The following is a 43233-nucleotide window of genomic DNA, read 5'->3' as shown; positions in this document are numbered from 1 at the left end:
GCGACCTCCTACAACAACGAGCACGCCAAGTTCCTCACCTCGGACGGGCTGATGCTCTCCGACCACGACCCGATCACCGTCGGCTTCACCTGGTCGCAGAACGCGGACTTCCAGCTCAGCGACCAGTTCGGCGGCCCGCACGGCGACTACTACCAGGACATCGACAGCGTCCCGGCCGCCGCCAGCGCCACCAAGATCTCACTGCGCTCCGGCTCCCGCGTCGACCAGGTCGGCATCACCCTCGCCAACGGCACCACACTCACCCACGGCGGGACCGGCGGCACCGCGTCCTCCCTGACACTGGGCAGCGGCGAGTACGTGACGTCGGCGTACCTGTGCGAGAGCAAGTACAACGACACCACCCGGATCTTCTACGCCAAGTTCACCACCAACCTGGGCAACACCCTGGCCGGTGGCACCACCACCTCGGACTGCGTGACCCGCACCGCCCCGTCCGGCTGGCAGATCGCCGGCTTCCACGGACGCTCCGGCGACGAGCTGGACAAGGTCGGCTTCATCTACACGAAGCGCTGACGGATCCGCGTAAAGGCACCGCATGACCTACGGCCGGATCACATGCCTCGCATGTGATCCGGCTCGGTGCGTCCGGCCGCCCTACGCGAACGCCGGGGGCACCAGTCGCCCGCGCGAGATGAGCGAGGTGGCCTGCTTCAGGGTGTGGACGCGGATGCTCACGCCGTAGCCGTCGATGCCCGGGACGGTGGCGACCTTCGTGGTCAGGTAGCGGTACAGGTCCTCGGTGTCGCGGCAGACGGCGACGACCATGATGTTGGAGTCGCCGCTGATGGCGGCGGCGAAGGCGACCTCGTCGTGGCCCGCGAGTTCCTCGCCGGCGCGCTCGGCCCGGCCGTCCTTGGTGCCCTGCTCACCACCAAGGCGCTCGACACCCTGCCCGGCCACCTGGCCGACGCCGGGGTGACGGGTGCGGCGCAGCGCGGCACCGTGGAAACTGCCGACGCCGGTGGTCTCGGCGCCGTCGCCCATATGAACCTCGGCGTGAACACCGGGCAGGCCCTGGGCGCGCTGGGCGAGTCGTTCCTGGACGGCATGCGGCTGTGCCTGGTGGTGGCCGGGGCCCTGACGCTCCTCGCGGCGCTGGTCTGCGCACTGCTGCTGCGCCCGCGGCGGGCGGCTGCTTCCACGGCGGCTCCGATCGCCGGCACGAACACCACTGGTGCCGCAACGGCGGTTGACGCAGCGGCAGTTGAGCCGGCACCGAACCGCTGAGCCGCCGAACCGCCCACGGGCGGGGCTCCCATCGCGTCCCCGCCGATGGGAGCCCCGCCCGCTGTCGCGTCAGATCGACACGGCGACGGCGGTGAACGTCGTGTCGGGCGTCTGCGGGCTGGTGAAGCGGGCGTTGACCAGATAGAGCCGGTTGCCGAAGCGGGCGGCGGTCGTGGGGACGTCGAAGCGCGGGTCGGTGATCGTACTGCGCAGGGTCGCGGTGGTGACCCCGGCATCGAGGTCGAACACGCTGATCCGGTTCAGGCGGTTCTGGACGACGTACAGCGTCCGGCCGATCCGGAACAGACCGTCGCCGTTGGCCACGTCGGACGCCCCGCTCAGGACGAGCTCGGCGGCGGCGCCGGTCCTGAGGGACACCCGGTAGAGCTTGCCGGGGGTGCTGCTGACGACGATGAGCCCGTGGCCGTCCGGGGTGCCGACGATGCCGTTGGCGTTGTTCACCCCGGGCGTCTGCACCCAGTCGCCGGTGAGCGGCAGGGCGGTGACCTCGCCCGTACGGCCGCGGGGGACGCCGTAGAGCACGGCGTCGAGGGAGTCCGTGAACCAGGCGCGGTCGCCGAGCAGGGTGATGTCGTTGATGAAGTGGCCGATGGTAGAAGTGAGTTGATAGGTCGTCAGTATCTCGCCGGTGCGGGAGTCGACGACGCGTGCGGCTCCGGTGCTGCCGGCGACGTACAACAGGCCGTCGTGGTCGAGCTTCAGCCCGACGGAGACCAGGCCGGTGACGCCCCCGGAGAGGACCTTGCCCTCGCCGGTGCGAAGGTCGGTGCGGTAGATCGCGCCGTTGGCCCGGGAGCCCATGTAGGCGTACGGCCTGCTGCCGATGGCAATGCCCTCGGGGAGCCAGCCGTTGGGCAGTGGGAACTCCGTCGGCCAACTGGCCGCCGCGGTGGACGAGTTGGCGCGGGCCGTGCCGGTGCCGGCCGTGACGGCGAGGGCGGTCAGGGCGGCGCCGCCGAGTAAGGCGCGGCGGGACGGCTGGAGTTGGGGGTGGGGGTGGGGGTGTATCCGGGTCATCGTGCATGCCTCCGGGACGAGGGGGGTGAGCGGGGACGGCGGTGCGGTCGGGTGAACTCGGTGACTCGGTCGCTCAGTGACTCGGCAGGCCCGGGCCCGGGTGAAATCTTCTCCGACTCCGCCCCAAGGCTCTGTCTTCGCGCAACGGCCCGTCGCTTCCCGGAGTTCCCATCCGCCCCACCCGTGTCCGACGCGGCCCGAAGCCCCCGGCCGCCGCGGTCCCGTCCCTGGCCGCGCGGGTCAGTTCGCGCAGGACAGCGGGTGCATACGTTTCCTCCACCACCCGTGAAACGGGACGACCGAGGAGGCAGGCTCGTGACGGAAAGCCAGTTGGACACGTGTGTGATCGGGGCGGGGCCGGCCGGGCTGGCGGTCGCCAGGGCGCTGACCGAGCGGAAGCTGCCGTACACGCATCTGGAGCGGCACACCGGGCTCGGCGGGATCTGGGACATCGAGAATCCGGGCGGACCGATGTACGAGTCGGCGCACTTCATCTCCAGCCGGACCCTGTCGGGCTTCAGCGGCTTCCCCATGCCCGATCACTTCGCGGACTACCCGCCGCACCGGCAGGTCCTGTCGTATCTGCGGTCCTTCGCCAACGCCTACGGGCTGACGGACCGGGTCGAGTTCGGTGTCGGGGTCGAGGCCGTCGAGAAGAACGCGGACGGCACCTGGACGGTCGTCCGGGCCGACGGGCGGGAGAGCCTGCACGGGCAGGTCGTGGTGTGCACGGGCTCCCAGTGGCACCCCAACACCCCTGACATCCCTGGGGAGTTCAGCAGCGAGGTCCGGCACACGGTCGGCTACCGCAGCGCGGAGGAGCTGCGGGGCAGGCGGGTGCTGGTCGTGGGCGCGGGAAACTCGGGCTGCGACATCGCGTGCGACGCGGCCCGGGCGGCCGACCGTGCGGTGATCAGCATGCGGCGCGGCTACTGGTTCATCCCCAGGCATCTGTTCGGGCGGCCGGTGGACACCATCGCCAACAGCGGTCCGCATCTGCCGATGTGACTGGCGCAGCGGCTCTTCGGCGGTCTGCTGCGGATCATCAACGGCGATCCGACGCGGCTGGGGCTGCAGAAGCCCGACCACAAGCTGTTCGAGACGCACCCGGCCATCAACTCGATGCTGATCCACCACCTCCAGCACGGCGACATCACCGCCCGGCCCGGCATCGCCCGCGCCGAGGGCAGCACAGTGCACTTCACGGACGGCACGAGCGACGACTTCGACCTGATCCTGTTGGCCACGGGATACATCCACAAAGTCCCGGTCGCACAGCGGTACTTCAGCGACGAACAGCATCCCGACCTGTATCTGTCGTCGTTCTCACGCGAGCACCGGGGCCTGTTCGGCATCGGGTTCGTCGAGACGAACGCCGGGGCGTACCGACTCTTCGACATGCAGGCACAGTTGATCGCCGGATATGTGCACGACGCGCGTCACGGTCTGTCCAGTGCGGAGCGGTTCACCCAGATGATCCGCGCCGACCGGCCGGATCTGTCCGGCGGGCTGAAGTTCGTGGCCCCGCCCCGGCACACCGGCTACGTCGACAGCGGGGCGTTCGTGAAGCACCTGGGCAGGGTGGCCCGGCAGATGGGCTGGCGCACCGAGGGCCAGGCGCCGCCGGTGCGGTCCCCGCGAAGGGTGGGGACGGCGGTATGAGGCGGTTCGACTTCACCGACAAGGTCGTGCTGGTGACCGGTGGCGCGGGCGGTATCGGCAGTGCGCTGTGCCACCGCTTCGCGGCGGGCGGCGCGCGCTGTGTCGTCGTCGACATCGACGGGGTCCGCGCCGAGCGGGTGGCCGCCGCACTGCCCGGTGCCGGGCATTCGGGCATCGGCTGCGATCTGACCCGCCGTGCCCAGCTGGAGGGGCTGTTCGAGCGGGTCGCCGAGGTCCACGGCCGGCTCGACGTGCTGGTGAACAACGTGGGCATGACCAGCTCGGAGCGTTTCGACGCGCGCAGCGTCGAGAGCATCGAGCAGGAGATCACCCTCAATCTGACCTCCCCGCTGGTCGCCACCCGGGTCGCGATCCCCCTGCTGAAGGCCTCGCGGGACGCCCGGGTGGTCACCACGGTCTCCCTGGGCGGGATCTTCCCGCTGGGCGAGACCCCGATCTACACGGCGTCCAAGTTCGGGCTGCGCGGCGCGATGCTCGCCATCGGCCTGGATCTGCGCGGCAGGGGCATCCTGGCGGGGTCGGTGCTGCCCTCGGCGACGGACACCCGGATGCTGCGCCAGGAGGCCGTGGACGGCGGCAACTCGATGCAGTTCCAGGACCGGCCGCAGCAGCCGGCGAACGCCGTCGCGGCCGTGGTGAGCCTGCTGGACAGGCCACGCCTTGAGGCCTACCCCCGGTCCGGAGAGTCAGGTTCTGGTCCGGTGCGCGATGCTCGTACCGAACCTGCTGCCCAGGCTCTTCCCCCTGTTCCGCAGGCGCGGCGACCGCGGCATGGCCCGCTATCTGGAGGAACTTCGCCGTCGTGGACTGGCCCGACAGACCGACGGGCGCTGGGAGTTGGTCGATGGCGGGGTCGGGAAGGTCGGCGCGCAGAACGAAGGCTTCGTCCTCCGCCACGCCGGTCGACCACACGGTCATGGCGCCGGAGAGGTTCTGGTACCGCACACCGGTCTCGATGGCGTGCCGCAGGGTGTCGGCGGCCATCAGCGCGAAGCCGGGCAGCCCCCACGCGGTCAGATGCTGTGCCGCGCGGACCTTCAGGCCCAGTCGCTCGTCCCCGGTGAGCTCCAGCGCGCGCCGGATCACCGCGCTCCCCTGGCGGTACGACACCCGCAGCGCGGCCGAGCGCATCACCGTCTCGTCCAGGCCGACCCGGCTCAGCAGGGGCGGCCGTAGGTCGATACCGCGTTCGTCGGCCACGACGACGAGATAGCGCAGGATGTTCGGCTGGATCGTCGCCGATGTGCTGCGGCTGGTCCCGTGCGGGTGCGCCGGGGCGGGGTCGGGGAACATCGCATTCACCTCCTCGTGGGCGACCACCGTAAACACCCCGGGCCTCACCGGTCGTCGGCGTGGCCGCCGAAGTCCCCTCAACGGCCTCCGGCGTCCTGCGCCCGGGGCACAGGAGACAAGCCAGGCGATGGGCGGGACAAGGCCAGTTCATGGGCAGGCGGCAATCGGTCGTTCAACCGGCGCTGCCAGCGTCGCGCCCATGAACACTCCTCGCATGGGCCTCCCCGACCGGCTCGCCGACACCCTGAGCATGCCCGAGCAACACGAGTACCTCCGCCGCGCCTTCTCCCGCCGCGGACTGCTGCGCGGTGGCGCGGTCGCCGCCACCGGTGTCGCCCTGGCGGGCGGCGGGGGTGTCGCAGCTGCGGCGACGCCCACGCTGCTGCCCGCGTCGGCCACGTCCGTCGTGCACGGTTCGCTGGTCGCGCCGTTCGGCCGGCACCTGGCCTACGGTGCCGATCCCCGGACCCAGATGCGTGTCTCGTGGCAGGTACCGCTGCCGGTGCGCAAGCCGTTCCTGCGGATCGGCAGAAGTCCCCTCGACCTTAGCCACCGCATACCGGCGGAGGTGCGCGACCTGTTCACACCGGCCGGGATCGGCAAGAGCGCCGACATCGACCAGTACTACGTGCACGCGGCGCTGGACAACCTGAGCCCCGACACGACGTACTACTACGGCGTCGGCCACGACGGCTTCGACCCCGCCGACCCGGGCGCCGCGCACACCGTCTACTCCTTCACCACCGCGCCCCGCACGCACAGCACCCGGCCGTTCACGTTCACCGCCTTCGGTGACCAGAACCCGAGTTACACCTCGATCGGCCTCAACTCCCTTGTGCAGGCACAGAGTCCGGCGTTCCATCTGCACGCGGGCGACATCTGCTACGCGGAGGAGACCGGCCACGGGCTGCCCGGGGACGCGGGCAACTACGACGCCCGCCAGTGGGATTCGTTCCTGGCACAGATCGAGCCGCTGTCGAGTCGCGTGCCGTGGATGGTGGCGTTCGGCAACCACGACATGGAGTCCTGGTACTCCCCCAACGGCTACGGCGGCAACGAGGCCCGATTCACCCTGCCCGGCAACGGTTTTGACGCCATGTCGGCTCCCGGCGTGTACTCCTTCGTCCACGGCAACGTGGGCGTGGTCTCGGTCGACGCGAACGACGTGTCGTACGAGATCCCCGCCAACATCGGCTACACCGGCGGCAGGCAGACCGCCTGGCTGGACAAGCGCCTCGGTGAACTGCGGGCCCGTACGGACGTCGACTTCGTCGTCGTCTTCCACCACCACTGCGCGTTCTCGACGACCAGCTCGCACGCCTCCGAGGGCGGGGTGCGCGAGCAGTGGGTACCGCTCTACGAGAAGCACCAGGTGGACCTGGTGGTCAACGGCCACAACCACGTCTACGAGCGCACCGACCCGGTCGTCCGGGACAAGGCCGTACGGACCCTGCCGATCGGCGGCACCCACGAGCCGGACCGTGGCGGTGTGGTCTACGTGACGGCGGGCGCGGGCGGCGAGAGCGTGTACAGCTTCCCGGTCGCCGACAGCTACGAGGGGCACGGGGACGAGATCGACTCGGTGCCGACGTACTGGACGGGCAAGGACGGCAAGGTCACCGAGAACGTCGACTGGTCCCGGGTCCGCTACACCGGCTACTCGTTCATCCGCGTCGACGTCGTCCCCGCCGCCCCGGGCCGTACGACGACCCTCACGGTCCGGGCGCTCGCCGCGACCGGCGCCGAGGTGGACCGCTTCACGGTCTCCCGCAAGGTGAGGAAGTCCGGGCACGGTTACTAGAACGACAACACGGAGCGGCGGCCACCGGTGTGGTGCCGGTGCCCGCCGTCCGCGGGGGCGAGCACCCAGAACAGGGGGGCGCCGTGGAGGAAGAGCGCGGCGGAGGATCGGAGAACCCGGCTCTTTCACCGCTCACAGACCCGTATGCCCTGATTTCATCACCCCATTGACAGGTGCTCCACGGGAGAGGCTCCGCTCCGGACTCCCTCAGCCCCGGAGAGTCACGAAAACACGAGCGCGACGGCCTCTCTTTCGGTCCCTGGGCCACGAATCTGCGGACACATCCGATATCGGCATCGAGGATGCCGCGAATCCCTTGCACGGAACGTGCGGAGATGTGCGCTCGGGATATGCCGAACCCCTGAGCTGCGATATATTCACGCCTCAACTGCCGTTGTTCGTAGGCGTTTTACCCTGCCCCCCGCTCTCCGCGAATTCCTTTCGCCGTGGACGGGGGCCACCCGTTTCCGCTCCGTGACACGCCTCACCGAAAGCCCTCCGCTCCGTGGCCATGACCCTGCACGAGGACCGGCCCCCCGCCGGTCGCCATGCAGCCGTTCCGTCCGGCAGTCTTTTCCGACGGATCTACGCACCTCGCACCAGTGACGCCCTGGCGTTCTCGATGTCGACGTACGCCATGCCGCTCCTCGTCCTGACGATCACCCGGTCCCCGTCGCTGACGGGCCTGGCGTTCGCGCTGGAGTGGACGCCCCGGATCGCCGCGTTCGTACTGGCCGGCAATGTGGTGGACCGGCGCGGCGCGGCGATCGTGTGCTTCCTGGCCTCGCTGCTGCGGGCCCTGGTGCTGGCCGGGGCGGCGGTCACGCTGGCCGTGCTGCCGCGCGGCACCGCGGAGACGGTGACCGTGCTGGTGCTGGCCGCGGTGACCGGCACGCTCACCCAGTTCAGCTTCGTCGCCAACGAGGCGGTGGGCGCGATCGTGACCCGGCGGGCCCAACACCGGCCGCACGGAGTGCAGTCGGTCCTCATCGGCATCGACCAGACAGCCATGCTCGTCGGCCCCCTGCTCGCGGGCTTCCTGCTGCTGGTGGGGCCGGGCTGGATGCTCGGATGTCTGACCGCGCTGTCCCTGCTGGCCGCCGTGCTCGGTCTGCAGACCCCGCCCACCCCGCTGCGCTCCGCGCGTCCCGACGGCGAACGGACACCCGGCGGGCTGCGGACCGGGCTGCGCATGCTGCGCAGACTGCCCGCACTGCGCTGGCTGGTGGCGGGTCTGGCCTGCTCCAATCTCGCGCTCGGTCTGCTCCAGTCGGCGAGCCCCGTGATCGTGGTGGAGAACTTCGGCCGCTCCTCCGCCGATGTCGGCACCCTGTGGTCCGCCGCCGCGGCGGCGACCCTGCTGGCGGTCACCTGCTGCCGGCTCGCGCTGAGCCGACTCGACCTGTGGGGCGTGGGGGTCGTGTGCGCGACGTTCGCCTCGGCGGCCTGCCTCGCTCTCCCGCAGGCCCCGTCCTACGCCGCCTACACGGTCCTCGTCGCGCTGTTCATGGCGGGCGACGGCGGCCTCACCGTCGTACTGCGCACCCTGCGCTCGCTGGTCATCCCGGCCACGGCCTTCGGCACCACGCTCTCCCTGACCATGCTGCTCCTGCTGCTGCCGTTCCCGGTGGCCGGCATCCTCGTCGCCCTCACCCCGCCGGCCCACCTCGGCACGGCCGTCCTGTGCTGCGCCGCCGTCCAGGCGGTCGCCCTGGCCATCACCTTCGTACGGCTGCGCAACGAACCCACGCTGCGCGCGACCGTCGAGCGGCCGCCGAGGGCCGCCCTCCCCAACGAGCCCTCGGCGAATCAGCGTTGACGGGCAGCGCCCGGCGACAATTCGGTTGAACGCGCGCCGGGCTGGTGCGCAGACTTGCACGGTGCCGACCGATCTGAACCCCAGGACCCTGAACTGGGACGAGGTGGATCCTGCGCGTCATCCCTTCGACAGCGAGTCCGCCGCCCAGGTGGTCCGCTCACTCGGACCGGCCCTCCGGGTACCGGTCCGGCCGAACCTCTCCTACGGCGATCCCGGTCGGCACGACTGGAACTGGAACGTGGCCAGACCCTGGGCCGACGCCATGTCGCACGCCCTCGCCGAGCGCTACGGCGGCTGGGCCGTGGGCTGGCGGTGGGCGCACGACGAGGGGGACTTCGACGGCGGGCCGGTCGGGAGCTGGTGCTGTCCGTCGCACTCGGTGGACACCCCGGAGGCGACCCTGGACCGGGTGGTCGCCGGGCTGTGCGAGTGGCGGAACTGGCTGGAGCAGCTGGCTGGTTGGTTCGAGGCGTATCCGCTGGACCTGTCTGCCCTGGCGGACCAGCGGATCCTGTGGGAGTCCACCGCCCGCAACCTCATCCTGCACGTCACCGACCGTACGGGCGCCGGCAGCGGCTGGTACGGGCACTGCGCTCAGGTCCTCACCTGGTTCCTCGCCCACCGGCACGTCGACCCCGCGGTGGCGCAGCGGCTGGTCGCGGAGGCCGTCGGCGGGCGGTTCCAGAGCTGGACCGGACCCGACCGGGTACTGCTCGACGACGTGGCGGAACGGATCGCGGAATCCCTGCGGCCCGAGGACGCCGTAGGGCCGCCCGGCCGCGGGCCCCTGCCCGACCATCTGCGGAGCTGGCTAGCGGTGCGTGCGGCCACCGCGTGGGGGGAAGTGCCGGACGGTGGTGGGGACGAGCCGGTGGTCCCGTCGCGGGACGGCGCCGCGGAGAGCATACGTACCTTCGACAGCGCCGTGGACACCGCGCGCGGGGAGGGTCTGCTCGCCGCTCTGGAACTGGTGCGGGCCGACGCGGCGCGCGGCGCCGCGCTCGACTTCGAGCTGCTGCGCGGCTGGCAGCGGCACGTCCTCGGCACACCGCGACCACCGTCGTTCCGCACCCTGCCCGCCTTCGCCAAGGGCGGCAGGGAGCGCTACGGCATCGGCCCCGACACCCGTCAACTCCTCGACGCCTGCCTGGCCGAGAGCGCGCGGGACAGCGAACGCCCCCTTCCGCTGACGGCCCGTGCCGCCCGCGTCTGTCTCGACGTCTGCTTCTTCCATCCGTTCGACGACGGCAACGCCCGCTCCGCCTTCCTCGCCCTTGTCTTCGTCCTCGCCCGCGAGGGCGTCGCTCTGGACAGGGTCTCCCTTCTCCGCTGCTTCAGCGTGCCGGCCGACGATCCGCAGAACGGGCTGATGACGGCCCGGTCCGTCGACTGTCATCTCAGGGAGACCCGGCGACGCGCCCGGGAACAATCCGTCCACCCTTGACCGTCCCGTTGACGCAGTGCCGATGTCATGGGCGCACCGGCGCCGTCGCCCCGGTTTGAGGTGGCACGATTTCGGCCGGGCCAAACGCCGATTCGGCCCTCGCGGAATCCCGCCGACGCAAGGCACCACACAATCCACGGCACCACCGCAGACCTCAACAGGGAAGGAAAACCATGCGGGTTGTCATTGTGTTTCCCGGGCCGCCACTACAACCGGACGCCCGGGTCGTCGACTTCGCTTTCGACACGGCCCGGTGCCGCACACGGCGCCGGAGAATCGCGTCCGTCTGCTGACGTCCGGCACGTTCCGGGCGTGACCCCGGCATCGCGGGCCGCCCGGCACCCGTCGCGGCCCCCGGCACAAGGAGTCCATCGCGCCATGACCTCCTCCCAAGCATCCGCGTTACTGGCCGGACTGGCCGTCGTCGCCGCCGCGGCCCTGTTCGGCGCGCTCGCGCGCAGGCTCGGGCAGCCTCCGGTCGTAGGCGAGATCCTGGCCGGCATCCTGCTCCGCCCCACCGTGTTCGACGGCGCGGTCTCGCGCGCTGCTGCCGACCGACATCCGGCCGTTCCTGACCGCCCTGGGACGAGCCCGGCCTGATCGGCGGGACGCCGGTGTGGCGCAGCGGCATCGATCCGGCGCGGGAGGGCCGTTGGCGGCCCTGCGCATCCGTCCGGACGCCGTCGTCCGACTGAGCGCGGCCCGCTCTCAGGCCCAGGCCGTCACCGGCACGAACGAGCTGTCGGTACGGAAGAGGTCCGTGCCGTCGGTCGAGTCCACCCTGAGTTGGTAGTTGTAGTGGCGCAGGTAGTAGCCGGGGTAGTTGTACGACTCGAAGCGGAGCGAGCCGGTCGTGGCGCCGGTCCGGGCGTAGAACGTGGCGTCCTTCGCGAACGTCGTCGTGCCGTCGTTGGCGTCGAAGCGGCCCCGGAAGTCGTAGTGGCGCAGATAGTTGCCCGCACTGTCCCGGAAGGAGAAACCGGTCGCGTCGGCGAGGCCCGCGAGAACGGTGAACGTGGACGCCTGCTTCAGCGCGGTGGTGCTGGCGCTGGTCACCACCGGCAGGTTGAGCAGGGCGGACTGCTCCTGCCAGTAGCGGGTCGTGTAGTTGGCGGACTGGAAGGAGCGGGTGACGCCGGTGGCGAGGCTCGGGCCGCCGGACACCGTCTCCTTGATGACGGTGAAGTGGCGGGCCGTGCCGGAGAGGGTGGTGAGCGCGGTCGGCGCGGACCAGGTGGCGAAGGTGTCGTAGCTGTCGCTGTAGTAGTAGTTGCCGTCGCCGTAGCCGTCGAAGAAGATCCGCCAGCCGCCGTTGTCGAGCTGGACGACCGAGGGTCCCTCGCGGTAGCTGCCCCAGCCGGCCCAGTCGCCGGTCCTGGAGATCGTGTAGGGGCCGGTGAGGCTGGTGGCGGTGCCGTACTCGATGTACTTCGCCGTCTCGTTCTTCGTGAACGCGTGGTAGGTCGAGCCGATGCGCACGATGTACGTGTCGATGTGGTTCGAGCCGATACCGGACAGGGCGACCGGTGAACTCCAGGCGGTGAGCGAGGAGTTGGTGGCCTTCAGCCGGTAGGGGGTGAAGATCCACTCGTCGTCGGTGGTCGAGCAGGACACGATGACGTTGACACTGCCGTCGCCGTCGACGAACCACTCGGGGGCCCAGGCGCGGGACAGGTCGGCGATCGGGACCGTGTAGTCGTAGAGGAAGGTCCAATTGACCCGGTCGGCGCTGCGGGCGAAGCCGATGGTGGTGCTGACGTCCTCCCAGGTGTGGGTGGTGTACGTCAGGTAGTAGTAGCCGTCGGTGTGCCTGAACACGCTGGCGTCGCGGATGCGGTTGCTGGGCGGGGTGTAGGCGGAGGCCTGGACGAGGCGGAAGTCGCTGGCGTCGTCGGACTGGTAGACGTTGACGGTGCCGTCGTCGCTGTTGAGGAACGGGACGATCGTGTAGCGGGTGGCGTAGCCGCCGGCGGGGGCAGCGGCCAGGGCGGTGCCGAGCAGTCCGGGGGCCTCGCCCAGGACGAGGGCCGAGGCGGGCAGGGCCGCCATCGCGCGCAGCAGGGCACGGCGGGACGGCGTGGGGGGACGTGTGGTCACGGGCGGCTCTCCCGGAGACTCGGACGTTCGTCATATCGAACGCGGTTCGTGAATTCGGTCAGAAGGTAGGGGTGGGTCAGGAACACGTCAATGGTTTGCACAGTGCTGGACGATCTCTGTGGGAAGCCTGTGGCGGACCGCCAACCGTCCACGTCACGGGGGAAGTTGCCGCATCCGCGCCACGCCGGGGGGCCGGCCGCTACCGTTCGGTGGACCACGCGCTCCCGGAGGTGCCGTCATGACGCCCGACCGTTCCCCAGGCCTGGCCGAGTCCGCCCGCGCGCTGGCCGCCGGCGAGGTGACGGCACGCACCCTGACCGAGCGGGCGCTGGACCGGATCGAGGCGACTCAGGCCTCTCTGAACGCCTTTCGGGTCGTACGGCGGGAGGCGGCGCTCGCCGAGGCCGACGCGGCGGACCGCGAACTGGCCGCCGGAGTCCGCAAGTTGCTCCTCGGGGTGCCGGTCGCCGTCAAGGACGACACGGACGTGGCGGGCGAGCCGACCGCCTTCGGCTGCCGGGGCGAGTTCCCGCCGGTGGCCGAGGACGGCGAGGCGGTACGACGGCTGCGGGCGGCCGGTGCCGTCGTCGTCGGGAAGACGAACACGTGCGAGCTCGGGCAGTGGCCGTTCACCGAGGGGCCCGCGTTCGGCGCGACCCGCAATCCGTGGAACTCCCGTCATACGCCCGGGGGTTCGTCCGGCGGCTCGGCCGCGGCCGTCGCGGCGGGCCTGGTCCCGGCCGCGCTCGGCTCGGACGGCGCGGGTTCGGTACGCATTCCCGCCGCCTGGACCCACCTCGTCGGCGTCAAACCGCAGCGCGGACGGATCTCGACCTGGCCGCGCGGCGAGTCCTTCCAGGGCATCACCGTCAACGGCACCCTTGCCCGTACGGTCGCGGACGCGGCCCTGCTGCTGGACGCGGCGAGCGGCAATCACCCCCAGGACCCGCACCGGCCGCCCGCGTCGCGGATGTCCGAGGCCCTGGGGCGCGACCCCGGCCGACTGCGCATCGCACTCTCCCTGAAGCCGCCGTTCACCGCGCTCCCGGCCCGGCTGCGCCCGGAGGTGCGGACTCGGGTCCTCGAACTCGCCGAGAAACTGACCCAGTTGGGCCACACCGTCGTAGAGGCCGATCCTCCGTACGGGCAGATCGGGCTGACGTTCGTCCCGCGCGCCGCCGTAGGTCTCGCCGAGCGAGTGCGCGAGGCACCCCACCCCGGACTTCTCGACCGCCGCACCCTGGACGCCGCCCGCCTCGGCCGGCTGCTCGGCGGGGCCCCGCTGCGGGCGGCCCGGCGCGCGGAGGCGGCCCTGCACGACCGGTTCGGCGCGTTCTTCGGGATGTACGACCTGGTCCTCGCACCGACAACCGCCGCTCCCCCGCCCCTGGTGGGCGCGATGCTCGACCTGGACGGCCTGGCCACCGACCGCGCGATGATCGCCGCCTGCCCCTACGCCTGGCCGTGGAACGTACTCGGCTGGCCCGGCGTCAACGTCCCAGCCGGGTTCGTCGCGGGCGGACTGCCGGTCGGCGCCCAGCTGTTGGGCCCGGCGAACAGCGAACCGCTGCTGCTGTCACTGGCCGCCCGGCTGGAGGCGGAGCTGCGCTGGCACGAGCGGTGGCCGGATCAGGTCGGCACGGATTCCCAGGCGGCACAGGCCCGTTCGGCCCGTACCCTGTGACCATGGACGATGCGTCGATGGTCGGGCTGATGGGGCGGGTCACCGGGACGGTCGGGCCCGGGCTCGTCGGCGAGGTGATCGTCCGGGTGCGCGGCGGCGCCGAGCACTTCCTCGCGTACGCCGCGACCGGCACCGGCCGGATCGAGCGGGGCACCGTGGTGATGGTCGTGGAATATCTCCCGCCGCGTACCGTCTACGTAACGGAGGCGTACGACAGTTGAGCGTGCTCCCCCGCAGGTGAGAGCCGTTTCAAGGGCCTTCGCGTCAAGATTGCAACAAGGATCCGCCAGCGTCTGTACCCCGGTGTCGCACAGGCGCACACTCCCTTCGTTCGGTGCCGAAAGGGCACCATCAAAAGGGGGCGTATGCCGATGGTCATCGGCGTCGTAGCGGGGGTGGCGGTAGTCGCCGTTCTCTTACTGATCGGTCTGTTCAAGTCGATGTGGCGGGTCGCCGAGCCCAACGAGGCACTCATCATCTCCGGCTCGAAACACCGTACCGAAGGCCTCGAAGAGGGCATGGGGTTCCGCATCGTCACGGGGCGCGGCACGCTGGTGCTGCCGGGTGTGCAGGCGGTGCGCAAGATCTCGCTGGACCTCAACGAGACCGAACTGCACGTGGATTGTGTGACCACGCAGGGCATTCCGCTCAAGGTGCGGGGCGTGGTCATCTTCAAGGTGGGCGACGACTTCGTGTCGATCGCCAACGCGGGCCGCCGTTTCCTCGACCAGCAGAAGATGATGTCGGAACGGGTGCACAACGTGTTCGCCGGTCATCTCCGGTCCATCGTGGGCGGGTTGACGGTCGAGGACATGATCCGCGACCGGGAGAAGCTGACCGGCCAGACCCGTGCCGCCTGCGGTACGGAGATGGAGAAACTGGGTCTGATCGTCGACTCGCTGCAGATCCACGAGATCGAGGACCCGACCGGGTACATCAAGAACCTCGCGATGCCGCACGCCGCCGCCGTGCAGCGGGACGCGCGCATCGCGCAGGCCGAGGCCAACCGGCTTGCCACCGAGGCCGAGCAGAAGGCCGCGGCGCGGATGTCGGAGGCCACCCGGGACAGCGAGATCCTCCAGGCCGGATACCAGGCCGAGCGCGACAAGGCGGCGGCCAAGGCCCGGCAGGCCGGACCGCTCGCGGACGCCGCCGCCCGGCAGGACGTCGTCGTACAGGAGACCCGGATCGCCGAACTCGACGCCCTGCGCCGGGAACAGCAGCTCCAGGCGGACGTCCGCAAGCCCGCGGACGCCCAGGCGTACGAGACCCGGGCCCGGGCCGAGGCCGAGCGTGACGCGCGGATCTCCGCCGCGCAGGCCAAGGCCAAGGAGACCGAGTTGGCGGCCCTGGCCGAGGCGAGCCGGATCAAGACGGCCGCGAACGCCGAGGCCGAGGCGACCCAGGCACGCGGTGCCGCCGCCGCTACGGCGACCAGGGCCACCGGTGAGGCCGAGGCCGCCGCCGCACAGGCCAAGGGCCTCGCCGCCGCCGAGGCGACCCGGGCCCAGGGTCTCGCCGAGGCGGAGGCCATCAAGGCGCGGGCCGCGGCCCTCGCCGAGAACCAGGAGGCCGTGGTCGCGCAGCAACTCGCCGAGAACTGGCCGGAGATCGTACGGGCCGGCGCGTCCGCGTTCGGCAGCGTCGACAACATGGTGGTCCTCAACGGGGCCGACGGCATGGCGGAGATGCTCACCAAGGCGCTCACCATGGGCGGCACGGGTCTCGGTCTGGCCCGCCAGCTGCTGGCCACGATGAACCAGAACGGCCAGACCCCGAACGGGACTTCGGCCCTCAACGGGAGTGCGCAACCGCCGTCGCAGAAGGTGCCGGTGGAAAAGGACGAGAAGTGACGTCAACGGGAGGCTGACGCACGGAGCACGGGGGACACCCTCTAAGGTGCCCCCCGTGACCGCGTTTACCGATGAGAACGTCCCGGGCCGCTTCGGCCCCTCCGCCACCACCGAGGCCGACCCGCGCGAGGTCGGCAGGGTGCGTACCGAGTACTCCCCCGCGCACGACGGGGACCCGGACCCCGGTGAGATCGTCTGGACCTGGGTGCCGTTCGAGGAGAACGACGGCCGGGGCAAGGACCGCCCGGTGCTCGTCGTGGCCCGTGAGCCCGGCGGGACCCTGCTCGCCGTGCAGCTCTCCAGCAAGCGCCACGACGGCGACCGCGAGTGGGTGGCGATCGGCAGCGGCCCGTGGGACAAGTCGGGCCGCGACTCCTGGGTCGACGTGGACCGCGTCCTGCGCCTGCACGAGGACGGCATGCGCCGGGAGGCCTGCGCGATCGACCAGATGCGCTTCAACCTGGTCCGCCACCGGCTGCACGAACGCTACGGCTGGACCTGAGCGGCTACTTCTGGAGCTGGCGCTCCGGAAAGGCGCTTACGAACGCGTCCCGGACCGTGGCACCCGGTGTGCGGTCCAGGACGCCGAACACCACGTGCTCGAAGGCTGCGGCGAACCGTCCGCCCGGCCCGAGCAGCGTGTGGAAGGCGCCCGCGACCTGTGCCGGGTCGTTCTGGAACACCCCGCAGCCCCAGGCCCCCAGGACCAGTCGGCGGTAACCGTGCGCGAGCGCCGTCTCCAGAACCCGCTCCGCGCGTACGGCGACGGCGCCCGGCAGTTCGGCCGCGCGCTCGGGTGCCGTACGCAGGACGACCCCGGCGTTCGGCGCGGCGGCGGTCAGGAAGCCCGCGGTGTACGGCTCGTCCAGGAGGCGGCCCTTGTCGTCGCGGAAGACGGGGACGGCCGGTGAGTGGATGACCCGGTCCGTGTAGAACGGGTCGCGGTGGGCGCGGTGGTGGTCGTAGAAGCCGCGGGCCTCGAGCAGGCAGGCGTACAGCGCGGAGGCGCGGCAGAGTGCCTCTTCCTGGGCCTGCGCGCCGTTGAGGAAACCACCGCCGGGATTGCGGGCCGAGGCGAAGTTCAGCACGGCGACGGGGCCGGTGAGCCGGCGGGCCGCCTCCAGGCTGCTCTCGCCCGTGACCTCGATGAACGTGTCCACCGGCGAGAAGGCCGGTATGCGCACCGGCTCCGGTCCGTGCAGGCGGGTGCCCACGCGGGCCGCTTCGATCCCGTCCGCGATGGACACCTCGCGCCCGTCCGCCGTGCGGTACCCCCCGGCCGCCACGATCTGCTCGGTCTGCTGCGCGATGCCGCGCAGGCGCGCGCTCATGGCATAACCCCCGTGTACGCCATGAGAGCGCGCCCCGCGATCTCCCCCGCGATCTCCCCCGTGATCTCCCCCGTCGTGCTCATACCTGCATCGTGAGCGATGCTGGTCGTGCGGTGCAACGGAGTTTCCGGGCTTCGCGAACGGCCGGCGAACCGGAGATTACCGATCCCGAACACGGCAATACGCACCCTTGTGCGACTAGCCGCGAGGGTCTTGGGTGGGACGAGTGTGCCGGCCCGGGCCCAACCGAAACCGGGCCGGCGACATGGTGGAATCTCAGGAGGATCCCGACATGTCCGATACGGCAAGTGACTGCAGCGACTGTACGGAGCCCCGTACCGCGGTCACCGAACCCGAGGTGGAAGCCCTGGTCAGGGGCATCTGCTTCAAGACCGGTCCGCCCCGAACCCTCGGGGTCGAAGTGGAATGGCTCGTCCACGAGCTGCGGCTGCCGCAGCTCCCCGTGACACCCGAACGGCTCGAAGCGGCCTATGCCGCACTGAAGTCCGTGCACCTGAGGTCGGCGCTCACCGTCGAGCCCGGCGGCCAGCTGGAACTGAGCTCGTCGCCCGCCGCCTCCCTGATGGAGTGCATCGGTTCCGTCTCCGAAGACCTCGACACCGTCCGCGCGGTGCTGGCCCGCGACAACCTTGGGCTGGTCGGCGTCGGCCACGATCCCTGGCACCCGCCGCGCCGGTTCCTGCACGAGCCGCGCTACGACGCGATGGAACGCTGCCTCGACCGCACCGGCCCCGCCGGCCGCCGCATGATGTGCACCTCGGCGTCCGTACAGGTGTGTCTGGACGCGGGCTACGAGGAGCCGGGGCCGCTCGGCCACGGGCGGCGCTGGTGGCTGGCGCACCAGCTGGGCGCGGTGCTGGTGGCCGCGTTCGCCAACTCCCCGCTGGTCGGCCGCAGCCCCACGGGCTGGCGTTCCTCCCGGCAGCTGATCTGGATGGAGATCGGCCCCGGCCGGGCGGGCGCGCCACCGCTGGACGCGGAGCCGCGCGGCGCCTGGGCGGAGCACGTCCTCGACTCGCCGGTGATGTGCGTCCGGCGCGAGGACGGTCCCTGGGACGTGCCCGAGGGGCTCACGTTCCGCGAGTGGACCCGGTCTTCGACGCCCCCGACCCGTGACGACCTCGACTATCACCTCACGACCCTGTTCCCGCCGGTCAGACCACGTGGCCATCTCGAACTGCGCATGATCGACGCGCAGCCCGGGGACGACGGCTGGATCGTGCCGCTGGCCGTGACGACGGCGCTGTTCGACGACCCTGAGGCCGCCGAGACGGCGTACCGGGCCGTGAAACCGCTGGCCGAACGGTCCCTGGGGCTGCCCGCGCCGCACAATCCGCTGTGGATCGACGCGGCCCGCTACGGGCTGTCCGACCCGGAGCTGCACGAGGTGGCGCTCGTCTGCTTCGCGGCGGCCCTGGAGGCGCTGCCCCGGCTGGGCGCGAGCGCCGGGGTCACGGACGCCGTCCGCGCGTACTTCGACCGCTATGTCATCCGGGGCCGCTGCCCCGCCGACGATCTGCTCGACCGCGTGCGTGGCACGGACAGCCGCCCGCACGGGAAGGACATCCGCACATGACCGACGCCGACACCACCGTTGATGACATCGATATCGAGGCGCTCAGGGAACGGGCGCTGACCACCCTCACCACGGCCCGGGACCGCACCACGCTCCTGACGAGCTGCGTGGACGAGCCCGAACTCACCGCCCAGCACTCGCCGTTGATGTCCCCGCTGGTCTGGGACCTCGCGCACATCGGCAACCAGGAGGAGCTGTGGCTGCTGCGTGCCGTCGGAGGCCGGGACGCGATGCGGCCCGAGATCGACGGCCTCTACGACGCGTTCGAGCACCCGCGCTCCGAACGCCCCTCGCTGCCGTTGCTGCCGCCCGCGGAGGCCCGGCAGTACGCGGCCGAGGTGCGCGGCCGGGTGACGGACGTACTCGCTGATTCGGCGTTCCGCGGGTCGCGGCTGACGGAGGCGGGCTTCGCCTTCGGAATGGTCGCCCAGCACGAACAGCAGCACGACGAAACGATGTTGATCACCCATCAGCTCCGCACGGGACCACAGGCGTTGACGGCTCCGGATCCGGAACCGGTACCGCTGTTCACCGGCCCGGCCGAAGTCCTTGTCCCCGGAGGCCCGTTCATCATGGGCACATCCAGCGAGCCGTGGGCCCTGGACAACGAGAAGCCCGCGCACCGGCGCGAGGTGGCCCCCTTCTACATCGACACGACCCCGGTGACGAACGGCGCGTATCTGGCGTTCATCGAGGACGGCGGCTACGACGACCCACGCTGGTGGACGAGGGAGGGCTGGGCGCACATCCGCCGCAACTCCGTCGTGGCGCCGCTGTTCTGGCGCCAGGACGCGGGCCAGTGGCTGCGCCGCAGGTTCGGTGTCACCGAGGCCGTGCCGCACGACGAGCCGGTGGTGCACGTGTGCTGGTACGAGGCCGACGCCTACGCCCGCTGGGCCGGACGCCGGCTGCCCACCGAGGCCGAGTGGGAGAAGGCGGCCCGCCACGACCCGACGAACGACCGCTCGATGCGCTATCCGTGGGGCGACGCCGACCCGGCCCCGCAACACGCCAACCTCGGTCAACGGCACCTCCGCCCGGCCCCCGCGGGCAGCTATCCGGACGGCGAATCACCCCTCGGCGTCCGCCAGTTGATCGGTGACGTGTGGGAGTGGACGTCGAGCGACTTCCTGCCCTACCCGGGGTTCAGGGCGTTCCCGTACAAGGAGTACTCGGAGGTGTTCTTCGGCCCCGAGTACAAGGTGCTGCGGGGCGGTTCGTTCGCCGTGGACGAGGTGGCCTGCCGGGGCACGTTCCGCAACTGGGACTATCCGATCCGGCGGCAGATCTTCTCCGGTTTCCGCACCGCCCGCTCGGGGGCCGTCTGATGTGCCGTCATCTGGCCTACCTGGGACCCGAGGAGCCGCTCGGCCGGCTCCTCGTGGAACCGGAGCACAGCCTGTACCGCCAGTCCTGGGAGCCACGACGGCAGCGGCACGGGACGGTCAACGCCGATGGTTTCGGGGTGGGTTGGTACACCGAGGGCGACCCGGTGCCGGGCCGCTACCGGCGGGCCGTACCCATCTGGGGCGACCAGTCCTTCGCCGACCTGGCCCGCGTGGTCCGCTCGGGAGCACTGCTGGCCGCCGTACGGGACGCGACGTTCGCGGGCGCGGACGGGGAGGCCGCGGCGGCGCCGTTCGCCGCGGGCCCCTGGCTGTTCAGCCACAACGGGGCCGTCACAGGCTGGCCCCAGACGCTCGCCGCACTGGCTCAACGGCTGCCGCCGGTCGACCTGTTGTCCCTTGAGGCCCGCTGCGACTCGGCGCTCGTCTGGGCGCTGGTCCTCGGCCGGCTGCGGGCGGGCGACGAGCAGGGCCAGGCACTGGCCGACACGGTGCTGGAGGTTGCCCATGCCGCCCCCGGCTCCCGGCTCAACCTCCTTGTCACCAACAGCGAGTCGATCGCCGCGACCGCTTGGGGCGACACCCTCTGGTACCTCTCGGAGCCCGGCCGCCGCACGGTCGTGGCCTCCGAGCCCTACGACGACGACCCGCACTGGCAGGAGGTCCCCGACCGCACTCTGCTCACCGCGACCCGCGCCGATGTCCTCCTCACCCCCCTGAAAGACCTCGCATCACCGAAGGAGCCCAGCACGTGAGTCCGTTCCTTCTCACCCGCACCCTGCCCGAGGACGCCACCGACGCGGCCCTGCGAGCCGACGTCCTGCACGGCCTCACCCGCACCCCGAAGACCCTCCCGCCGAAGTGGTTCTACGACGCCCACGGCAGTGAACTCTTCGAGCAGATCACCGAGTTGCCCGAGTACTACCCGACCCGCGCGGAACGGGAGATCCTCGTCGACCGGGCCGGCGAGATCGCCGCCGCGACCGGCGCGCGGACGCTCGTCGAGCTGGGCTCCGGCTCCTCGGACAAGACGCGTCACCTCCTCGACTCGTTCACCGACCTCGCCCTGTACGTCCCCGTCGACGTCAGCGAGAGCGCGCTCACCCAGGCCGGGCACGCCCTCGTCGCGGAGCGGCCGGGTCTCGACGTGCATGCCCTGATCGCCGACTTCACCGGCGCGATGACGCTCCCGGAGACACCGGGACCGCGCCTGCTGGCGTTCCTGGGCGGCACGATCGGCAACCTGCTGCCTGCCGAACGCGCCACGTTCTTCGCCGGTCTCCGCGCGCTGCTCTCACCCGGCGACGCGCTGCTGCTCGGCACGGACCTGGTCAAGGACGAACAGGTCCTGGTCAGGGCGTACGACGACGCGGCGGGGGTGACGGCCGCGTTCAACAAGAACGTCCTGACCGTGGTCGACCGCGAACTGGGCGCCGACTTCGACGCCGCCGCCTTCGACCACGTGGCCCTCTGGGACGCCGGCAACGAGTGGATCGAGATGCGGCTGCGGTCCCGCGCGGACCAGACCGTGAAGATCCCGGCACTCGATCTCGCCGTCGACTTCGCGGCCGGCGAGGAACTGCGCACCGAGATCTCGGCGAAGTTCCGCAGGATGGGCGTGCGGAGCGAACTGGCTGCGGCCGGGCTGGAGTTGGCCCACTGGTGGACCGACCGGGAGGGCCGCTTCGCGCTGTCACTGAGCGTGGTCCGCTGACATCGGGTGACGGGCCGTCTCGCGTACCGCCGCACCTTGGGGCACGGTGGAGTGACGCGTGACGCGCCCGTCACGGCCGAGAGGAGTACCCGCATGTCCAACCACACGTACCGGGTCACCGAGATCGTCGGCACCTCTCACGAGGGCATCGACCAGGCCATCCGCAACGGCGTCGCCCGCGCCGCGCAGACCCTGCGCAGCCTCGACTGGTTCGAGGTGACACAGGTCAGGGGCCAGATCGAGAACGGGCAGATCGAGCACTACCAGGTCGGCCTGAAGGTCGGCTTCCGCATCGAGGACGAGGACTGACCGCCGGCGCTACCGTGGGCGCACCGCGTAGGTCAGGTGCGTCACCCGCGACGACGACTGCGAACGAAGCGGCTCCAGCGCGATCCTGGAAGCGTCCACGCCGTCGAACAGGCGGGTGCCGGTACCGAAGAGCACCGGTGACAGCGTGACCGAGAACTCGTCGACCAGGCCCGCGTTCAGGTACTCCAGGATCGTCGCGCCGCCGCCGGCGATACGGACGTCGCGGTCCCCGGCGGCCTCGCGGGCCTGGTCGAGGGCGTGCTCGATGCCGTCGTCGACGAAGTGGAACGTGGTGCCGCCGGGCCGCTCCCACGGGTCGCGCCTGGTGTGGGTCACGACGAAGACCGGGGTATGGAAGGGCGCCTCCTCCGGCCAGGACCGCTCGCCGAGGTCGAACATGCGCCTGCCCATGACGCTCGCGCCGGTCCGCTCGAACGTCTCACGCGCCATGTCGTTGTCGGGGCCCTCCTCGCCGCCCTCGCCCAGTTTCAGGTTCTCCCGGAAGAACCGCAGTGGGAACACCCACTGCTGCAGCTCCGTCCACTGCGCCAGCCAGCGCCGTACGTCCGGGTCGTCCCGTCTCCCGGGCGCGAAGAGCGTGTCCTGGTCGGGCACGGGCTCGGGTGCGACGAAGCCGTCCAGCGACATCGACACGCTGAAGAACACCTTCCCGGCCATCAGCCCTCGGCCCCCTTCGGCGCGAGGTCGGTGACGTAGGCCGCCAGGCTGCCCAGGGTCTGCTCGCCGCCCTCGATCGCGTGGTACTTCTCGGCCGCCTCGTCGCGCAGTTCCTTGGTGGGGAACACCGTGCGCATGACGATCCGGGTCGCCGCGCCGTCCGGCGCGAGGGTCAGGACCGACTCGAAGGCGTTCGGGTCGTCGCGGGTCTCACCGTGCAGCAGCTCGATCCGCTCCGGCGGGACGATCCCCGTCCAGCGGATCCACTCGGAGTAGTCGGTCCCGTCCGGCCCGTGCAGCACGAAGACCCACTCCCCGCCCTCACGGAACTCGAAGGACCGCGTGCTGGTGGTGAACCCGTCGGGGCCCCACCACCGCGACAGATGCCGGACCTCGGTGAACGCCTCGAACACCAGCTCCCGCGGGGCGTCGACGACCCGGGAGATCACGATCTCCCGGTCGGCCGTAGCCGACTCCGCCCCCGCCCCCGTCTCCTGCTTTGTCCCTGCCATCGGTCATTCCTCCTGCCGTGCCTGCTTGAGGTCCTGCACATAGCTGTCCAGCCGGTCGAAACTCTCGTTCCAGAACCGCTCGAATCCGCCGGCCCACTCGTGGACAGGCCGCAGCCCGCGGGCGTCCAGGCCGTACAGGCGCTGTTTGCCCGCCTCGCGGACCTTCACCAGCCCTACCTCCCGGAGCACCCGCAGATGCTTGGACGCCCCCGGCTGGCTCATCCCCAGCCGGTGCGCCAGCTCGGTCACCGGTCGCTCGCCCGCCCGCAGCAGTACCAGGATCTCCCTGCGCTGCGGCTCGGCGATCGCGTTGAAGACATCCGACGTCGTCGCTGCTCGTGCCATGGCAGCCATCGTATGCCGATATGGGAATGCGTCAAGCCTGGCGGGATCCGAGCACGTCCTGTCGGATGACGCGGGTCCGGCCCGCTCAGGTCCGGCCCTCCCCCTCCTGTGCCGCCTCCAGCGCGGCGGAGGGAGCGGTCCAGCGGGCCCGTACGACCCTGAACCCGGCCCGCTCGGCGTCGTCGCAGACCAGCTCGTCGTCGTCCACGAGAACCCGGATGTCCCGGTCCCTGGCGAGCCGCCTGAGGATCTCCAGCTTGGTGCGGCGGGCGGGCCTGCGGTCGTCGTTGCGCCGCATGAACACCCGTCCCTCGGGCAGCCCCTGCGCGTCGAGCCAGTCGAGCGTGTCGCGCCGGCAACGCTCGGGCCGCCCGGTCAGATAGACGACCTCGCACTCCTCGGCACACTCCAGCGCGAGCGCGACGCCCTCCGCCAACGGCGGGTCCTGTGACGCGGCGCCGAAGAAGCCGTCCCAGTCGCGCGGTTTGTGCTCCAGGAACCGCTGCCGGTGGGCCGTGTCGGCGAGGGTGTTGTCGAGGTCGAACACGGCGAGGGGCCGCCTGCTGTCAGCTGTCACCGGGCCACCTTAGACAGCCCCCGCACCCCGGCGACGGCCGCCCGAGGCCGTGGCCTCATGCTTCTCGTATGTCTGCCGTAACTCCCGCTCCCCGTACGTTCCTCATGGGCGCCGCCCGAGAACGGCCCTGCACCCTGGTCGTCTGCCGGGGCTGCTGCTGCGGCGACCCGCGCAAGCACCCGGGCACGGACCACGGCTGGCAGTTGGAACGGCTGCGGTCCGGTGCGGCCGAGCACGGTTTCGCGGTGCGTACGACGGACTGTCTCGGCCCGTGCGACCAGGCCAACGTGATCGTGGTGCAGCCGTCGGCCGCGGGACGGCGGGCCGGCGGGCGGCCGACCTGGGTCGGATTCGCGATGGACGACGACTGCACGGAGGAAGTGCTGCAGTGGGCGGCGGCGGGCGGACCAGGGCTCGCGGAGCCGCCCGTCACGCTGGAGCTGCAGTTCATCGCCCCGCCACGGGACGCCCGCGTCCGGTCCCGGCGGTAAGGGCTCCGAACGACTCGGGGAATGCCAGCGCCTCGCGGACGTTGAACCCCATGTGAGCTCCTTGATCGCCGCGACCCCTTTCTCCGTGCTCGACCGCTCCCGCACCCGCGAGGGGCACGCGCCCGCCGAGGCACTGCGCGACACCGTGGAGCTGGCGCGAGAGGTCGAGGGGCTGGGTTATCACCGGTTCTGGGTGTCGGAGCACCACGGTGTGCCCGGAGTCGCCGGTTCCGCGCCGACCGTGCTGGCCGCCGCCGTCGCCTCGGCCACCCGGACCATCCGCGTCGGGACGGGCGGGGTGATGCTGCCCAACCACCAACCCCTGGTCGTGGCCGAGCAGTTCGGGGTGCTGGAGTCACTGTTCCCGGGCCGGATCGACATGGGCCTGGGCCGCTCGGTCGGCTTCACCGACGGCGTGCGCAAGGCTCTGGGCCGCGACAAGGACGACGCCGACGACTTCGCCGGACAACTCGACGAACTCCTCGGCTGGTTCCGCGGCACCTCCCCCACCGGCGCGCACGCACGGCCCTCGGAGGGTCTCGCCGTCCCGCCGTTCGTGCTCGCGATGGGCGAGGGGGCCGACATCGCGGCCCGGGCCGGTCTGCCGATGGTGATCGGTGACCTGCGCAACCGGGAGAAGATGCGGCGCGGCATCGACCACTACCGCGCCCGGTTCCGCCCTTCCCCCTGGACCACCGAGCCGTATGTCGTCGTCTCGGGCACGATCGCCGTGGCCGCCACCCCCGAGGCCGCCCGCCGGCTCCTCGTCCCGGAGGCCTGGTCGATGGCGTACTCACGCACCCACGGCACGTTCCCGCCGCTGCCGCCCGCCGAGCGGGTGGAGGAACTGGCCATGTCCGACAAGGAGTCCGGCTTCTACGAGGCCGGGCTCACCGGACAGCTCGCGGGCACCGAGGAACAGGTGGCCCACGAGCTGGAGACGGTGCTGAAGGAGACGGGGGCCGACGAGGTCCTCGTCACCACCAGCACCTACGACCGCGAAGCCCTGCTGGACTCCTACCGGCGGCTCGCCCGCGTCGCCTCGCTCACAGGGGTCACGGGGTGAGCACCATCCGGAAGCGCGCGGCCCCGGACAGCATCCGCTCGTAGGCCTCGCCGACCTGGTCCAGGGGCACGGTCTCCACCATCGGGCGGATGCCGTGCAGAACGCTGAAGGCCAGCGTGTCCTGCACGTCCTGCGCGGTGCCGGACGGATGACCCCGAACCACCTTGCCGGGCATGATCAGTTGGAACGGGCTGATCCCCAACGGCGCGTTGTCCGCCCCGATGACCACCAGTTCACCGCGGTGCCTCAGCCCCTCCACCGTCGCCGCGGCGGCGTCGGCGTTGCCCGCGGTGGCCAGGACCACCTTCGCGCCGCCCAACGCCCGCAGCGCCTCGGCGACTTCCGTGTCCGCCGTGCTGTCGACGTAGTGGTGCGCGCCCAGCTGCTTGGCGAAGTCGGCCTTTTCGGCGCCGCGCGCGATCGCCACGGTCTCGAATCCCATCGCGACCGCGTACTGCACACCCAGGTGACCGAGACCGCCGAGTCCGAGTACGGCCACCAGGTCGCCCGGCCCCGCCGAACTGTGCCGCAGCCCGTTGAAGGTGGTCACACCCGCGCAGCCCATGGGCGCGGCGGCACTGGCCGACAGTCCCTCGGGGATCCTGGCGAGCGCGTCGATGGGCGCGATCGTCATCTCGGCGAAGCCGCCGTCGTACGCCCAGCCGGGCACCTTCAGGTTCTCGCAGACGATGAAGTCGCCCTGCCGGCAAGGGGTGCAGTGGCCGCAGCTGCCGCCGAACCAGCCGACCGCCACCCGGTCGCCGACCCGCCAGCCCCGGTCCGAGGTGCCCTCGCCGAGCGCGTCGATCCGCCCGGCGATCTCGTGCCCGGTGACGAGCGGGAAGCTCACGCCGGGCACTCCGGCGTCGACGAAGAAGGTGTCGCTGTGGCAGATCCCGCAGGCCTCCACGGCGATCCGTACATGGCCGGGGCCGGGCTGCTGCACGTCACGCTCGACAATCGTGAACTCACCGCCGGCGGCACCGACTTGGGCGACTCGACAACTGCTCATACCTGTCTCCCGGAGGGATGCGATTACGGCCTGGCCGGGCGCCGGACGGTGGGGCGCAGGCGACTGTGCGGCGCGACCGCTTTCCGTGTCTTCCAACGTGGCACAGCACGGACACCACCGCATCCCCGCCGGTCAGCGGGCGTCACCCGCCGAGGTCGCATAGACTCGCCAGGTCATGCACAGCCCCCACGACCCCTACGTCCGCGTCCGCGGCGCCCGCGAGCACAATCTCCAGGGCGTCGACGTCGACATCCCTCGGGACGTGCTGGCCGTGTTCACGGGCGTCTCCGGCTCCGGAAAGTCGTCCCTCGCCTTCGGCACGATCTACGCCGAGGCACAGCGCCGATACTTCGAGTCGGTCGCGCCGTACGCCCGCAGACTGATCCACCAGATCGGCGCCCCGAAGGTCGGCGAGATCACCGGACTCCCGCCCGCCGTCTCGCTCCAGCAGCGCCGATCGACCCCCACCTCCCGCTCCTCGGTGGGCACGGTCACCAACCTCTCCAACTCTCTCCGGATGCTGTTCTCCCGCGCCGGCGACTACCCGCCCGGCGCCGAACGCCTCGACTCGGACGCCTTCTCCCCCAATACGCCGGCGGGCGCGTGCCCCGAGTGCCACGGCCTCGGCCGGGTGCACCGCACGACCGAGGAGTCCCTGGTCCCCGACCCCTCCCTCTCCATCCGCGAAGGCGCGATCGCCGCCTGGCCGGGCGCCTGGCAGGGCAAGAACCTGCGCGACATCCTCGACACCCTCGGCCACGACGTGGACCTGCCGTGGCGCGAACTGCCCGCCGAGCAGCGGGAGTGGATCCTGTTCACGGACGAGCAGCCGGTGGTCACCGTCCATCCGGTCCGGGACGCCGACCGTATCCAACGCCCGTACCAGGGCACGTACATGAGCGTCCGCCGCTACGTCATGAAGACCTTCGCGGACACGAAGAGCCCCACGCTCCGGGCCAAGGCGGAACGCTTCCTGACCAGCTCCCCCTGCCCGGTCTGCGGAGGCAGCAGACTGCGCGCCGAGTCCATGGCGGTGACCGTCGCGGGCCGCACAATCGCCGACCTGGCGGCACTCCCCCTCACGGAACTGGCGGGCACGCTCGACGGAACCTCGGAGGCGGCACGCGTCCTCACCGAGGACCTCACGTCCCGTATCGCCCCCGTCCTCGAACTCGGCCTCGGCTACCTCAGCCTGGACCGCGCGACCCCCACCCTCTCCGCCGGCGAACTCCAACGCCTGCGCCTGGCAACGCAGTTGCGCTCCGGTCTCTTCGGTGTCGTCTACGTCCTCGACGAACCGTCCGCCGGACTGCACCCCGCCGACACCGAGGCCCTGCTCACGGTGCTGGACCGACTGAAGGCGGCGGGCAACTCGGTGTTCGTGGTGGAGCACCACCTCGACGTGATGCGTGCCGCCGACTGGCTGGTGGACGTGGGTCCGCTGGCCGGCGAGCACGGCGGGCGGGTGCTGCACAGCGGCCCGGTGGCCGAGCTGGCGAAGGTGAGGGAGTCGGCGACAGCCCGCTTCCTCTTCGACCACTCCCCCGTAGCCGCTCTCGACGTCCGTTCACCGCGAGGCGAGTTGAAGGTGGGGCCGATCACCCGGCACAACCTGCGGGACGTGACCGCGGAGTTCCCGCTGGGCGTGTTCACCGCCGTCACCGGCGTGTCCGGCTCCGGAAAGTCCACGCTGATCGGCGAGATCACCGAGGAACTGCCGGGCGTGGGACGCCTGGTGTCGGTCGATCAGAAACCGATCGGCCGCACCCCGCGCTCGAACCTCGCCACCTACACCGGCCTCTTCGACGTCGTCCGCAAGGTGTTCGCCGCCACCGACGAGGCACGGCAACGGGGTTACGGCGTAGGGCGGTTCTCTTTCAACGTGCCGGGCGGGCGCTGCGAGACCTGCCAGGGCGAGGGATTCGTCAGCGTCGAACTGCTCTTCCTCCCGAGCACCTACGCGCCCTGCCCCGACTGCGGCGGAGCCCGCTACAACCCCGAGACCCTCCAGGTGACCTACCGGGGACGGAACATCGCGCAGGTCCTCGACCTGACGGTGGAGGCCGCGGCCGACTTCTTCGCGGACACGGACATTCCGGCCGTGGCCCGCAGCCTCACCACACTCCTGGACGTCGGCCTCGGCTATCTGCGGCTGGGCCAGCCCGCCACCGAACTCTCCGGCGGGGAGGCCCAACGCATCAAGCTGGCAAGCGAGTTGCAGCGCACCCGACGCTCCCACACCCTCTACCTCCTCGACGAACCGACCACCGGCCTCCACCCGGCCGACGTCGAGGTCGTGCTACGCCAACTCCACGGACTGGTCGACGCGGGCCACACCGTGGTCGTGGTCGAACACGACATGGCGGTGGTGGCGGGCGCGGACTGGGTGATCGACATGGGTCCAGGTGGAGGGGAGGACGGCGGCAGGGTTGTGGCAACGGGCCCGCCGAGGAAGGTATCGAGGGCAGCAGAGAGCACGACGGCCCCCTACCTGGCAAACGCCCTCGCACAGACGCCCTTGTCTTAGGGGCGCGGGAAACTGCGCGCCCGGCCCCACACACCCGCAGCCGGACGACTACCCCTTCAGCCCGGCCACCAACTCACGCGGCAACCCATGCGTGTCGTGCAGATAGAGATAGTCATCCTCAGTCAGCGACCCCCGAAACTCCGGCCGCGACAACACCCGCCGCCCCCGCTCCAGAAGCAGACCGAACCGCCGCTCCTCGTCCATCAACACGCCCCGCACAACATCGACACCGACCGACTGCCGGAAATGGTCAAGCGTGTGCTCGACAAGGTCCACCGGCAGATCACCCAGGGTGCGCGAAGGATCATCGCGCCGCAGAACCGTGAGCAACCGCCGCACCAGCCGCCGTAGGACGTACCCCCGCCCGGTGTTGGAGGGCCGCACCCCGTCTCCGAGGACCACGACGCTCGACCGCAGATGGTCGCAGACCACCCGCACCGACTGCTCGTCCAGATCCCACAGCGGTGGAACCAGCCGCATCCACGGCTCGAACAGATCCGTCTCATGGACCGAGCGGCACCCCTGGAGGACGGAGACGAACCGCTCCAGCCCCATGCCCGTGTCGACGTTGACCTGCCGCAGCGGTACGAGCCCGCCGTCCTCGCCGCGTTCGTAGCGCATGTGCACGTGGTTCCAGATCTCCATCCAGCGCGAGTCGGTGGTCGGGCTCCCCTCCGGCGGGCCGTCGCCGGTCCAGAAGAAGATCTCCGAGTCGGGGCCGCACGGGCCGGTCGGACCGTTGGACCACCAGTTCTCGTCCCGCGTCGGCTCCACGGGCAGGCCCAACTCCCGCCAGGTGCACAGGGATTCGCGGTCGGGGCCGAGCTGTTCGTCGCCGCCGAACACCGTGACGTACAGCTTCTCGCGCGGGATGCCGAAGCCGTCCCGCAGCAGCTCGTAACCCCAGCGCAGGCTCTGCGGATGGTCGTAGTCGCCCAGCGACCAGGAGCCGAGCATCTCGAACACGGTCAGGTGGGTGAGGTCGCCGACCTCGTCGAGGTCGGTGGTGCGCAGACAGCGCTGGACGTTCACCAGGCGCCGCCCATCGGGGTGCGGGCGGCCCTGGAGGTACGGCGTGAGCGGGTGCATGCCGGAGGTGGTGAACAGGACCGGGTCGGACGGCGGCGGCAGGAGGGTGCTGCCGGTGATCGGCTCGTGTCCGCGCTCGCGGTAGAAGTCGAGGAACGTGCGGACGACGTCGTCGGTGTTCATGGCGGTGGGTCCTTCGGGTCGGGTGGGGACCGGAAAGGAACCGCGGGGGGACCTGCGAAGAGGCTGGAAACGACACGTCCCGGCGGTCCGTTTCCGGCCGCCGGGAGAGGTTGGGTGAGGTCAGGCGTCGGCGGCCGGCGAGCTGGTCGCTCGCGCGGTCGCGGTGCCGGTGTGCCTGATGATCCTCATGGCCGCGACGCTAGCAGGACGCCTCCGCGTCGTCCTGCGAATTTTCGCCGGGGTCCGCGCCACCGAGGTGCAGTGGTCCGGGTGGTGGGCCCGGCCCGACACCCCGCTCTGCGCGGCGTGGGCGAGGGAGCGGCGGTCGGGGTGGCTGCCGGGCGCTATGGTCTCCCCCACCTCGACGTCGGCGACCAGTCCGCGCGTCGACACCACCCGCCACACCGAGGTGAGCAGCGAGTCGCTGCCGACGAAGGCGGGGGCCGTGCTGGCCGTACCGCCGTCGGTCCGGTAGTGCAGGCCGACCGGCTGGACGGGAACTCCGGCGTCCAGCGCGGCCTGGAAGACGGCCCGCCGGAAGTGTCCCTGGGCCAGGCCGCACCAGGTGCTGCCCTCGGGAAAGACGGCGACCGCTCCCCCGGCGCGCAGGGCGCCCGCGATGGAGGCGACCGTCTCGGGCAGGGCGCGCAGCCGGTCGCGGTCGATGAACAGGGCGCCGCTGCCCGCAGTGAGTGTCCCGGCGACGGGCCAGTGCCGGATCTCGGCCTTGGCCAGCATGCGGGCCGGTCGTACGGCAGCCATCAGCGGGATGTCCAGCCACGAGATGTGGTTGGCGACCAGCAGCAGTCCGCCGGTGGGCGTGGTGCTGCCGGTGATACGGAGCCGGATGCCGGCGGCGCGGACGATCGTCCGGCACCACCAGCGCACCGCGCGGGCCGGGACGCGTCCGCCGATGGGGGTGAGGGCGGCCCCGGCTGCCACCACGACCAGTACGGCCACGAATCTCAGCACGGCGCGCGGTACGGCCGTGACGGACCCCGTCGACCCGATGCACGTCCTGGGGGTGCAGGGCGCGCTGGGCAGCCAGACGCTCATCAGGCCGGGACGAGCGAGAGGAAGTGCCGCAGATAGCGCGGGTTGACCCGGCGCATCGACAGCAGCACGTACAGGTCGGCGACCCCGAAGTCCGGGTCGTGGGCGGGCTCGCCGCAGACCCAGGCGCCGAGGCGGACGTATCCGCGCAGCAGCGGCGGGAGTTCGACGCGGTCGGTGGGGCGGGTGACGCCGTCCGGGCTCCAGGGCAGCAGGGGGCGTACCCGGAACTCCTCGGGGGCGAGGTGCTTGGCGCCGACCCGGTCCCAGGTGCCGGCGGCGAGGGCGCCTCCGTCGGCGAGCGGAATCGAGCAGCAGCCGGCGAGCCATTCGTGGCCGCGGTCCACCATGTAGCGGGCTATGCCGGCCCAGATGAGGCCGATGACCGTGCCGTCGCGGTGGTCGGGGTGGACACAGGAGCGGCCGACCTCGACGAGGCCCGGGCGGATCGGGTCGAGGGGAGCGAGGTCGAACTCGCTCTCCGAGTAGAGCCGTCCGGCGACCGCCGCGCGCTCCGGCGGCAGCAGCCGGTAGGTGCCGACCACCTGCCCGGTGGCCGTGTCGCGGACGAGGAGGTGGTCGCAGAAAGCGTCGAAGGCGTCCACGTCCAGGCCGGGCTGCGGGCTGGACAGGTGTGCGCCCATCTCCCCGGCGAAGACGTCGTGCCGCAGCCGCTGCGCGGCCCGCACCTCGTCCGCGTCGCGGGCGAGCGTGACGGTGTAGCGGGTCGGCGCGGCGGGCTGCGCGGGACGGTCGAGGGTGGAAACGCCGGTCATGGCTCTCCCTGATCACGGGCCGGGTGCGGCGGAGGAACAAGCTGGCCGGTTCCGTATGTCCGGTCGCAACAGTTCTTCCGATGCCGGGCGTCCTGCGCGTGACCTGTGCCCGGAGCAGGGATGTGGGGTTGTTGAACGGCGTCCCCGCATCCGGGCCCTCAGGGTGTGCCGGTCATTTCGGCGGGGCGCACCGCCCCAGCCACTCCTGGACCTCGTCGGCGCCGAGCACCCGCTCCAGCACCAGGTCACCGGCCATCCCGGGGAAGAAACGGCCCGCGGGCCAGCCGCGTCGGTACGGCGGCGGATCGAGGACCACCACCCGCGCGCCTTCAACGACCGGGATGTCGGCGGGAGTTCCCTCGTTCCACACCCATTCGCCGCCAGGGGTAACGAGGTTGAAGGACCCGGTGGTCGGCACCTGCCCCGGGGCGTCCCGGCACACGGCCGCCTCCTGCGCCGAGGGCGCCTCCCCCGGCACGTGTCCGCCGCCGACGAGGACGTCGGCGAGGAGCGTGTGCAGCTGGAAGTTGTCGCCGATGCCGGTCATGCGGAGCAGATATCCGGTGCCGGTGGGGCGGTGGAGGGCGAGGAGGGGTTCTTCGTCGAGGACGAGGAGGGCGTAGTGCAGGCATTTGAATTCGTCGCCGGACGCCTCGCGTATCTCGTGCAGGGCGCTCAGGAGGCCGAGGCGGGTCTCGGGCGGGAGTGTGGTGCGCACCGCCGGACGGTTGAGCATGGCCACCGAGGCCATCTCCCACTGCTGCAAGGTGATCCAGCCGACGGCGGCGTCCTGTCCGACCCGTTCGAGGGCGGCCTCGGTGAGGGCGGCCGGGTCGGGATCGGGCAAGTCTCCGCCGCCGGTCGCCGCCCAGCGTGCGCAGAACTCCTTGGCGACACCGAGTACTTCGGCCAGCCCCTCGAAGATGTGCGGGGCGCAGGCGCCGGCGTCCGCGCCCCGCTCGACACAGGCGCCGACCAGTACGGCGACCAGGGCGCGGGGCCCGGGCGGCACCGTCGGCAGCAGTGCGGCGAGGCGTGGGCCGACCTGGGCGAGATCGTCGTCCCGCGCGTGCTCGAAGTGCCGCTGTATCTCCTGCATCGCCTGCTGCGAACGCTCGCCGTCCCCCTGGCGCACGGCGGTCTCGAAGCCCACCACCGCGTCGAGGAACCGTGCCCTCCCCTTGCCTGTGAAGATCATGTGGGCAGCCTACCGAGGGGGCGATGCCTGGCGGGACCGGGGATGAGCACCACTCCCGGTCCCGCCCGTCCGCATCTTGTCGGCGAACGTTCTTGTGCTGCGAGCGAGTTCAGCGCTTGGCGCCCTGGCGCGTCGCCCGCAGCCACTCCTTGTTCATGCTGGTGATGGAGACCAGCGGGATGCCCTTCGGGCAGGCGGTGGCGCATTCGCCGGCCAGGGTGCAGCCGCCGAAGCCCTCGTCGTCCATCTGCGCCACCATGTCGAGGACGCGGGTCTCGCGCTCGGGGGCGCCCTGCGGGAGCACGTTGAGGTGGTTGATCTTGGCCGAAGTGAACAGCATCGCGGCCCCGTTGGGACACGCGGCCACGCACGCCCCGCAGCCGATGCACTCGGCGTGCTCGAAGGCGAAGTCGGCGTCCGGTTTGGGTACGGGAGTGGCGTGCGCCTCGGGGGCCGCACCCGTCGGCGCGGTGATGTAGCCGCCCGCCTGGATGATCCGGTCGAAGGCCGAGCGGTCCACGACGAGGTCCTTGACGACCGGGAAGGCGGATGCGCGCCACGGCTCGACGTCGATCGTGTCGCCGTCCTGGAAGGACCGCATGTGGAGTTGGCAGGTGGTGGTGCGCTCGGGGCCGTGCGCGTCGCCGTTGATGACCAGACTGCACGCGCCGCAGATGCCCTCGCGGCAGTCGTGGTCGAAGGCGACCGGGTCCTCGCCCTTGAGGATGAGTTCCTCGTTGAGGGTGTCGAGCATCTCCAGGAAGGACATGTCGCTGGAGATTCCGTCCACTTGGTAGGTGGACATGGCGCCTTCGGCGTCGGCGTTCTTCTGCCGCCAGACGCGCAGGGTGAGCTTCATGCGTAGCTCCGCTGAGTGGGGTGGACGTACTCGAAGACCAGGTCTTCCTTGTGCAGCACGGGAGATGAGCCCGTACCGGTGAACTCCCAGGCGGCGGCGTAGCTGAACTCCTCGTCCCTGCGCGCCGCTTCGCCGTCCGGGGTCTGCGACTCCTCGCGGAAGTGGCCGCCGCAGGATTCGGCGCGGTTGAGTGCGTCGAGGCACATCAGTTCGGCGAGTTCGAGGTAGTCGACGACACGGTTCGCCTTCTCCAGCGACTGGTTGAACTCCTCGCCGGTGCCAGGGACCTTGATCCGCCGCCAGAACTCCTCGCGGATCTGCGGGATGCGTTCCAGCGCCTTGCGCAGTCCGCTGTCGGTGCGGGCCATTCCGCAGAACTCCCACATGAGTTCGCCGACTTCGCGGTGGAAGGAGTCGGGGGTGCGGTCGCCGTCGACGGAGAGGAGCAGGTCGAGGCGGTCCTCGGTCTCGGCCAACACCTCCTGCACGGCAGGGTGTTCGGCGGTGATGTCCTCGTGTCCCGGGTGCCGCGCGAGGTAGTCGTTGATGGTCGCAGGGAGCACGAAGTAGCCGTCGGCGAGGCCCTGCATCAGCGCGGAGGCGCCCAGGCGGTTGGCGCCGTGGTCGGAGAAGTTGGCCTCGCCGATCGCGAACAGGCCGGGGATCGTGGTCTGGAGGTCGTAATCGACCCAGAGGCCGCCCATCGTGTAGTGCACGGCGGGATAGATCCGCATCGGGACCGTGTACGGGTCCTCGGCGGTGATCCGGGCGTACATGTCGAAGAGGTTCCCGTACTTCTCCTCGACGGCCTTGCGGCCCATCCGCGCGATGGCGTCGGCGAAGTCGAGGTAGACGCCCTGTCCGCCGGGGCCCACGCCCCTGCCCTCGTCGCAGACGTTCTTCGCGGCTCGGGAGGCGATGTCGCGCGGCACGAGGTTGCCGAAGGACGGGTAGATGCGCTCCAGGTAGTAGTCGCGCTCGTCCTCGGGGATCCGGTTCGCGGGGCGGGTGTCGCCCTTGGCCTTCGGCACCCAGATCCGGCCGTCGTTGCGCAGCGACTCGCTCATCAGGGTCAGCTTGGACTGGTGCTCGCCGGTGCGCGGGATGCAGGTCGGATGGATCTGCGTGAAGCACGGGTTGGCGAAGAGCGCGCCGCGCCGGTGGGCGCGCCAGACGGCGGTGGCGTTGGAGTTCATGGCGTTCGTCGACAGGTAGAAGACGTTGCCGTAGCCGCCGCTGGCCAGGACGACGGCGTCCGCGAAGTAGGTGTCGATACGGCCGCTGATGAGATCGCGTGCCACGATCCCGCGCGCCTTCCCGTCGATGACGATCAGGTCGAGCATCTCGGTGCGCGGATGCATCTCGATGTTCCCGGCGGCGATCTGCCGGGACAGTGCCTGGTAGGCGCCGAGCAGGAGTTGCTGCCCTGTCTGGCCGCGGGCGTAGAAGGTGCGCGAGACCTGCACCCCGCCGAAGGAGCGGGTGTCGAGCAGACCGCCGTACTCCCGCGCGAACGGCACGCCCTGCGCGACGCACTGGTCGATGATCTCGACGGAGATCTGCGCGAGGCGGTGGACGTTGGACTCTCGGGCCCTGAAGTCGCCGCCCTTGACGGTGTCGTAGAAGAGGCGGTGGACGGAGTCGCCGTCGTTGCGGTAGTTCTTCGCCGCGTTGATGCCGCCCTGGGCGGCGATCGAGTGGGCGCGGCGTGGGGAGTCCTGGTAGCAGAACTGGACCACGTGGTAGCCCTGTTCGGCGAGGGTGGCGCCGGCCGAGCCGCCCGCGAGGCCGGTGCCGACGACGATCACCGTGTGTTTGCGCCGGTTGGCGGGGTTGACCAGCTTGGCCTCGAAACGGCGGGTGTCCCAGCGCTCGTTGATCGGGCCGGTGGGCGCCTTGGTGTCGGTGACGGGGTCCCCGGTCGTGAAGTCCGCGTATTCAAGGGTCATTTCAGCTCACCACTCCGGTCATGACGCCCACGGGCACGGCGATGAAGCCGGCGGTGAGCAGCAGCGCGAGGACATTGGCGACGGTCTTCAGGGCGCGGTCACGGCTGCGGCTGCCCGCGCCGAGGGTCTGGGCCGCGCTCCAGAAGCCGTGCCGTACGTGCAGGCCGAGGGCGAGCATCGCGACGATGTAGACGGTGTCGCCGTACCAGGTGGAGAAGGTGTCCACGACGTTCTGGTACGGGTGGCCCTCCTGGAAGCCGCCGGAGTGCACGGTGCCGGTCGTCAGGTCGAGGATGTGCCAGACGATGAACAGGGCGAGGATGATCCCGCCCCAGCGCATGGTGCGGGTGGCGTAGGCCGCGCGGGGCTTCTTGTGGACGTACTTGCTGGGGCGCGCCCTGATGTCGCGGCGACTGAGCTGGTACGCGGAGACGGCGTGGGCGACCACGGCGACGACGAGGACGATCCGGATCAGCCAGAGCGTCCACTCGTAGTGCATGAAGGGTTCGCCGACGGTGCGCAGCCAGTGGGCGTAGTGGTTGAACTCCCCCGCGCCGAAGAAGATCTTCAGGTTCCCGATCATGTGGACGACCAGGTACAGCAGCATGATCAGGCCGCTGACCGCCATCACTGTCTTCTTACCGACGGAGCTGTCCCACACGGTGCGTGCCATGGACGGACGTCGGTCCGTCCGCGTTGCCAGAGCCATGTCCACGGACGTTAGGTGCCGGAGGGTGGATCGGTCCAAGACATGATCCGCCTTGATTCCATAGGCTGGGGCTATCGTGGCTGCATGCAGTTCCAACAGCTCCAGTACTTCGTGGCCGTCGCCGAGACCCGGCACTTCACCCGGGCCGCCGATCTGGTCCATGTCGCGCAGCCCTCGCTGTCCCAGCAGATCAAGGCGCTGGAGCGGGAGTTGGGGGCCGATCTGTTCCTGCGGGCCCGGGGCAACATCACGCTCACCGACGCGGGTGAGGCGCTGCTGCCGCTCGCGCGGCGCATCCTGGCCGACGCGGACACGGCCCGGCACGAGGTACTCGAACTGGTCCAGCTGCGCAGTGGCCGGGTCCGCCTCGGCGCGACCCCGAGCCTGTGCACGGGCCTGCTGCCGGACGTGCTGCGCGCCTTCCACTACCGGTATCCGGGCATCCGGCTGCTGATCGAGGAGGGCGGTTCGCACGATCTCGTACGGGAACTCGCGCGCGGCGCCCTGGACCTGGCCCTGGTGGTGCTGCCGCTGCCCACTCCGTCGCCGGCGCTGACCACGGTGGAGCTGCTTCGTGAGGACCTGGTCGTCGTGTCGTCACCGGAGACTCCGGCACCGGGCCGCGGGCGGACGGTGCGGATCTCCGATCTGGAGGGCGAGCGTCTGGTGATGTTCCGGCACGGCTACGACCTGCGCGAACTGACCGTCGCCGCGTGCCGCACCGAGGGCTTCGAGCCCGACTTCGCGGTGGAGGGCGGCGAGATGGACGCCGTGCTCGGCTTCGTACGGGCGGGGCTCGGCGTGGCCGTCGTACCGCGGATGGTCGCGACGAAGTCCGGGCGGGGGCTGCGGGTGACCTCGCTGGCCCGGCCCGGACTGCACCGGACGATCGCGCTGGCGCATCGCAGCGATGTGGCGCCGCCGCGGGCCGCCAGAGAACTGCAGCGGATGCTGCTGGAGCGCTGATCGTCCGTACGATGAACCTTTCGCGTACGAGGGGGGAACCAGAGATGCGAAGAACATGGCCGGCCGGTGTGCCGCTGGTCGGGCTGATACTCGCGGGGTGCGCGGGCTCGCCTGCCGACTCGGGGTGGCGAGCGTGGACCGCGTCCTACTCGGCTCAGGAGGGGCGCTGCGAGGCGACCAGTCATCAGCTCGTGTGCCGTACCGGCTCAGGTGGCTTCGTCGGGCGGTCGCAGGCCACCGGCAAGGTCAAGTGGACCGTCCCTCCGGCCGAGGGCGGCAAAGACGCCGACCTTGTCGTCGACTCGGCCGCCGAGCGGGCCGTGACCAGCTCCGGCGCGACGCTGAGCGCGGCCAATCTCCGTACGGGTAAAGCCGCTTGGACCCGTCAGCTGACCTACGGCTCCACCTTCCCGGTGGTCATCAGGGTGGCGGACGGGACCGTCTACGTGCTCGAGGCCCCGACGGAGGGCGCGAAGATCATCACCCTCGCCGCCTTCCGGGCCTCCGACGGCAAACCGCTGTGGCACCGCAGCATCGCGGCGGATCCGTACGGGGACATGGCCGTCTTCGGGGGCCGCGTCTACACCAGCGACGGCACCGAGGTAACCGCGCGCGACGCGCGTACCGGCGACACCGTGGCGGCCAGTCCCCGGGGCGTCGAGTGCGACTACCTCATCGCCGGCGGCCACTACCTCGTGTGCACCGGCAGCCCGTACTCCGCCGAGGACACCTTTCCGCCGCTCCAGCGCCTGGACCCCGGCACGCTCCGGCCACTGAAGACGGCCGAGGACACGGGAGACAAGCCCGAGCGCGGGGTGATCTCGTCCGACGGCGTGCTCGTGCTCTACGAGGACAGCGCGGAGGACCCGGGCGGGGGCTCCTGGAACGCGTACGACCTCGTCCACCCCAAGAGGCTGTGGAGCTACTACGACACCACGGAGGAGGGGGAGTTGGCGGGTGACCGGTTCCTCACCTTCACCCCGGGCAACGACGCCGCCGTCAGGGACCGGGTGATCTCGATCGACCTGCGCGCCGGTCCGAAGGGGACCGGCGACGCCGCGCCGCACCTGTCCCCGCGTTACTCACAGGCGAGGGGCGGCGAATACCCCAGGCTCGCCGTGCCGGGCGGTGACCCGGGCCATGTCGTCGTACAGGCGGGCACCCATCGCAGCCTGCGGTCGATCCCGCTGCCCTGAGGCAGGGGTCGCTCAGCCCGTCGCGTCCACCAGCGCCAGTTCGTGCAGCCGTTCCGGCGGGCCGGGGCGGGCGTAGTACCAGCCCTGGGCCGTGTCGCAGCCGAGTATCCGCAACTGCTCGGCCTGCGCCCCCGTTTCGACGCCCTCGACCGTCACCGCGAGGTTCAGGCTGTGGGCGAGGGAGACGATCCCCTCGACGATCTTGAGGTCGACGGGGTCGGCCGGGAACTGCTGCATGCCCTGGGTGAAGGAGCGGTCCAGTTTGAGGATGCTGACCGGCAGGCGGCGGAGGTTGGCGAGGTTGGAGTAGCCGGTGCCGAAGTCGTCGAGGGCGATGTCGACGCCCATCTCGGCCAGTTGGCGCAGCGGCTTCAGCAGGTCGTCGTCGGCGCCGATGAGCGCGGACTCGGTGACCTCCAGGCAGAGCGCGTCCGGAGTGACGCCCGCGCGCTCCAGGATGTCGACGGTGTCCTGCACCAGGCCGGGGTGGCTGAGCTGGCAGGGCGAGAGGTTGACGTTGATGCGCAGCGGTCCGGTGGCGTCGTTGCCGCCGTGTCGTTCCTGCCACTGCTTGGCCTGCCGGACGGACTGGTCGAGGACCCAGCGGCCCAACGGCACGATCAGGCCCGTGTGTTCGGCGAGCGGGATGAAGCGGTCGGGGCCGAGCACACCGTGCTGCGGATGCAGCCAGCGGACCAGGGCCTCGGCGCCGCGCACACTGCCGTCGCCGAGGTGGACCAGCGGCTGGTACTCGATGAAGAACTCGTTGCGGTCCAGGGCGGCCGGCAGCGCGGTGGTCAGGCCGTGCCGGGTGATGACGCGGGCGTCGGCCTCGGGGTCGGCGAGTTCGAAGCGGTTGCCGCCCGCCGACTTGGCCCGGTACATCGTGATGTCGGCGCTGCGCAGCACCTCCGCCGGACCGCGCTCGCCGGCCGGGCCCTCGACGATGCCGATGGAGCCGCGCACGGTGAGGTCACGGCCGTCGATGCTGACGGGGGTGATCAGCGCGTTCATGATGCGGCCGGCGAGTTCGTCGACCTCGCGCTCGGTGTCGGGTCCCGTGGTCAGCGCCACGAACTCGTCGCCGCCGAGCCGGGCGACCATCTCGCCGGGTGCGGTCGCGCAGGACTGGAGCCGGTCGGCGACCTCGACGAGCAGCCGGTCGCCGGCCGCGTGGCCGAGGCTGTCGTTGATGGTCTTGAAGCCGTCGAGGTCGAGGTAGCAGAGCCCGAACCGCTGGTTGTCGCCCGCGCCGAGCGCCTTCTCCAGGCGTTCGAAGAACAGGGTGCGGTTGGGGAGGCCGGTGAGGGCGTCGTGGGTCGCCTCGTAGCGCAGCCGCAGGTTCAGCAGCCGGCGCTCGGTGGTGTCCTCCATGAGAGCGAGCTGGTACTGCGGGTTGCCGTCGGCGTCGCGCAGCAGGGAAACGGTGAGGTTGGTCCACAGGACCGTTCCGTCAGGCCGGTAGAACGCCTTCTCGACGTGGTAGTGCTCGCGCTCGCCGCGGACGAGTTCGTCGTAGAGGGTCCAGGTCTGGGGCGCGTCGTCCGGGTGGGTCCACTCGCGGACGTTGCGTCCGCCCATGGTCTGGTCGGAGATCCCGAACATGCGCAGCAGCGCGCCGTTGACCTGGAGGATGTTGCCTTCGAGGTCGGCCATGCCGATTCCTATGGCCGCGCCCTCGAAGACCGCGCGGAAGCGGGCCTCCGTCGCGTGCAGGGCCTGGGCGACCACGCCCTGGGCCTGGAGTGCGGCCACCGAGATGGCCTCCTGCTCGGCGAGGGTGCGCTCGCGCAGCTCCTGGGCGAAGCCGGCGGCCATGGCGTGCTGGAGGCGGGCCGAGCGGATCCGCAGGTCCTCCTGGGAGCCGTCGCCGCCGCAGTAGAGCACCAGGTAGGCGTCGACGCACTCCAGGGTCCGGCTGAGGGCGTCCGGGTCGGTGCAGTGCGCGGCGACGAGGGCGGCGCCGACCTGCTTGCCCTCCTCTGCCTCGAAGGTCCTGGCGCGCAGCGCGTCGCTCAACCGCCGTGCCAGCGGCAGGAGCAGCTCCTCGAACTCCGGCCGGGTCAGCGAGGTCGAGGTCGCCGGGAACACCGCCCGGCTCCAGATGGTCGCGAACCTGCGCAGTCTGTCCTCCGGCCCGTCCGGCTCCGCGATCACGCCGTGCGTCCTACGCCGGCGAAACCGGAGAAGGAAAACGGATCCTCGTCCTCCGGTGCGGTGTCGGGCCGCCAGTCCGGCATCGGCACCAGTCCGGGTTCCACCATGTCGTACCCCTCGAAGAACCGCGCGATCTCCTCGCGCGAGCGCATGATCAGCGGATTGCGAATGTCCTTGTACACGTCGACCGCGCCCTCCGCCCGCTCCGGTGGCAACGGGATTCCCTCGTACGAGGCATGCGTGAGGATCAGCAGGCTGCCGGGCGCGAGTGCGTCGCGCAGCTCTGCCACCGCTCTGTACGGGTCGTCCGCGTCTTCCACGAAGTGCAGTATGGCAACGAGAAGGAGGGCCACTGGCCGATTCACGTCGATCAGGCGCTGCACCTCGTCGCTCGCCAGGATCTCCTGGGGCTTGCGGAGGTCGGCCGCGACGACGTCCGCGGTCGCGTTGCCCGCGAGGACGGCCTGGCTGTGCGCGACCGCCACCGGGTCGTGGTCGACGTACATGACATGGGCGCCCGGGCTGGCCTCCTGGGCCACCTCGTGGACGTTTCCGAAGGTGGGAATTCCGGAGCCGATGTCGAGGAACTGGGTGATGCCCTCGGCCGCCGCGAAGCGTACGGCGCGACGCATGAACGCCCGGTTCGCCTGCATGATCTTGGGAAGTCCCGGGAGGAACTCCATGGCCTTGCGGGCCGCCTCCCGGTCGACCTCGAAGTTGTGCGAACCGCCCAGGTAGTAGTCGTAGATACGCGAAACGCTCGGCACCGAGATGTCGATGCTTCGTGGTGCCCAGGCGGGACGCTCCATGTATCTCTCCAAGGCTCAGGCGATCCGGTGTTCGAGCTGAGGCTACTGATCGCCCGCCAAAGGAGCGAGCGGAAACGGAAATTGACCGTCCGTTCCCGGTCACTGCCTGCGGCACGTGCCGAATTGATGTGCGGGGACATGCGGAGAGGCGCGCAGAATGCCGGAATTGCTGTACGGGGAATGTCAAAGCGGCCCGCCCCCTCCGTGCGGTGCGGAGGGGGCGGACCTGTGGTCGTACGCGCTGTTGTGTTCGGCACTCTTGTCGCTTGCCCGCGTCCCTCCCTTCCGCGTATCCGTTGCCGAGTGGGCGGGGGGCGATCAACCCTGGGGAGGTTCTCGCTACTCCGCGGGCGCGCCGACCGGCTTTCCTTCGGGCGAGACGGCGTACCAAGTGCCGCCCACGCCCTGGCCGTTGGTCTGTCCGGCGGCCGTGTCACCGGAGAAGGTGTAGATCGGCCAGCAGTTGACGGTCATCTGCTTGACGCCGTCGGGCCGGGTGAAGCCCATGAGGCCCTTCTTCTGCACGCCCTTGGTGTCGTTCGCCGAGACGATGCCGACGGCCGGCCACTTCTCCGCGCAGGCGCCGAGGCAGTTGGAGACGGACTTCGGCCACGCCTTGTCCTTGAGGAAGCGGTAGACCGTGTGGCCGTTCTTGTCGACGACGATGTCGCCGAGCTTGGCGTCCTTTCGGACGGAGAGGCCGGGCAGCGAGGCGAGGGTCGCCTTCTTGCCGTCGGGGGCGAGCGCGTACCACTTGCCGCCCACGCCCTGGCCGTTGACGTCACCGGCGTTGACGTCCTTGGCGTAACGGTAGGCGGGCCAGCCGCCGATGGTCAGCTGCTTGGTGCCGTCGGCGCGGGTCACCTCGCCGAGCAGGGACTTGT

Annotated in this window: 39 protein-coding genes and 3 pseudogenes (1 of these 42 cut by a window edge); 22 read left to right on the top strand and 20 right to left on the bottom strand. The window is 70.9% G+C overall.

All coding sequences use genetic code 11. The annotated features are described in order from the left end of the window. Positions 1-534: jacalin-like lectin (locus AB0I51_RS22350; protein ID WP_362977689.1), on the top strand; the 534-nt coding region annotated here is incomplete at its 5' end. Between the two features lie 81 nt (positions 535-615). Here the strand turns inward: AB0I51_RS22350 and AB0I51_RS22345 are convergent. Further along, a complete protein-coding gene (locus AB0I51_RS22345) occupies positions 616-1005 on the bottom strand; it encodes an Lrp/AsnC ligand binding domain-containing protein (protein ID WP_362977687.1) in 390 nt (129 codons plus the stop codon). 12 nt (positions 1006-1017) lie between these two features. Here AB0I51_RS22345 and AB0I51_RS22340 point away from each other — a divergent pair, with 12 nt between their 5' ends. Then, a complete protein-coding gene (locus tag AB0I51_RS22340) occupies positions 1018-1248 on the top strand; it encodes a hypothetical protein (RefSeq protein WP_362977685.1) in 231 nt (76 codons plus the stop codon). A gap of 69 nt (positions 1249-1317) precedes the next feature. On the opposite strand, the gene AB0I51_RS22335 is transcribed toward AB0I51_RS22340, so the two are convergent. Then, positions 1318-2286, bottom strand: coding sequence for a superoxide dismutase (locus tag AB0I51_RS22335; protein WP_362977683.1), 969 nt, complete (start codon positions 2284-2286; stop codon positions 1318-1320). Positions 2287-2601: 315 nt separating this feature from the next. Here AB0I51_RS22335 and AB0I51_RS22330 point away from each other — a divergent pair. Together AB0I51_RS22330 and AB0I51_RS22325 are read left to right on the top strand one after the other, a co-directional pair. Next, positions 2602-3948: pseudogene (locus tag AB0I51_RS22330) on the top strand (NAD(P)-binding domain-containing protein). Then, positions 3945-4529 (top strand): annotated as a pseudogene (locus AB0I51_RS22325) (SDR family NAD(P)-dependent oxidoreductase); the annotation flags it as partial. The pseudogenes AB0I51_RS22330 and AB0I51_RS22325, both read left to right, overlap by 4 nt. 280 nt (positions 4530-4809) lie before the next feature. On the opposite strand, the pseudogene AB0I51_RS22320 reads toward AB0I51_RS22325, so the two are convergent. Further along, positions 4810-5262, bottom strand: a pseudogene (locus tag AB0I51_RS22320) (AraC family transcriptional regulator ligand-binding domain-containing protein); the annotation flags it as partial. A gap of 214 nt (positions 5263-5476) precedes the next feature. Between AB0I51_RS22320 and AB0I51_RS22315 the strand changes: the two are divergent. From AB0I51_RS22315 to AB0I51_RS22300, 4 genes are all read left to right on the top strand, one after another. After that, positions 5477-7063: a metallophosphoesterase family protein gene (locus AB0I51_RS22315; RefSeq protein WP_362977702.1), complete on the top strand. Its 1587-nt coding sequence runs from the start codon at positions 5477-5479 to the stop codon at positions 7061-7063. A gap of 511 nt (positions 7064-7574) precedes the next feature. Then, the gene (locus tag AB0I51_RS22310; protein ID WP_362977681.1) at positions 7575-8882 is read left to right on the top strand and encodes an MFS transporter; all 1308 of its coding nucleotides are present in this window, start codon (positions 7575-7577) and stop codon (positions 8880-8882) included. A 61-nt stretch (positions 8883-8943) separates the two neighbouring features. Next, positions 8944-10326 (top strand): Fic family protein, encoded by a 1383-nt coding sequence (locus AB0I51_RS22305; protein WP_362977679.1) that lies wholly within the window; start codon positions 8944-8946, stop codon positions 10324-10326. A gap of 378 nt (positions 10327-10704) precedes the next feature. Next, a complete protein-coding gene (locus tag AB0I51_RS22300; RefSeq protein WP_362977677.1) occupies positions 10705-10926 on the top strand; it encodes a cation:proton antiporter in 222 nt (73 codons plus the stop codon). 108 nt (positions 10927-11034) lie between these two features. On the opposite strand, the gene AB0I51_RS22295 is transcribed toward AB0I51_RS22300, so the two are convergent. Continuing rightward, on the bottom strand, positions 11035-12423 hold the full coding sequence (locus tag AB0I51_RS22295) for a glycoside hydrolase family 43 protein (RefSeq protein ID WP_362977675.1): 1389 nt from the start codon (positions 12421-12423) through the stop codon (positions 11035-11037). Positions 12424-12661: 238 nt separating this feature from the next. Here AB0I51_RS22295 and AB0I51_RS22290 point away from each other — a divergent pair, with 238 nt between their 5' ends. The 4 genes from AB0I51_RS22290 to AB0I51_RS22275 all read left to right on the top strand — a co-directional run bounded on the left by AB0I51_RS22290 (position 12662) and on the right by AB0I51_RS22275 (position 16462). Then, entirely contained in the window at positions 12662-14107 is a 1446-nt protein-coding gene (locus tag AB0I51_RS22290; RefSeq protein WP_362977673.1) for an amidase, read from the top strand. Between the two features lie 2 nt (positions 14108-14109). Next, positions 14110-14328 carry a hypothetical protein gene (locus AB0I51_RS22285; protein ID WP_362977671.1) on the top strand — a complete coding sequence of 73 codons (219 nt, stop codon included), beginning with the start codon at positions 14110-14112 and terminating at the stop codon, positions 14326-14328. A 144-nt stretch (positions 14329-14472) separates the two neighbouring features. Next, positions 14473-15960, top strand: coding sequence for an SPFH domain-containing protein (locus AB0I51_RS22280; protein ID WP_362977669.1), 1488 nt, complete (start codon positions 14473-14475; stop codon positions 15958-15960). A 55-nt stretch (positions 15961-16015) separates the two neighbouring features. Beyond that, the gene (locus tag AB0I51_RS22275; protein ID WP_362977667.1) at positions 16016-16462 is read left to right on the top strand and encodes a type II toxin-antitoxin system PemK/MazF family toxin; all 447 of its coding nucleotides are present in this window, start codon (positions 16016-16018) and stop codon (positions 16460-16462) included. Between the two features lie 4 nt (positions 16463-16466). Here AB0I51_RS22275 and AB0I51_RS22270 read toward each other — a convergent pair whose 3' ends face one another. Further along, positions 16467-17291: a TIGR02452 family protein gene (locus AB0I51_RS22270; RefSeq protein WP_362977665.1), complete on the bottom strand. Its 825-nt coding sequence runs from the start codon at positions 17289-17291 to the stop codon at positions 16467-16469. A 292-nt stretch (positions 17292-17583) separates the two neighbouring features. Here AB0I51_RS22270 and egtA point away from each other — a divergent pair, with 292 nt between their 5' ends. The 5 genes from egtA to AB0I51_RS22245 all read left to right on the top strand — a co-directional run bounded on the left by egtA (position 17584) and on the right by AB0I51_RS22245 (position 22257). Continuing rightward, a complete protein-coding gene (egtA, locus tag AB0I51_RS22265) occupies positions 17584-18888 on the top strand; it encodes an ergothioneine biosynthesis glutamate--cysteine ligase EgtA (protein ID WP_362977663.1) in 1305 nt (434 codons plus the stop codon). After that, positions 18885-20216, top strand: a complete 1332-nt coding sequence (gene egtB / locus AB0I51_RS22260; protein WP_362977661.1) for an ergothioneine biosynthesis protein EgtB — start codon at positions 18885-18887, stop codon at positions 20214-20216. Before egtA ends, egtB begins: the two co-directional genes overlap by 4 nt. Continuing rightward, complete coding sequence (gene egtC, locus AB0I51_RS22255; RefSeq protein ID WP_362977659.1) at positions 20216-20989, top strand: ergothioneine biosynthesis protein EgtC; 774 nt, start codon at positions 20216-20218, stop codon at positions 20987-20989. Before egtB ends, egtC begins: the two co-directional genes overlap by 1 nt. Next, complete coding sequence (egtD, locus tag AB0I51_RS22250; protein ID WP_362977657.1) at positions 20986-21948, top strand: L-histidine N(alpha)-methyltransferase; 963 nt, start codon at positions 20986-20988, stop codon at positions 21946-21948. Before egtC ends, egtD begins: the two co-directional genes overlap by 4 nt. A 93-nt stretch (positions 21949-22041) precedes the next feature. Next, positions 22042-22257 (top strand): dodecin, encoded by a 216-nt coding sequence (locus AB0I51_RS22245; RefSeq protein ID WP_019068358.1) that lies wholly within the window; start codon positions 22042-22044, stop codon positions 22255-22257. A gap of 9 nt (positions 22258-22266) precedes the next feature. Here the strand turns inward: AB0I51_RS22245 and AB0I51_RS22240 are convergent, their stop codons facing one another. The 4 genes from AB0I51_RS22240 to AB0I51_RS22225 form a co-directional block, all read right to left on the bottom strand. Continuing rightward, complete coding sequence (locus tag AB0I51_RS22240) at positions 22267-22935, bottom strand: dihydrofolate reductase family protein (protein WP_362977655.1); 669 nt, start codon at positions 22933-22935, stop codon at positions 22267-22269. After that, positions 22935-23447: an SRPBCC family protein gene (locus AB0I51_RS22235; RefSeq protein ID WP_362977653.1), complete on the bottom strand. Its 513-nt coding sequence runs from the start codon at positions 23445-23447 to the stop codon at positions 22935-22937. Before AB0I51_RS22235 ends, AB0I51_RS22240 begins: the two co-directional genes overlap by 1 nt. A gap of 3 nt (positions 23448-23450) precedes the next feature. After that, entirely contained in the window at positions 23451-23792 is a 342-nt protein-coding gene (locus AB0I51_RS22230) for a metalloregulator ArsR/SmtB family transcription factor (RefSeq protein ID WP_362977651.1), read from the bottom strand. Between the two features lie 85 nt (positions 23793-23877). Beyond that, on the bottom strand, positions 23878-24369 hold the full coding sequence (locus AB0I51_RS22225) for a hypothetical protein (protein WP_362977649.1): 492 nt from the start codon (positions 24367-24369) through the stop codon (positions 23878-23880). 68 nt (positions 24370-24437) lie between these two features. Here AB0I51_RS22225 and AB0I51_RS22220 point away from each other — a divergent pair, with 68 nt between their 5' ends. Both AB0I51_RS22220 and AB0I51_RS22215 read left to right on the top strand, forming a co-directional pair. Beyond that, positions 24438-24860, top strand: a complete 423-nt coding sequence (locus AB0I51_RS22220; protein WP_362977647.1) for a (2Fe-2S) ferredoxin domain-containing protein — start codon at positions 24438-24440, stop codon at positions 24858-24860. A 52-nt stretch (positions 24861-24912) separates the two neighbouring features. Continuing rightward, positions 24913-25926: an LLM class flavin-dependent oxidoreductase gene (locus AB0I51_RS22215; RefSeq protein ID WP_362977645.1), complete on the top strand. Its 1014-nt coding sequence runs from the start codon at positions 24913-24915 to the stop codon at positions 25924-25926. Here AB0I51_RS22215 and AB0I51_RS22210 read toward each other — a convergent pair. Continuing rightward, on the bottom strand, positions 25916-26938 hold the full coding sequence (locus AB0I51_RS22210; RefSeq protein ID WP_362977643.1) for an alcohol dehydrogenase catalytic domain-containing protein: 1023 nt from the start codon (positions 26936-26938) through the stop codon (positions 25916-25918). The genes AB0I51_RS22215 and AB0I51_RS22210 overlap by 11 nt on opposite strands. A gap of 175 nt (positions 26939-27113) precedes the next feature. Between AB0I51_RS22210 and AB0I51_RS22205 the strand changes: the two genes are divergently transcribed. Further along, complete coding sequence (locus AB0I51_RS22205; RefSeq protein ID WP_362977641.1) at positions 27114-29465, top strand: excinuclease ABC subunit UvrA; 2352 nt, start codon at positions 27114-27116, stop codon at positions 29463-29465. Between the two features lie 48 nt (positions 29466-29513). Here the strand turns inward: AB0I51_RS22205 and AB0I51_RS22200 are convergent, their stop codons facing one another. The 7 genes from AB0I51_RS22200 to AB0I51_RS22170 form a co-directional block, all read right to left on the bottom strand. After that, entirely contained in the window at positions 29514-30677 is a 1164-nt protein-coding gene (locus AB0I51_RS22200; RefSeq protein WP_362977639.1) for an alanine--tRNA ligase-related protein, read from the bottom strand. Positions 30678-30797: 120 nt separating this feature from the next. Beyond that, entirely contained in the window at positions 30798-31733 is a 936-nt protein-coding gene (locus AB0I51_RS22195; protein WP_362977637.1) for a lysophospholipid acyltransferase family protein, read from the bottom strand. After that, on the bottom strand, positions 31733-32506 hold the full coding sequence (locus AB0I51_RS22190; RefSeq protein WP_362977635.1) for a GNAT family N-acyltransferase: 774 nt from the start codon (positions 32504-32506) through the stop codon (positions 31733-31735). Before AB0I51_RS22190 ends, AB0I51_RS22195 begins: the two co-directional genes overlap by 1 nt. Before the next feature lie 172 nt (positions 32507-32678). Then, complete coding sequence (locus AB0I51_RS22185; RefSeq protein ID WP_362977633.1) at positions 32679-33704, bottom strand: hypothetical protein; 1026 nt, start codon at positions 33702-33704, stop codon at positions 32679-32681. A 109-nt stretch (positions 33705-33813) separates the two neighbouring features. Next, entirely contained in the window at positions 33814-34563 is a 750-nt protein-coding gene (locus AB0I51_RS22180) for a succinate dehydrogenase/fumarate reductase iron-sulfur subunit (RefSeq protein ID WP_362977631.1), read from the bottom strand. Continuing rightward, complete coding sequence (locus tag AB0I51_RS22175; protein WP_362977629.1) at positions 34560-36512, bottom strand: fumarate reductase/succinate dehydrogenase flavoprotein subunit; 1953 nt, start codon at positions 36510-36512, stop codon at positions 34560-34562. Before AB0I51_RS22175 ends, AB0I51_RS22180 begins: the two co-directional genes overlap by 4 nt. A gap of 1 nt (position 36513) precedes the next feature. Continuing rightward, entirely contained in the window at positions 36514-37185 is a 672-nt protein-coding gene (locus AB0I51_RS22170; RefSeq protein WP_362977627.1) for a succinate dehydrogenase, read from the bottom strand. Positions 37186-37305: 120 nt separating this feature from the next. Here AB0I51_RS22170 and AB0I51_RS22165 point away from each other — a divergent pair, with 120 nt between their 5' ends. Both AB0I51_RS22165 and AB0I51_RS22160 read left to right on the top strand, forming a co-directional pair. Beyond that, a complete protein-coding gene (locus AB0I51_RS22165) occupies positions 37306-38187 on the top strand; it encodes a LysR substrate-binding domain-containing protein (protein WP_362977625.1) in 882 nt (293 codons plus the stop codon). Between the two features lie 44 nt (positions 38188-38231). Continuing rightward, on the top strand, positions 38232-39383 hold the full coding sequence (locus AB0I51_RS22160; protein ID WP_362977620.1) for a PQQ-binding-like beta-propeller repeat protein: 1152 nt from the start codon (positions 38232-38234) through the stop codon (positions 39381-39383). 12 nt (positions 39384-39395) lie between these two features. Here AB0I51_RS22160 and AB0I51_RS22155 read toward each other — a convergent pair whose 3' ends face one another. The 3 genes from AB0I51_RS22155 to AB0I51_RS22145 all read right to left on the bottom strand — a co-directional run. Then, positions 39396-41540, bottom strand: a complete 2145-nt coding sequence (locus tag AB0I51_RS22155; protein ID WP_362977618.1) for an EAL domain-containing protein — start codon at positions 41538-41540, stop codon at positions 39396-39398. Further along, complete coding sequence (locus tag AB0I51_RS22150; protein ID WP_362977616.1) at positions 41537-42349, bottom strand: SAM-dependent methyltransferase; 813 nt, start codon at positions 42347-42349, stop codon at positions 41537-41539. Before AB0I51_RS22150 ends, AB0I51_RS22155 begins: the two co-directional genes overlap by 4 nt. Positions 42350-42688: 339 nt before the next feature. Beyond that, a protein-coding gene (locus AB0I51_RS22145) for an SCO0930 family lipoprotein (protein ID WP_362977614.1) crosses the window boundary here: on the bottom strand, positions 42689-43233 show its 3' portion. Its footprint extends 415 nt past the window's final position; 545 of the gene's 960 nt are visible here — the last part of the coding sequence; the start codon falls outside the window, past its right edge — the gene reads right to left on this strand; its stop codon occupies positions 42689-42691.

It is taken from the genome of Streptomyces sp. NPDC050549, assembly GCF_040655035.1.
GTDB lineage: Bacteria > Actinomycetota > Actinomycetes > Streptomycetales > Streptomycetaceae > Streptomyces.
This window is presented reverse-complemented; position numbering and strand designations above follow the sequence as displayed.

What these genes read in the sequence shown, in the direction of transcription:
- AB0I51_RS22345 (WP_362977687.1), bottom strand. Translation starts at nt 1,005, where the DNA reads ATGGGCGACGGCGCCGAGACCACCGGCGTCGGCAGTTTCCACGGTGCC.
- AB0I51_RS22335 (WP_362977683.1), bottom strand. Translation starts at nt 2,286, where the DNA reads ATGACCCGGATACACCCCCACCCCCACCCCCAACTCCAGCCGTCCCGC.
- AB0I51_RS22315 (WP_362977702.1), top strand. Translation starts at nt 5,477, where the DNA reads ATGGGCCTCCCCGACCGGCTCGCCGACACCCTGAGCATGCCCGAGCAA.
- AB0I51_RS22310 (WP_362977681.1), top strand. Translation starts at nt 7,575, where the DNA reads ATGACCCTGCACGAGGACCGGCCCCCCGCCGGTCGCCATGCAGCCGTT.
- AB0I51_RS22300 (WP_362977677.1), top strand. Translation starts at nt 10,705, where the DNA reads ATGACCTCCTCCCAAGCATCCGCGTTACTGGCCGGACTGGCCGTCGTC.
- AB0I51_RS22290 (WP_362977673.1), top strand. Translation starts at nt 12,662, where the DNA reads ATGACGCCCGACCGTTCCCCAGGCCTGGCCGAGTCCGCCCGCGCGCTG.
- AB0I51_RS22285 (WP_362977671.1), top strand. Translation starts at nt 14,110, where the DNA reads ATGGACGATGCGTCGATGGTCGGGCTGATGGGGCGGGTCACCGGGACG.
- AB0I51_RS22280 (WP_362977669.1), top strand. Translation starts at nt 14,473, where the DNA reads ATGCCGATGGTCATCGGCGTCGTAGCGGGGGTGGCGGTAGTCGCCGTT.
- AB0I51_RS22270 (WP_362977665.1), bottom strand. Translation starts at nt 17,291, where the DNA reads ATGAGCGCGCGCCTGCGCGGCATCGCGCAGCAGACCGAGCAGATCGTG.
- egtA (WP_362977663.1), top strand. Translation starts at nt 17,584, where the DNA reads ATGTCCGATACGGCAAGTGACTGCAGCGACTGTACGGAGCCCCGTACC.
- egtB (WP_362977661.1), top strand. Translation starts at nt 18,885, where the DNA reads ATGACCGACGCCGACACCACCGTTGATGACATCGATATCGAGGCGCTC.
- egtC (WP_362977659.1), top strand. Translation starts at nt 20,216, where the DNA reads ATGTGCCGTCATCTGGCCTACCTGGGACCCGAGGAGCCGCTCGGCCGG.
- AB0I51_RS22245 (WP_019068358.1), top strand. Translation starts at nt 22,042, where the DNA reads ATGTCCAACCACACGTACCGGGTCACCGAGATCGTCGGCACCTCTCAC.
- AB0I51_RS22240 (WP_362977655.1), bottom strand. Translation starts at nt 22,935, where the DNA reads ATGGCCGGGAAGGTGTTCTTCAGCGTGTCGATGTCGCTGGACGGCTTC.
- AB0I51_RS22235 (WP_362977653.1), bottom strand. Translation starts at nt 23,447, where the DNA reads ATGGCAGGGACAAAGCAGGAGACGGGGGCGGGGGCGGAGTCGGCTACG.
- AB0I51_RS22230 (WP_362977651.1), bottom strand. Translation starts at nt 23,792, where the DNA reads ATGGCACGAGCAGCGACGACGTCGGATGTCTTCAACGCGATCGCCGAG.
- AB0I51_RS22220 (WP_362977647.1), top strand. Translation starts at nt 24,438, where the DNA reads ATGTCTGCCGTAACTCCCGCTCCCCGTACGTTCCTCATGGGCGCCGCC.
- AB0I51_RS22210 (WP_362977643.1), bottom strand. Translation starts at nt 26,938, where the DNA reads ATGAGCAGTTGTCGAGTCGCCCAAGTCGGTGCCGCCGGCGGTGAGTTC.
- AB0I51_RS22205 (WP_362977641.1), top strand. Translation starts at nt 27,114, where the DNA reads ATGCACAGCCCCCACGACCCCTACGTCCGCGTCCGCGGCGCCCGCGAG.
- AB0I51_RS22200 (WP_362977639.1), bottom strand. Translation starts at nt 30,677, where the DNA reads ATGAACACCGACGACGTCGTCCGCACGTTCCTCGACTTCTACCGCGAG.
- AB0I51_RS22195 (WP_362977637.1), bottom strand. Translation starts at nt 31,733, where the DNA reads ATGAGCGTCTGGCTGCCCAGCGCGCCCTGCACCCCCAGGACGTGCATC.
- AB0I51_RS22190 (WP_362977635.1), bottom strand. Translation starts at nt 32,506, where the DNA reads ATGACCGGCGTTTCCACCCTCGACCGTCCCGCGCAGCCCGCCGCGCCG.
- AB0I51_RS22185 (WP_362977633.1), bottom strand. Translation starts at nt 33,704, where the DNA reads ATGATCTTCACAGGCAAGGGGAGGGCACGGTTCCTCGACGCGGTGGTG.
- AB0I51_RS22180 (WP_362977631.1), bottom strand. Translation starts at nt 34,563, where the DNA reads ATGAAGCTCACCCTGCGCGTCTGGCGGCAGAAGAACGCCGACGCCGAA.
- AB0I51_RS22175 (WP_362977629.1), bottom strand. Translation starts at nt 36,512, where the DNA reads ATGACCCTTGAATACGCGGACTTCACGACCGGGGACCCCGTCACCGAC.
- AB0I51_RS22170 (WP_362977627.1), bottom strand. Translation starts at nt 37,185, where the DNA reads ATGGCACGCACCGTGTGGGACAGCTCCGTCGGTAAGAAGACAGTGATG.
- AB0I51_RS22165 (WP_362977625.1), top strand. Translation starts at nt 37,306, where the DNA reads ATGCAGTTCCAACAGCTCCAGTACTTCGTGGCCGTCGCCGAGACCCGG.
- AB0I51_RS22160 (WP_362977620.1), top strand. Translation starts at nt 38,232, where the DNA reads ATGCGAAGAACATGGCCGGCCGGTGTGCCGCTGGTCGGGCTGATACTC.
- AB0I51_RS22150 (WP_362977616.1), bottom strand. Translation starts at nt 42,349, where the DNA reads ATGGAGCGTCCCGCCTGGGCACCACGAAGCATCGACATCTCGGTGCCG.